Raw genomic sequence first — 41017 nt, 5'->3', positions numbered from 1 at the left:
TGATGGCGCTGGCCTCTGCCGGGCGCGGCGGGGCGACGCCGCTGCGCATCACGTTGTGCGGAGTGGCGCTGTCAGGGTTTGCGTCGGCGGTGACGGCGGCGATATTAATTCTCGATGAACAGACGCTGCTGGCGATGCGCACCTGGCTGGCTGGCGACCTGGCCGGACTGAACTGGAGCACGCTGCAGACGGCGCTGGTTCCAGCGCTGATCGGCCTTGGCGTCGCGCTGCTCATTGCCCCACGCCTCAACGTGCTGGCGCTGGGGGATAAGGTGGCGCTGGGCCTTGGCGTTAATCTCGTCCAGACCCGGCTGCTGGGCCTGCTGGCGATTGCGCTGCTGTGCGGCGCGGCGGTGGCGGTGGCCGGGCCGATCGGCTTCGTCGGGCTGGTGGTGCCGCACATGGTGCGCCGTCTGGTGACGGAAGACATCCGCCTGGCGCTGCCCCTGGCCGCGCCGGTGGGAGCGCTGGCGCTGGTGCTGGCGGATATCGCCGCCCGGACGCTGGTCGCGCCGCAGGAGCTGGCCACCGGAGCGATGACCGCCCTGGTGGGCGCGCCGTTGTTTATCTTTATCGCCGCGAGTTTTTTTAAATGACGCGCGCCGTTCACCGGGCCGGTTTTCGGCCGCTGGCTTTCGCCTCCCGTCATCTGCTGCTGCGTCCTGCGGCGTTAAAAATTGCCGCCAGCATAGTGCTGACGCTGCTGGCGCTGGGGCTGTACAGCCTTAGCCGCGGCAGCTATCCGCTGCCCGCGTCGACGCTGGCGCGAGCCCTGCTGGCGCCCCAGGAGATGGGCGAGCAGCCGCGCTTTATTCTGTTTGATATCCGCCTGCCGCGGATCCTGATGGCGCTGCTGTGCGGGGCCATGCTGGGGCTGGCCGGCGCGGCGATGCAGAGCATCACCCGTAACGGGCTGGCCGACCCGGGGCTGATCGGCGTCAAAGAGGGGGCAAGCATCGTGGTTCTGGCGCTGGTGCTGTTTTTCCCGGCGGTAGGCCTGGTCTGGCGGCCGCTGGCGGGGATGGTCGGCGGCATAGCGGTGGCCCTGCTGGTCCTGACGCTGGCCCGCGACTGTTCGCGGCCGCGCTTTATTTTAATTGGCATCGGCGTCTCCTGGAGCCTGGCGGCCGCGGTCGGCATCTTTATGACCACCGCCGACGTACGCGACGTGCAGACGGCGATGATCTGGCTGGCGGGCAGCCTGCAGGCCGCCACCTGGCCGCTGCTGGCGGTGGCTTTTTGCTGGGCGCTGCCCGGGGCCATCATCCTGTTCTGTACCGCCCGGGCGGCGGACGTGGCGCTGCTGGGCGACCGGACCGCCATCGGCCTCGGCGTACGTCTGCAGCAGCTGACGGTGCTGCGCTTTTTTGCGCCGGTGCTGCTGACCTCGGCCAGCGTCTCCTGCGTCGGCAGCCTGGGTTTTGTGGGCCTGATGGCGCCGCATATGGCGCGTTTTGTGCTGCGCGGCGGCCAGGTATCGCTGCTGTGCGGCAGCGCGCTGATTGGCGCCTTGCTGGTGCTGGCGACCGATACCCTTGGCCAGCTGGCGTTTGCCCCGCTGCAGATCCCGGCGGGGATTGTCATTGCCCTGGTGGGCTGCCCGTTCTTCGTTGTCTTGCTCTGGCGTCGCCGTGATGCCCTTTAACCAGGAAGGTAGTATGCGTTGGTTCGTCTCATTGCTGCTGTTGCTGACGGGGGCCGTCAGCGCCGCCGCCCCACAAACTCAAACTTTCACCGATGATTTAGGCCGCACCGTCACCGTGCCGCTGCATCCGCAGCGTATCGTTTCGATGCACGATCTCGACATTACCATTCCGCTGATTGAGCTCGGGGCGCCGCCGATCGCCAGCCACGGCCGGACGCGCCCGGACGGCAGCCACTACCTGCGATCCAGCGCCCAGCTCACCGGCGTCGATTTCGACAACAGCGATATCCGCTTTATTGGCACCGCCGATATCGATCTGGAAGCGGTAGCCGCCGCCAGGCCGGATCTGATCATCACTGAGCCCAGCCGCCACGTGTCGGTAGAGCAACTGGAGAAGATTGCCCCGACGGTGAGCATCGACCATCTGCAGGGCAGCGCCCCGGAGATTTACCGCAAGCTGGCGCAGCTGACCGGCACCCAGCCGCGGCTGGCGATCCTCGAGCGCCGCTATCAGGAACAAATTAAACAACTGAAAGCGATGGTCAACCCACCGCAGTACAGCGTCTCAGTGATCCAGGCGAACAACGGCAAGGTCACGGTGCATCATTCGTATCATGCGCTGGGCCGGGTGCTGCGCGACGCCGGGTTCCGCTTTCCGCCGCTGATTGAGCGGCTCCCCGACGGCCAGCGCATTGACGTCAGCGCGGAACAGCTGCCGGAGCTGGACGCTGATTTTGTCTTCGCCACCTGGCGGTCGGATACCGGCGGTAAGCCGCAGGATGAGCTGCAGGCGATGGAAGGCGTGATGCCCGGCTGGTGCGACTTTATGCGCGCCTGCCGCACCGGGCACTATATTTTACTGCCGCGGGAAGAGGTGATCTCTAACTCCTACGCCGCGCTGTCCCTGATGGTGGCCCAGGTGCAGTCGCATATTGCCGGCAGGCCGATCCCGGCGGAGGCCAAATGAAAAGCGCGGTAAAAAAAGAGAAGGGCAAAGTCGATCTGTTCGGCGAACGCTATCGCGCCCGGGCGCACCAGCTCTCCCCCCGGCTGCGGGCGGTGGTCAGCTATATCAACGACAACCGCGAGGTGGTGCTGGAGCATACCGCGATGGAGATCGCCACCGCGACCCAGACCTCCGACGCCACGGTGGTGCGTGCCATCCAGGCGCTGGGCTTCGCCGGGCTGCGCGAGCTTAAGCAGACCATGGAGCGCTGGTTCGGCACCTCGGTCACCTCGGCGGAAAAGATGCGCTCGACGGTTACCGCGCTCTCCAGCGACGTCAACTCCAGTATTGATTTTGTGCTTGAAGGCCATCAGCGGGTGTGCGAGGTCCTGTCGCGGGCCGACAACCGCGCGGCGGTGGCTCAGGCGGTGGCATTGCTCAGCGACGCGCGCCAGGTGGGGATCTTCGGTATCGGCGCCTCGGGGATCCTCGCCGAATACACCGCCCGGTTGTTCAGCCGTATTGGCCTGCCGGCGTACGTGATGAACCGCACGGGCTTTAGCCTTGCCGAACAGCTTATCGGCCTGCAGCGCGGCGATGTGCTGATCATGATGGGGCAAAAATCTCCCCATCGCGAAGGATTGACCACCCTGCGCGAGGCGAAGCGGCTGGGTATTCCGACCATCCTGCTGACCCAGGCGGTGGACTCGCGCTTCAGCCAGGAGGCGCAGGTGGTGATCGACGTCCCGCGCGGCGGGGACAGTAGCCGGATGCCGCTGCACGGTACGGTGCTGGTCTGTCTCGAGATGATTGTCCTGTCGGTGGCCTCTACCACGCCACAAAAAACGGTGAAATCCCTGAAACGAATCAACGATCTGCATCGGGCTATCGGTAAATCCGGCGGTAAACGGGGCCATTGAGAAGATAATTCACCAGCGGGAAGGTTTCCGGTTGCATATAAAAGTGAGTGTGTGTATTTTTATGCAAAATAAATGCATAAAAAGGAAATCTCATGGTCAAGAATTTGCTCAAAGCGTGTTGCATGATAGCCGCGCTGACGGCTGCCGGACAGGCGGCTGCGGAAACCTATACCGTCGGCTCCGGCGGCACCTACCGGCCGTTTGAATTTGAAAACAGCCAGAAACAGCTGGAAGGTTTCGACATCGACATCATCAAAGCCATCGCCAAAGCCGAAGGCTTTGACGTTAAGCTGGTCAATACCCCATGGGAAGGCATCTTCGCCACGCTGAACACCGGCGACCGCGACATCATCATCTCCGGGATCACCATCACCGATAAACGCAAACAGATGATCGATTTCTCCGCGCCGTACTTCCCGGCCGAACAGTCTATCGTCGTCGCTCAGGACTCGCAGGTGGATTCGCTGGCGGCCCTGAAAAACGAGAAGGTCGGGGTGGTGAACTCCAGCACCGGCGATATCGTGGTTTCTGAGGTGCTGGGTAAAAACAGCACCGCGATCAAGCGCTTCGACAATACCCCGCTGATGCTCCAGGAGCTGTTTGAGGACGGCGTCAGCGCCGCGGTAGGCGACGTCGGGGTAGTGAAGTACTACATCAAACAGCACCCGGAGAAGCAGTTCAAGCTGGTGCCGGATGCTAAATTTGAGCGTCAGTATTTCGGTATTGCGGTGGCGAAAGGCAACAGTGAACTGCTGGGCAAAATCAACGCCGGGCTGCAAAAGATCGTTGCTGACGGGACTTACGCCAAAATCTATAAAACCTGGTTCGACGACAACGTGCCGACGCTGCCAGCGCAATAATCCACCTTTTTCAGTGACCACGGCTATCGCCCAGGCGATAGCCGTATTTTTTAGGGAAGGACTATGACGGGATTCCGTTGGGAGATCATCGAGGAGTACGGCCCGCTGTTTGTGGACGGCGCCCTGATGACGATTAAATGTACCATTATCTGCGTGATCCTCGGGACGCTGTGGGGGTTAACTCTCGGTCTCGGGCGGATGGCGAAGGCCGAGCACGGGCCGTGGAAATATATTCTCCGCTACCTGGTGCAGTTTCCGGTGCGCTTTTACGTCAGCGCCTTCCGCGGCACGCCGCTGTTCGTGCAGATTATGGTGGTGCACTTTGCGCTGGTGCCGCTGTTTATCAACCCGCGCGACGGCCTGCTGGTGACCAGCGGCCTGATGAGCGCCGACTTTGCCCGCGAGCTGCGCGCCAGCTACGGGGCGTTCCTCTCCTGCATCGTGGCGATCACCCTTAACGCCGGGGCCTATGTGTCGGAGATTTTCCGCGCCGGCATCCAGTCGATCGACAAAGGGCAGATGGAGGCCTCCCGCGCGCTGGGCATGCCGTGGTGGAAAACCATGCGCAAGGTGATCCTGCCGCAGGCGTTTCGCCGTATTCTGCCGCCGCTGGGCAATAACGCCATCGCCATTGTCAAAGACTCGTCGCTGGCCTCGGCGATTGGCCTGGCCGATCTGGCCTATGCCGCGCGCACCGTCTCCGGCGCCTACGCCACCTACTGGGAACCCTACCTGACCATCTCTCTGGTCTACTGGGTGATCACCTTCCTGCTGGCGCAGCTGGTTAACCGTCTGGAAAAGAGGTTTGGCAAAAGTGATTCACATTAATAACTTACATAAGCGCTTCGGCGACAGCCACGTGCTGCGCGGCATCAGCTGCGATATTAAACCGCAGGAAGTGGTGTGCATCATCGGCCCGTCTGGCTCGGGGAAAAGCACCTTCCTGCGCTGCATGAACGCCCTGGAGACGGTCAGCGAAGGCGAGGTGGTGGTTAACGGCTTTGCCGCCCACGACCGGACCACCGACCTCAACAAGATGCGCGAAAGCGTCGGCATGGTGTTCCAGCGCTTTAACCTGTTCCCGCACATGACGGTGCTGGAAAACCTGATCATGGCGCCGATGAATCTGCGCAATATGCCGCGCCAGCAGGCTATCGACCTGGCGGAAGCCTTGCTGGCGAAGGTGGGCTTAAGCGATAAGCGCGACGCCTGGCCCTCGAGCCTGTCCGGCGGCCAGCAGCAGCGGGTAGCCATCGCCCGCGCGCTGGCGATGAAGCCGTCGATAATGCTGTTCGATGAGCCCACTTCGGCGCTGGATCCGGAGCTGGTGGGCGACGTGCTGGAGGTGATGAAAAACCTCGCCAGCGAGGGGATGACCATGGTGATCGTGACCCACGAAATGGGCTTTGCCCGCGAAGTGGCCGACCGGGTGATCTTCATCGACCAGGGCGTGATTCAGGAAGAGGGCAAGCCGGGGCAGATCTTTAGCGCGCCGACCAACCCACGCACCGCCGCGTTCCTCAGCAAGGTGCTGTAAACCGAGCGGGCTGGCGCCAGGCCAGCCCGCTGAGCATTCCGAGTGTATTGACGAAGCTTTTAATCATCCGCGCAAACATTGACTGGGCTCATATATCCCGCGATAACCCCTTTGTTAATCTCAGGGTGTCGATTAGGACTTCTCCAGGAAAATAACGTTGGAAATCTTTTTTTAACCCACTGAAAAATAGCGATTAACTATTTTTCATACGCCAAAAATCATGGTCCGTTAATGACGGACTCGGTTTCGTATGGGTTAAAAAAGGTACGTTATGACAGTTACATGGACGGTCACGCCCGTGGGGTATCAGCACATTGCCAAACGCTGCCCCGCCTGCAATGTGAAACGCGACTTCGCGCCTTCCGGCGCCATCCGGGTGAATTCGCAAAAGAAGCTGCTGGATATCTGGAGCATCTATAAATGCACGCGCTGCGATTACACCTGGAATATCGCCCTGTTTTCCAGGCTGCACGTCAGCAAGATAAACCGTGAACTGCTTCAGCGCCTGCTGCAGAACGATGCAGCCATGGTTCACTATTATGCCGCTGACCTCGCGACGCTGAAGCGCAACCGCGCCGAGCCGTCGGGGCAACCTGATTTTCGTATTCACGAGCAATGGTCGGTTACGTTGATGGCATGTCAGCGGATAACGGTGCGCGTCAGAGTCAGTCAGCCATTTCGCATCAGCCTGCTATCAATACTGAAAAAACAGCTCAAGCTGAGTACGGCTGAAATCCGGTGGTTGGTCGCGACAGGGCATATCGAGGGTATTTCACTAAAACAGCTCAAGACGAAAAAGCTGAAGGCGATGGAATATGATTTTCAGCTGGCGGCGGAAACGCTGTATGCGCGACGCCGGATTACGTTATCACTTTGCGGTAGATAACTTGCCGGGAAGATAAGCCGCAGCGCTTGAGCTGCTGGCTTTTTATTCCTCGGTGAATAAGGACGGCGAAGTTGGCCGTCCTGACTCCCTTATCTCCGTCTGCATAAGCCACCTCCGCTGCAGCCATTCAATCTGCAGACGCATAGTAAACAAACGCCAGCTTATTGCCGTCGGGATCGCGGACGTAGGCGCTGTGAAAACCGTCGCCATACTGCGGCCGGTGACCGGGACCGCCTTCGTCACGTCCGCCGAGTTGCAGGGCGAGGGCATGCAGTTCCGCAATATGTGCGACGGAGCGGGCGTTAAGCGCCACCATCGTTCCATTACCCACCCCGGCAGGCTGCTGGTCAAAAGGAACACCCACGCACAGCCCGCAGGTGTGATTGCCGTTGAAGGTGCCCCAGGACGCCCCCTGTTCGTTACGGCCGGCTTTGACGTGCCCCAGCAGCGCCATTAACGGGTCATAGAACTTGATGGCGCGTGGCAGATCGTTCGTTCCCAGCATAATGTATGAAAACATAGTGTTCTCCTGTTGCGGGCAAAAAGGCCTAAACCTTCAGGCTGGCTGAAGAAGATGTTGCTGACGGAGTTTTAACAAGCGCGAGACCAGCATGATGACGACGATTCCTGCTATCAGCGCCAGGCAGTGAAAAGCAATTCTGCCGCCAGCCTGGAAGTAAACCCAGCGCGCTACTTCCACCGAGGCCGCCATAAAACTGAGCGCCACAATGTTGATGGTGGCTGAAACCGTCCCTTTCGGCAGGGAGTGGGAAAAAAGCGCAAAACGGAATAATACGGGGAACAACAGGCCTGTTCCGAGGGCATAGAGACTTGTTCCTGAAACGGACCACCACCAGGTATGGGACCATGCAATATTTCCCGCCAGTAATACCAACAACCCGGTCAGCTGTATCGGGATAGTGCGCCAGATAAAGCGGGGAGAGGTCGGATCCTTGATAAAACGGGCCACGATGATGCTGGCAATAATAACGCCGCCAAAGACAGGCACCTGGGTCCAGGCATAGGCGCCGCGCGACATCCCGCCGTCATCGATCAGGATCACCGGAGAGAGTGCTACCCAGGTGATTATCGGCAGGTTACTGAATGACAACGCCAGCGCGCCCGTGAGCACCACCGGCTGTTTAAAGGCGCGGACAAACTCGGAAAATACCTCTCCCGGACGAAACCCCCGGCCCTGAGAGGTGACCGTTTCTGGCATGTTAAAAATCAGTAACGCCCAGGCCAGCAAGCTCATGGCGCCGATGATCGCAAACAATAACTTCCAGTGCAGGAAATTCATCAGGCCAGCGCCCGCCAGGGGCCCGATTACCGGCGCCAGCAAAACGATGGATGTCAGCGCCGCCATAATGCGGATAGACTCTTTTTCATCAAAAGCCTCCTGGATGGAGACATAACCGACTGTCGAAATGAAGCAGATACTGGTTCCCTGGATAAAACGGGCGATAAGATATTGATCAATCGACGTGACAAAGATCATGCTGAAGCAGGCCAAAGCAAAGATGATGGCTCCGGTCAGTAGTACGGGGCGGCGACCAATGCGGTCGGAGAGCGGCCCCAGCAGCCACTGTAATGCCAGCCCCCCGGCTAAATAGAGGCTGACAGAGGCCGGGGCTAACGCAACATCAGCCTCAAATTCCCGGATGATGTGGATAATACCCGGCTGAATGAGATCGGTAGTCAGATAAGCAGAAAAATCATAGATAACCATCGCCAGCGGAAATAACAAGATTCTGCTAAAACGGATGTACGGTCCCAACGCTAATTTCATACGCGAAGACTCCCTGGTCGGTGACGGTTTCCCTGGTATCGGGGCCTGGTTGATGTGGATCCCTTGCGGCTGTCGTCACAGGCTGGCCGCGGAATGACAAACCGAAAGATAAAATTCGCCTGGCGACGGTCATTGGGTAAGGCAACGCAACGGCATGCAGAGGGAGTGATCGAGCATGGCAGAGGGATAACGCACCGGGTTAACTGGCTGGGGGTGACGTTTCTTATGCGAGGGAGGGGTCTCGCTGCCATCGCGTGGATGTGGAGCGTTTGTCCGCAGGGGACGAGAATGAATAAAGTCGCTTGCTCCTGAGGGGAAACATTCATACCGGGAAACCTTTGTCATCATCATGGGCAAAATAGGCGAACACTCGCCAGTGTCCGCATTCGATTTCAGCGCAGTGATAATCAGTCCGGCCAGTGATGGTCGGAAGTCTGATTATCAGATGATTAGGTTTTCCAGCATCGACGCCTCAGCTATGGGTATGAATTATTCATTAAGGAAATGATAACACCCACATTTGTTATGGGAATTGCGCAGGTAAGAAAATGTGACTTTCGCCCGCTTATTGCGTGAAGCTGATCGCAACAGACCCGGCGCTGCGCTCAGCCTTGCCATGGTACACCGCCTCAATATTATTCCCCTGCGGATCCAGCACAAAAGCGGCATAGTAACCAGGATGATAGTGTCGTTCGCCAGGCGCGCCGTTATCACGTCCGCCATGGGTCAGTGCCGCATGGTAAAAAGCGTCCACCATGTCACGATCTCTGGCCTGGAATGCCAGGTGGTGGCGCCCAGTCAGTTTCCCGGCAGCCTCCGGGCTGCGGCGTGAGGCCACCACCAGTTCGTCGGCCAGCAAGTATTCATTGGCGGTGGTGATAACCGGGATCTCCAGCGCCGACAGTACGGCGGTATAGAAGTTTTTGCTTGCCTCAAAGTCTTCGACAACCAGCAGAATATGATCGATCAATCTGCCACGATGTAAGGTATTACTTTCCATGGGATTTCCTTTCGGCTGGGGGGCCGGCAATGGTTAACAGCAGTGAGCCAGCAAGAACAGGATACCCTCCGGTGAGGGCCATAAAAAAGGGCTGGCGCCAGGCCAGCCCGTGAGGACTACCGTGCGGACTCCGTCGCCTCGTCCATGTCATCTTCCTGCTCACTGGCAAGCAGGGTTTTCTCGTTTTTGCACAGACACTGAATCAACAGGAACAGCACGCCGCTGGCCACCAGGGTGACGATCAGGCCATCGTAACCAGTGATGCCGATCAGCATGCCGCTGACTACCGGCCCGGCCACACTGCCGGCGGACCAGAAAAAGCCGAACAGGGCGTTAATCATAATCAGCTTCTGCCCATTGAAGGTTTTCCCCGCCCGCACCAGCGACAGGGTATAAAGCGCGCCCGCCGCGGCGCCCAGCAGCAGACAAATGGCCATCAGCTGAATGCGCGAGCCGAGCATCAGCGGCAGGGCCAGCAGCGACAGGCTGAAAACCACCGCGCAGCTCAGATGCACGCGGCGAATCCCGACCCGGTCGGCCAGCCAGCCGAGCGGGGTCTGGAACATCGCATCTCCGGTCAGCACCACGGTGACCAGCAGCACCGCCAGCCCTTCATTCAGCCCTTTGTCCATGCCGTACAGCGGCAGCAGGGCGAGGATGCTGGCGTCAAAGAAGGCGAAGCAGAAGACCCCGGAGGCCAGTACCGGCAGAAAGGCGCCGAGGCTGCGCCAGCTGGCGCGCTCCCCGAGGCTTTCACGAGTGCCGGTGGGCAGATGGCGCAGCATCAGCAGGCAGACGGCGGTGACCGCGACAATCGCTATCAGCGCTGATGTCTGCCAGGCTGGGCCGACGGAGATTAGCAGCGGCCCGGCCAGCTGGCAGCCGGTAAAGGCCGAGGCGTAGAGACCGGTGAGGGTAGCGCGCTGGCTGCCCGCCGCGCCGCCGGTGATCCAGCTTTCGCCGAGTACGATAATGACCCCGGAGGCCAGGCCGGTCAGCAGGCGCGGCAGCAAAAGCAGCGTCATATCGGTAGTCATGCATGAGGCGATGGTCGCCAGCGCCAGCAGGATCAGACTGCCGCTCAGCAGCACGCCCATTTCAACGCGCCGGCACAGCGCAGGAGAGAGGAAAGAGGAGATCATCATGCCGGCGGGCGGCAGGGCGGCCAGCAGGCCGACGTACAGCGGCGCGATCTGCTGCTGCGCCAGCTCAAGACTGATTAACGGCACCGTATAGCCGGTGATAAATCCCACAAGCGACGCGGCCATGATCATCGCCAGCGTGGGGGCAAGACGATTCTGGTCTGGGTTAAACATTTTATTTCCGATGACGGAGAGGTCAGTAGTGGATCCTTCGGCAAATTGCCGTCCTGAGTTGCATAATAATTAATCGACTGGCCGTTGTCACCGTTGAAATCACTACCAAAAAAGGACCGCAGGGCGGCAGGTGGGCTGTACGCCGCGCCGCCGCCGCATTTCGTGACGTTGTCAGCGTGGTAACGACAGGATATAACGGAGGGAGCGGCAGCGCCCCGACGCCGGTGAGCGACGGGGAAAAACGCGACGCATGACCGATTATTCAGCATTACGCTATGCAGGAAAGGAGTAATACATGGCCGTATCGCCGTCACTGATCGCCGAAGCCGTTGGCTGGCGACGTGAATTTCACGCCGCGCCTGAGCTCGGATATCAGGAGCAGGAGACCTCGCGCCGCGTTGCGGAGCTGCTGGCCTCGTTTGGGCTGCAGGTGCACCGCGGGCTGGCCGGCACCGGCGTCGTGGCGACGCTGGAAAACGGTCCCGGGCCGGTTATCGGCCTGCGCGCCGATATGGACGCCCTGCCGATCACCGAGCTGGGGAGCGTCAGCTACCGTTCACGCCGCGCCGGGGTGATGCACGCCTGCGGCCACGATGGCCATACCGCGATGCTGCTGGCGGCCGCCGCCCATCTGGCGCAGACCCGCCATTTCAGCGGCACCGTCCACTTTGTCTTTCAGCCGGCGGAAGAGAACCTCGGCGGTGCGCGCAAAATGGTGGAGGAGGGGTTGTTTGAGCGCTTCCCGATGGACGCCATCTACGCGCTGCATAACTGGCCGGGGATCCCTCTTGGCGAAGTGGCGCTCAGCGATGGCGCGATGATGGCCTCGCTGGACGCCTTCGAGATCACCCTGCGCGGAAAGAGCTGTCATGCGGCGATGCCGGAGAGCGGGGCCGATCCGATCGTCGCGGCGGCGCAGCTGATAATGGCGCTGCAGACCATTCCTTCCCGCCGCTTGTCGCCGCAGGATTCCGCGGTGGTCAGCATCACCCAGATAAACGGCGGCGAGGCGATCAACGTCCTGCCGGACACCGTGGTGCTGCGCGGTACCTTCCGCTGCCTGAGCAATCGCGTTCGCGCCCGCGTGCGGGAGCTTATCGAAAGCTATGTGGCAACCCAGCCGCAGGTGTCCGATGTGCAGGGTGAGATTAGCTGGTTCCCGGGTTATCCGGTGACCAAAAACCATGCGCTGCAGGCGCAGCAGGTGCGCGAGGTGGCCGTCGCCACTCTCGGCGCGCAAGCGGTGCGCTGGAATCAGGCGCCGTCGATGGCCTCCGAAGATTTTGCCTGCATGCTGGAGGCCTGTCCGGGGGCCTATTTCTGGATAGGCACCGACGGCGAAACCCCGTCGAAGCCGCTGCATAACGCCAGCTATGACTTTAACGATGCGCTGATCGGCCCCGGCGTCGCCATGTGGGTGGGGCTGGTGGAGAAACAGCTGCCGGCGGCGTAACCCACCGGCAGCGGCAGAGGGAGCGCGCTGCGCTCCCTGAGGTCAGACGTCGGCAGCGGCTTTCAGTCGCGCTTTCATGTCGCTGTAGGCCGTCCAGGCATAGTGCTCCGCCCATTGCTGGTCGGCAATCGCTTCCACTTTCACCGCACAGTATTTGGTTTCCGGCGTTTTGGAGATCGGATCGAGGTTATCCTGGGTCAGCTCATTGCAGGCGCCCACCCACCACTGATAGGTCATATAGACCGCCCCCGGATTGATGCGATCGCTGAGGTCGGCGCGGGAGATCACCTTCCCGCGCCGGGAGCTGACCCACACCAGCTGTTTGTCGGCGATCCCCAGTCGTTGCGCATCCGCGGGATTCATCTGCACCCGTCCCGGCTCGTCGGCCAGCGACTGCAGCGCGGCGCAGTTGCCGGTCATCGAGCGGCAGGAATAATGCCCGACTTCCCGCACGGTGCAGAGCACCAGCGGCCACTCGTCATCCGGGCGCTCCGCCGGCGCGCGCCAGGCGGTGGCGAACAGCTGCCCTTTACCCGAGGGGGTGTCGAAGCGGTTGTCTTTATACAGCCATGGCGTACCGGGATGATCGAGGGTCGGGCACGGCCACTGGACATGGCCCATATCGCCCATTTTATCCCAGGTCACGCCGTAGAACAGCGGGCAGAGCTCGCGCATCTCGTCCCAGATCTGCTGGTTGTTCTCATAGTGCATCGGATAGCCCAATTCGCTGGCCAGCAGGCTAATGATCTCCCAGTCGCGCTTCACATTCCCCGCCGGAGGGATCGCCTGTTCAAACCGCTGGAACCCGCGGTCGGCGCAGGTGAAGACGCCGCCGTGCTCGCCCCAGGAGGTGGCCGGCAGCAGGACATCGGCCATTTCCGCTGTTTTGGTCATGAAGATGTCCTGCACGACCACGAAGTCCAGCGCCTCGATGCCTTTGCGCACCAGGCCGAGGTCGGCTTCGGTCTGCAGCGGATCTTCGCCCATGATATAATAAGCTTTGATCTCGCCGGTCAGCGCTTTATGCGGCACCTCGGTGATGCGGGTGCCGACCTGGTCGTCCATCAGCGCCGGGTCGATGCCCCAGGCGGCGGCGAATTTCGCCCGCACGGCGGGGTCGGTGACCTCCTGATAGCCGGGAAACAGGTTCGGCAGCACGCCCATATCGCAGGCGCCCTGTACGTTGTTTTGCCCGCGGACCGGCCCCACGCCGACGTTGGGCCGTCCCAGGTTGCCGGTGAGCAGCGCCAGGCTTGCCAGGCCGCGCACCACGTCCACCGCCTGGCCAAACTGGGTGACCCCCATGCCCCACATAATGGTGGCGGATGGGGCGGCGGCGAACATGCGCATCGCCTCCCGGATTTCCCGCGCGCTGACCCCGACAATCCCTTCCACCGCTTCCGGGGCGTAATCCTTCACCGCCTCGCGGTAAGCATCCAGCCCTTCGGTATAGCGTTCGACATAGGTTTTGTTGTACAGCTCCTCCTCCAGCAGCACATAGCCGAAGGCATTTACCAGCGCCATGTTGCTGCCGTTGTTGAGCTGCAGATGACGATCGGCAATGCGCGCGGTTTCAATGCGCCGCGGATCGCAGACGATGATTTTGGCGCCGTTGTCCCGGGCCTTGATTACCCGGCGGGCGACGATGGGATGGGAGTCGGCGCAGTTGTAGCCAAAGACCAGCAGGCACTTCGAGTTTTCGATGTCGCTAATCGAGTTGCTCATCGCCCCGTTGCCCAGCGCCTGCTGTAGCCCGGCGACGGAGGGGCCGTGGCAGACGCGGGCGCAGCAGTCGACGTTATTGGTGTTCAGCACCGCGCGGGCGAACTTTTGCATCACATAGTTGGTTTCGTTGCCGGTGCCGCGCGAGGAGCCGGTGGTCATGATGGCGCGCGGGCCATGCTTCTCTTTGATCTCCTTGAGCTTGCTGGCGGTATAGCGAATCGCCTCCTGCCAGCTGACCGGCGTGAAGGCGCCGCCTTTCTGGTAGCGGATCATCGGTTGTTTAAGACGGGGCGTCAGGAGCTGCGTATCGTTAAGAAAATCCCAGCCGTAGTAGCCTTTCAGGCACAGCTGGTTCTGGTTGGTGACGCCGTCGGCGGCCTCCGCGCGAATGATTTTATTGTTGTCGACAACCAGTTTAAGTTTGCAACCCGCCCCGCAGTAGGGGCACACGCTCGTGATTTTTTTCATCAGTAACAGACCTGTTAACAGTGAACTGAGGATCGCTGTCGCGCCGGGCCCGACGGACAACGATCGCGGTATCGCCTGGTGGTGATGCAGACGCAGGCCTGTTGCGCTATGCAGGTCTTGTGCCAGAATTTAAACTCTTGATCTGTATTGAAAAATGAAAAGAGATTGATGACGGGAGCATGACCTCGTCACTAATGACGATGACGCAGAGCGCCGACGTCAGACGCTCTGCGGGGTAACACGCGGCTAGGCGAGAGGGCGGCAGAGGTCGAAGTGCGATTCGCTCAGGCCGACGTCGCGCGCGGCGGCGCAGATTGCCTGCCAGCTGCCGGCATCCAGCGGGATCCCCTGCGCCAGCCGCGCTTCGCGGTTGGCGGCCTCCCATTCGCCGGGCGCCAGCACCGGGGCATCGGCATCGTGCGGCGACTGCTTACACCATGCGATAAAGGCCTCCGTCTGCGCCTGGCTGTCTGGGGCATCGAACGCGTCCGGGCGCAGGATGATCGTGGTCATGCAGTTAAAGATGGCGTCGACGCTGGTCTGCAGGCTCTCCTGATGGGTGGTTTGCCCGCCGGAGAGCGCGCCGCCGAGCACTTCGCACAGCGTCGCCAGGGCATAGCCTTTGTGCTGGGCGAAGGTGAGTAGGGCGCCCAGCGGCGAGGTCTGCATCACCGCCGGGTCGGTAGTGGGTCGACCCTCGGCGTCAATCAGGCAGCCGGGGGCCACGGCTTCGCCTTTATGCCAGGCGACGCGGGTTTTACCAAAGGCGATGGCGCTGGTGGCGTAGTCCAGCAGCAGCGGCGGATGGCCCGCGCGGGGAAACACCACGCACAACGGGTTGGTGCCGAAGCGGCTGTCCTTCCCGCGGAACGGGGCGACCATCGGGTCGCCGATGACGCTGACGAAGTGAATGGAGATCAGCCCGGCGGCGGCGCACTGTTCGGCCCAGTAGCCGATGCGACCGACGTGATGCGCATTGCGCAGGGCGATAGCCGCCATACCATGCTGCTTCGCCTTTTCAATGCCTAACTGCATCGCTTCGTGGGCGACCACCTGGCCGAAGCCGGCGTTGCCGTCGAGGGTGACCACGGCGCCGGCGTCTTTGGTCACCGTGGCGTGGCGGTTGAGCTGCAGAAAACCACCGGCGTGGGATTTGACGTAGCTGGGGATCATCCCGACGCCGTGGGAGTCATGCCCGGCAAGATTGGCGGCGATCAGATGGTCCGCGACGAGGGTGGCTTCCCCTGGGGTACTGCCGAGATGGGTAAACAGTGAGACGACAAACTGATGCAGATCCGTCGCCAGAAAGCGGTGTCCTGTAGGCACTGATTCTCTCCTGTAGTCTGTTGTTATTTTGTTATGTTTGCCGTTTTATGCTGCGCCGCCCGGCGCAGAAGGTCAAGGGCGGCGTCTCCCGGCGACATGCCGCTGCGCCAGCGCCTGCGCATACGACAGACGATAAAAAACCGGGCCGGGATCGCGTTTTAATTAACGCCATAAACACCACATTTTTAAATTCTGCCAGTGTCACAAAAGCCAGAAAAAAGCCATCCCCGTCGTTGCAAGGGGAGCTGATACCACTATATGTTAAATTTGTGTTTATTAATTGATGATTAAAGGTTGGTATCATGTATAAGAAAATAAGTGGTTTAGTGGTTTCACTGACGGCCGTTTTCGCCTGTGCCGCCTGGGCGGAGGTGCCTGCGGGCTATCCCGCGGATTATCAAAAAACGATTGATGCCGCCGTAAAAGAGGGCAAGGTGGTGATCTATTCCACGACCGATACCAAAGCGGCCGGGCCGTTAATTAAGGGATTTGAAGCGCAATACCCGGGTGTAAAAGTCGAATATAACGACATGAACAGTACTGAGCTGTATAACCGCTATATCAGCGAACAGGCCGCCGGGGGCGGCAGCGGGGATGTGGTGTGGAGCTCATCGATGGATACCGCGCTGAAATTAGCCACCGAATACGCCGAACAATATGCCTCGCCGGAGGTGAAGCAATTACCCGACTGGGCGGTCTGGCAGCAAAAAGCCTATGGCACTACCTATGAGCCGGTGGTGTTTATCTATAACAAACGGCTGATCCCGCAGAATGAGGTTCCGGATTCGCATACCGCGCTGGCAAAACTTATCGCCAGCCAGGCCGATAAATTTAAAGGCAAAGTCACCACCTACGATATCGAAAAATCGGGCCTCGGCTTTATGCTGGCGGTACAGGACAGCCAGGCCGACGCGAACTATTTTGCCGACCTGGCGAATATCGCCAAAGGCGGCCTGACGGTGCAGTCTTCCACCGGCACAATGATGGAGCGCGTCTCCTCCGGCGAAAACCTGATCGGCTATAACATTCTTGGCTCTTATGCCGAAGCGCGGGCGAAAAACGATCCCTCTTTAGGTATTGCCTATCCGAAAGATTACGTGCTGGTGCTCTCCCGCGTCTCGTTTATTAGCCAGGAGAGCGAACATCCCAATGCGGCAAAATTGTGGCTCGACTATGTCTTGTCGGAAAAAGGCCAGCAGATCCTCGCCAGCCAGGCGGATATTCCCTCTATTCGTCGCGATATTGAAGGTAAAAATGATATCGATGGTATGACCGCGCTGTTGGGCAAAGCGTTAAAACCTATCCCGGTCAACGAAACGCTGCTCGATTATTTACAGCCGCAAAAACGTCTGCAGTTTATTAAACAATGGCGCAGCGCCGCCGCGAAATAATCCTCCTCAGGGGCATCGCCGATGCCCCTATTCACACCCGGCGGGTTTATTCACCTGACCGAAGGGATGAACCATGAACGTATTACGCAGAAAGTGGCAGGGGCTGCCGCGCGGCGTGGTGGTGTGCATCACGGCGCTGGTGATTTATGTCCCACTGTTATTTATTGTGGTGCAGAGTTTTCTTTCGGCACCGTTCTTTTCCCGCTCCAAATCGTGGAGTCTGGAAGCCTTCGCCTTTATTTTTACCGACCCGGATTTTTATCTGGCATTAAGGTCAGGTTTTATTCTGGCCTTTGGCCTGGTGATTATCGCCATTCCACTGGGCGGTATTTTGGCGTTTCTGATGGTGCGCACCGATTTACCCGGCCGGCGGATCATTGAGCCGCTGATCCTGGTGCCGATCTTCGTCTCGCCGATGGTGCTGGGCTTTGGCTACGTGGTGGCCGCCGGGCCGGTAGGCTTCTTTTCCCAGTGGGCGCAGCAGCTGATCGGCTTTGTGCCGTGGAATATCTACTCGATGTTCAGCATTGTGGTCATCGCCGGCTTAACCCACGTTCCGCACGCCTATCTTTATATCTCTTCGGCGCTGCGCAGCGTCGGTTCCGACGTGGAAGAGGCGGCGCGCACCGTCGGCGCTACCCCGCTGCAGGTGATGACCTCGGTGAGTCTGCCGATGGTGCGGCCATCCATCCTTTACGCCTGCGTGCTGCTCTTCTTCCTCGGTCTGGAGGTTTTCGGTCTGATGCTGGTGCTGGGCGACCCCGAGGGCAACATGGTGCTGGCGACCTATCTTTATAAGCTGACCAACAAGCTCGGCACCCCATCCTACCATCTGATGGCGGCGGTAGCGGTGGTGCTGATCTGCATTACCATCCCGCTGGTGATGCTCCAGCGGCGACTGATGCGCACCGCCAACCGCTTTGTCACCATGAAGGGCAAGGCGTCGCAGGCGCGGGCGCTGCCGCTGGGCAAATGGCGCTGGGTGGCCGGGGCGGTGGTGGTGGCCTGGCTGACGGTGACCATCGGCGTACCGCTGCTCGGCGTGGCGCTGCGCGCCTTTATCTCCAACTGGGGCGTCGGGGTGTCGCTGTGGGATGAGCTGTCGCTGGCGACGTTCCACAATATCTGGCAGCAGCCCAACCTGCTGCGGGCGATCGTCAACTCGATGGCTATCGGCATCGTCGGCGGCGCGCTGGCGGTGATCTGCTATCTGTTTGTCGGCATCGCCATGCACCGCAAAGCGGACAACGTCACCCGCTTTCTCGACTACAGCGTGCTGGTCCCGCGTGCGGTGCCGGGGCTGCTGGCCGGTCTGGCCTTCCTGTGGGTGTTCCTGTTTGTGCCGATGTGGCTCGATCAGTCGCTGAAGCACGGCTGGCTCTCGGCGCTGCCGGTGGCCGACTGGCTGCGCGAACACCTTATCGTGCAACTGCGCGCCCTGCGCAACACTATCTTCAGCGTCTGGCTGGCCTACACCGTGGTATGGATGGCTTACGGCCTGCGGCTCATCTCTTCGACGCTGCTGCAGGTGGGCCCGGAGCTGGAGGAGGCGGCGCGCAGCACCGGCGCTTCCCGGGGGCAGATCACCCGCCACGTGACCGTCCCGCTGTCGCGCTATGGGCTGATTGGCTCCTGGCTGCTGATGTTCCTTATCTTTGAGCGTGAGTATTCCACCGGCGTCTATCTGCTGTCGCCGGGTACCGAAACCATCGGCTCGATGCTGGTGTCGCTGTGGGCGGCGGGGGCCATCGATATCGTCGCGGCGCTCTCCTTTATCAATATTCTGCTGGTGGTGATTGGCCTTGGTATCGCCCTGCGCTTTGGAGTGAAATTACATGATTGAGTTATCGGTAGAAAATCTGCATCTCACCTATGGCGACAACCCGGTGCTGAAGGGGGTTTCCATGACGCTTGGCCGGGGAGAGGTGGTGTCGCTGCTGGGGCCTTCGGGAAGCGGCAAAACCACGCTACTGCGGGCGGTGGCCGGGCTGGAAAAACCGACGAGCGGACGGATCGCCATCGGCAACCGCACGGTGTACGACGGCACGCCGCGCAGCGAGATCCCGGCCGAAGAGCGTAACCTCGGCCTGGTCTTCCAGTCCTATGCCCTGTGGCCGCACAAAACGGTGTTCGACAATGTGGCCTATCCGCTGAAGCTGCGTAAAGTGGCTGCGGGGGAGATAAAAGAGCGGGTGCAGCGTGTGCTGGATCAGCTGGGGCTGGGGCACCTTGGCAACCGCCATCCGCACCAGCTCTCCGGTGGCCAGCAGCAGCGGGTGGCCATCGGCCGGGCGCTGGTTTACAACCCGCCGGTGATCCTGCTGGATGAACCGCTCTCCAACCTTGACGCCAAGCTGCGCGAAGAGGCGCGGGTGTTTTTGCGCGAGCTGATCATTAAGCTGGGCCTCTCGGCGCTAATGGTCACCCACGATCAGAATGAAGCAATGGCCATCTCCGATCGTATTCTGCTGCTGAACAATGGCGTCATTGAGCAACAGGGGACGCCGCAGGAGATGTACGGCAGCCCGGCGACGCTGTTCGCCGCTGAGTTTATGGGCAGCAATAACCGCCTGCACGGCAAAGTAATGGCGCTGGAGAACGGCAGGGCACGGATCGAAGGCGCCAGCTGGAGCCTGTGGGGGCGAGCGGGCGAGGGGGTTAGCGTTGGCGAGCCGGCGACGGCGGTGATCCGCGTCGAGCGCCTGCGACTTGACGGCGCAGCGCAGGATAACAGCCTCCAGCTACCGCTGCTGACCAGCATGTACCTCGGCGACCGCTGGGAGTACCTGTTCCGTACCGAAGGCGACGACTTTCCGCTGCGCGCCTACGGAACGGCGCTGCGCGATGCCGAACACTGCCATCTGACGCTCCCGGCGGAGGATGTGTGGATTTTTCCGCAGCGGTAGCCGCCCGTTACCCCGCCAGATGGCACACGGCTTCAATATTGTGTCCGTCTGGCGCAATCACAAACGCGGCGTAGTAACTGGCGTGGTAGTTTGGCCGTAGCCCCGGCGCGCCGTTGTCCTTTCCTCCGGCGGCCAGCGCCGCCTGCCAGAAGGCATCGACCTGCTCGCGGCTGTCGGCGCGAAAGGCAATGTGCAGCGGCGCCGGTTTTTCCGCACTTTGATAGAGGCATAGAGAAGCATCGCCGCTGCCGGCCAGCTCTGCGCCGTAGCTCGGTTCGCCTTCGCCAACCAACGTTACGCCAAGCGGGGCCAGGGCCTGCAAAAAGAACGCTTTGCTGGCGGCATAGTCGCTAACGCCGAATTTCACATGATCGAACATATCTTCTCTTCTCCTGTGGATGGGATATCGCCAGCTGAAGGCGCTAGCCGGACAATAGATACAAGATAGTTAACAACGGTTATTAACTTTTTTAACAGCTCAAAATGTTTAATTATTCCTAATACGAGTATTTACAGACGTTTAATCTGCCATGTACCATAAACAAAAAATAACATTTGTGATACAAGTCACTCTTTTTTGGCGCATGGGTAAGCTCAGCGCGGTGTGAATGCCGCTGGTTTACCGCCTCAAGGTTATGGCAGCACTCTTCTCACGATGACAGACCGGTGAATTTCTCTCCGATTTTCCGCGTTTCGTTGAGAATCGTCTACTATCCAAACGATAACCCTATAAATGATATCGCCTCTGGCGATGTTTTATCCGACTTGCCGGGCCGGGCCAGACGCTAAGCGGTTTAAAAGCGCAATGGTATCGGTTCCAGCACGACATTCACTGGTTTTGTCAGCGACAAAAACAGTAATTTTCAGTGACAGGAATGTGATGATGTCGAGCGAGAAAACCAACAATTCCAGGCGTGATTTCCTGGTGAAATCGATGGCGCTGATCCCGACGGTGGTGATCGGCGGCGCGGGAGCAGGGGCTATTGGCGTGGCCACCAGCGCGACCGCGCAGGCGGCCCCCGCTTCAGAGCCAGCCTCCGGGAACACCGCGGCGGCCAGCGACTGGAAGCCGCAGTTCTTCAACGATCGTGAGTGGGCGTTTATCAACGCCGCCGTCGCTCGCTTAATCCCGGCGGATGAACTCGGTCCCGGCGCCAAAGAGGCCGGCGTGCCCGAGTTTATCGACCGCCAGCTCAATACCCCTTACGCCACCGGCTCCATCTGGTATATGCAGGGGCCCTTCAATCCCGACGTGCCGAAAGAGATGGGTTATCAGCTGCCGTTGGTGCCCAAACAGATCTATAACCTCGGGATCGCCGACGCCGAGGCGTGGTGTCAGGACAAATATCATAAAACCTTCGCTGAACTGAGCAGCGAGCAGCAGGACGAGGCGCTCGGCCTGTGGGAATCGGGTAAAGCCGAGTTCAAACAGCTGCCGGCCTCGCTGTTCTTCACCTATCTGCTGCAAAACACCCGCGAAGGGTTCTTCAGCGACCCGATGCATGGCGGCAATAAAGGCATGGTCGGCTGGACGCTGATTAATTTTCCCGGCGCGCGCGCCGACTTTATGGACTGGGTTGAACGGGGCGAACGCTACCCCTTCCCGCCGGTATCAATTAATGGGGAGAGGGCGTAATCATGGCCACCGTATTGAAAAAAACCGATGTCGCGATCGTCGGCTTCGGCTGGGTTGGGGCGATCATGGCCAAAGAGCTGACCGAAGCGGGGCTCAACGTCGTCGCGCTGGAGCGCGGCCCGATGCGCGACACCTGGCCGGACGGCGCCTATCCGCAGGTTATTGATGAGCTGACCTACAACATCCGCCGCAAGCTGTTCCAGGATCTGTCGAAAAGCACCGTCACCATCCGGCATAACACCAGCCAACAGGCGGTGCCCTATCGCCAGCTGGCGGCCTTCCTGCCGGGTACCGGCGTGGGCGGCGCCGGGCTGCACTGGTCCGGCGTCCATTTCCGCGTCGATCCCATTGAGCTGCGGATGCGCAGCCACTATGAAGAACGCTACGGCAAAAACTTCATCCCCCAGGATATGATCATCCAGGATTTCGGCGTCACCTACGACGAGCTGGAACCGTTCTTCGATAAAGCGGAAAAAGTATTCGGTACTTCCGGGACCGCCTGGTCGATCAAAGGCAAGGTCGTCGGCAAAGGCCGCGGCGGCAACGCCTTCGCCCCGGACCGCTCGGACGACTTCCCGCTGCCGGCGCAGAAAAACACCTGGTCGGCGCAGCTGTTTGAAAAAGCGGCGCTGGAAGTGGGGTATCACCCCTATAACCTGCCGTCGGCCAACACCTCCGACTCCTATACCAACCCCTACGGCGCGCAGATGGGCCCGTGCAACTTCTGCGGTTTCTGCAGCGGCTACGCCTGCTACATGTACTCTAAAGCCTCGCCGAACGTGAACATTCTGCCGGCGCTGCGCCAGGAAAAACGCTTTGAGCTGCGGACTAACGCCAACGTGCTGAAGGTCAACCTGACCGACGACAAATCCCGCGCCACCGGCGTGACCTACGTCGACGGCCAGGGGCGCGAAATGGAACAGCCGGCGGACCTGGTGATTATCGGCGCCTTCCAGTTCCACAACGTGCACCTGATGCTGCTCTCCGGGATCGGCAAACCGTACAATCCGGAGACCGGCGAAGGGGTGGTAGGGCGTAACTTCGCCTACCAGAACATGACCACCATCAAGGCCATTTTCGACAAAGACACCTATACCAATCCGTTTATCGGCGCGGGCGGCAACGGCGTCGGCGTCGACGACTTCAACGCCGACAACTTCGACCACGGCGCGGCGGGCTTTGTCGGCGGTTCGCCGTTCTGGGTCAACCAGGCCGGGACCAAGCCCATCTCCGGTTTCCCGGTACCGCCGGGCACCCCGGCGTGGGGCAGCAAGTGGAAAGCGGCGGTGGCCGACACCTACACCCATCACCTGTCGATGGATGCCCACGGCGCGCACCAGTCCTATCGGCAGAACTACCTCGATCTTGATCCGAACTACAAAAACGTCTTTGGCCAGCCGCTGCTGCGCATGACCTTCGACTGGCAGGAAAACGACATCAAGATGGCGCAGTTTATGTTCGATAAGATGGTGACGATCGCCAAAGCGATGAAGCCGAAATATATCCTCGGCAGCCCAAAAAACGCCAACAGCCACTTTGATACCACCACCTACCAGACCACCCATATGAACGGTGGGGCGGTGATGGGGGAAGATCCGAAAACCAGCGCCGTTAACCGTTATCTGCAAAGCTGGGACGTGCATAACGTCTTCGTCATCGGCGCCTCCGCGTTCCCGCAGGGGCTGGGCTACAACCCAACCGGCACGGTGGCCGCGCTGGCCTACTGGTCAGCGAAGGCGATCCGTGAGCAGTATCTGAAAAATCCGGGTCCCCTGGTGCAGGCATAAAGGAAGGCAGATGATGAAAATGCAATGGTTATCGGCCCTGGTGCTTGGGGCATTGAGCTGCGCGGCCTTCGCCGAAGAGGCGCCTGCGGACAGCAATCTGATTAAGCAGGGGGAGTATCTGGCGCGGGCGGGGGACTGTGTCGCCTGCCACACCAACGGCAAAGCAGGGAAACCTTTCGCCGGCGGTTTGCCGATGGAGACGCCGATCGGCACCATCTACTCCACCAATATCACGCCGGATAAAGAACACGGCATCGGCGGGTACACCTTCGAAGAGTTCGACGACGCGGTGCGCAAGGGCGTGCGGAAAGACGGTTCCACGCTCTATCCGGCGATGCCGTATCCCTCGTTCGCGCGGATCAGCGAAGCGGACATGCGCGCCATGTACGCCTACTTTATGCACGGCGTGGAGCCGGTGAATGTCGCCAACAAGGACACCGACATCCCATGGCCGCTGTCGATGCGCTGGCCGCTGGCGTTCTGGCGCGGCATCTTCGCCCCGACGCCGAGCGACTTTGTCGCCAACCCGCAGGTTGACCCGGTGCTGGAGCGCGGCCGCTATCTGGTGGAAGGCCTGGGCCACTGCGGCGCCTGTCATACCCCGCGTAGCCTGACGATGCAGGAAAAAGCGCTCAGCGAAAGCGAAGGCGATGATTACCTGGCGGGCAGCAATGCGCCGATTGACGGCTGGGTTGCCTCCAGCCTGCGCGGCGAAAACCGCGACGGTCTGGGGACCTGGAGCGAAGCCGAGCTGGCCGAGTTCCTCAAAACCGGACGTAACGATAAATCGGTGGTCTTCGGCGGCATGAGCGATGTGGTAGAGCACAGTCTGCAGTATCTCTCTGATGACGACATCACCGCCATCGCCCGCTATCTGAAGTCGCTCCCGCCGCGCGGCGGCAAACAGACCCCAGCCCCGGTGGAAGACAGCGTGGCGAAAGATCTGTGGAAGGGTAACGACAGCAAAACCGGCGCCGCGCTGTACGTCGATAACTGCGCCGCCTGCCACCGCACCGACGGCGTAGGCTATAAACGCGCCTTCCCGTCGCTGAAGGGCAATCCGGTGGTGCAGACCGAAGATGCCACTTCGCTTATCCATATCGTTCTGACCGGGAGCACCACGCCGGCGGTGAAAGACGCGGTCTCCAACCTGACCATGCCGTCGTTCGGCTGGCGTCTGGACGACCAGCAGGTGGCGGATGTGGTCAACTTCATCCGCACCAGCTGGGGCAACAACGCGCCGGCGGTCAGCGCCAGCGATGTGGCGAAGGTGCGTACGGAGACTGCGGCGCATGATGAGAAGGCGTTAGGCAACGCCGATATCTCGAAGCTGCCGGGGGCCGGACAGTAACCGTCAGGGTTGCGTCGCCCGCGCGGCGCAACCCATACTTAGCGACGACGTAAAATACTGTCTGAATCAAGGAGTTTGCCTTCATGCTGCATGCAGAGCGACTGACCTGCATCGTTGACGATCGACCGCTGTTTGCGGCGCTGACGCTGTCCCTCGCTGCCGGCGAGCTGCTGCAGATCGCCGGTGATAACGGCGCGGGGAAAACCTCGCTGCTGCGGATCCTCTGCGGCCTGGCGCGCCCGGAAAGCGGGGTGGTGAGCTGGCAGGGCCAGCCGCTGGCGAAGGTCCGGGAGTCATTTCACCGTCAGCTGCTGTGGCTGGGCCATAAACCCGGCGTTAACGCGGCGCTGACCGCCGATGAAAACCTGCGTTTCTTCTTTCCGGCCAGCCGCCTTCAGCAGCGGGAAAGCGCCCTCGCCGCCGTCGGCCTGGCGGGCTATGAAGACCTCCCCTTGAGCCAGCTCTCCGCCGGGCAGCAGCGTCGGGTGGCGCTCACCCGCCTGTGGTTAACCGACGCGCCGCTGTGGATCCTCGATGAGCCGTTCACCGCCCTCGACGCCACGGCGATGGAAACCCTGACCCGTCGCCTGGAGCAGCACGCCCGGCAGGGGGGATGCGCCATCCTCACCACCCACCAGCCGCTGCGGCCGCTGGGCTGTCCGTTGCGCACCCTGCGCCTCGGCGGCGAGGCTGGAGGCGGGCAATGATGCGTGCGCTGTTGGCCCGGGAACTGCGCCTGGCGTGGCGCAGCGGGGCGGAGATCCTCAATCCGCTCTGGTTCTTTCTGATCGTCATCACCCTGTTTCCGTTCGGCGTAGGCGCCGCGCCGCAGCTGCTCGCGCAGATTGCGCCGGGCGTGGTGTGGGTCGCCGCGCTGCTGGCGGCGCTGCTGGTGATGGATCGGTTGTTTCGCGACGACTGGCAGGACGGTTCCCTGGAGCAACTGATGCTCCTGCCGACGCCGCTGGTGGCGGTGGTGCTGGTGAAGGTGGTTGCCCACTGGATGATGAGCGGCCTGCCGCTGCTGATCGTCTCGCCGCTGGCGGCGCTGCTGCTGGGGATGAGTCTGCATGACGCCGGTGTGCTGGCGCTGACCTTGCTGCTCGGCACCCCGACGCTCAGTTTTCTCGGCGCGGTGGGGGTTGGCCTGACGGTCGGCCTGAAGCGCGGCGGCGTCCTGCTGAGCCTGCTGGTGCTGCCGCTGGCGGTGCCGCTGCTGATTTTCGCCACCGCGGCCTGCCAGGCGGCCGCCGCCGAGCTCCCGGTCGGCGGCTATCTGGCGATGCTGGCGGCGTTCTTAACCGCCAGCGCCACCCTGTGTCCGTTCGCCACCGCCGCTGCGCTGCGGCTGACCGTGCGATAACTCGCTGCGCCTGCGGGCGCGGCCATCATAACCGTGTGAGTAAGCGTCTATGTGGAAAGCGTTACATCAACTGGCGATCCCCGAGCGGCTGTACCGCCTGTGCGGATGCTGGATCCCCTGGCTGGCGGCGTTGAGCGCGCTGTTGCTGGTCATCGGCCTGGGGTGGGGCTTTGGCTTCGCCCCCGCGGACTATCAGCAGGGGGAAAGCTACCGGATCATGTACCTTCACGTCCCGGCGGCGATGTGGTCGATGGGGCTGTACCTGGCGATGGCCGTCGCGGCCTTCGTCGGGGTGGTCTGGCAGATCAAAATGGCCGATCTGGCGATCGCCGCCCTGGCGCCGGTGGGGGCGGTCTGCACCCTGGTGGCGCTGGTCAGCGGCGCGGCATGGGGCAAGCCGATGTGGGGGACCTGGTGGATCTGGGACGCCCGTCTGACCTCGGAGCTGGTGCTGCTGTTTCTGTATGCCGGGGTCATCGCCCTGTGGCACGCCTTTGACGACCGGCGGCTGGCCGGGCGCGCGGCCGGGATCCTCGTGCTGGTCGGGGTGGTCAATCTGCCCATCATTCATTACTCGGTCTACTGGTGGAACACCCTGCACCAGGGCTCGACCAACCTGCAGCAAACCATCGACCCAAGCATGCGTCTGCCGCTGCGGATCTGCATCTTTGCCTTCCTCACGCTGTCGGTCACCCTGACCCTGATGCGCCTGCGTAACCTGATCCTGCAACTGGAGCGCCGTCGACCGTGGGTGGTGGCGCTGGTGAATAAAGGAGCCGCCCGATGAGCCCCGCCTTTTCGTCTTTCGCCGCCTTCCTGAATATGGGCGGCTATGCCGTGTACGTCTGGCTGGCGGTGGCCGTGACCGTCGCCGCCTTTGGCCTGCTGACGGTGCATACCCTGTGGGCGCGGCGGGCGCTGTTCCATGAGGTACGACGCCAGCAGGCGCGCGAGCGGCGGATCGCTGCCGCCCGCGAACACGACAAGGAGGCCGCGGATGCAAGCGCGTCGTAAAACCCGGCTGTATATCGTGCTGGCGGTGCTCGCCGGCCTCGGGCTAACCGTCAGCCTGACGCTGTACGCCCTGAGCAGCAATATCGATCTGTTCTACACCCCGGGGGAAATTATCTACGGTAAAACGGAAACCCGGGCGCTACCCCATACCGGGCAGCGCCTGCGGGTGGGGGGCTACGTTCAGCCGGGCTCCCTGCAGCGCGACCCGCAAACTCTCGACGTGCGCTTTAAGCTGTATGACGCCCGCGGGGTGGTGGACGTCAGCTATAAGGGCATTTTGCCGGACCTGTTTCGTGAAGGGCAGGGCGTGGTGGCCCAGGGCGTGCTGGACGGCGAGCGGCATATTACCGCCCAGCAGGTGCTGGCCAAACATGATGAAAATTACACGCCGCCGGAGGTGAAAAACGCCATGACGCCGGAGAAAACGGGGACGCAGCCATGATGCCGGAGCTGGGCAACTTTTTATTGTGTCTGGCGGCGGGGCTGGCGCTGCTCCTGAGCGTCTATCCCCTGTGGGGCGCGGCGCGGCAGGATCGGCGGCTGATGGCCCTGGCGCGGCCGCTGGCCTGTGGGCTATTCGCCTGTATCGGCGGCGCCTTCCTGCTGCTGGTGCACGCCTTTGTGGTCAATGACTTTACCGTCCGCTACGTGGCGGAAAACTCCAACAGCGCGCTGCCGGTGTGGTATCGGGTAGCGGCGACCTGGGGGGCGCACGAGGGCTCGCTGCTGCTGTGGGTTCTGCTGCTCAGCGTCTGGACCTTCGCCGTCGCCATCTTCAGCCGCCGGATGCCGCTCGACGCCGTCGCCCGGGTGCTGGCGGTGATGGGGATGATCGCCTTTGGGTTCCTGCTGTTTATCCTCTTGACCTCCAACCCGTTCAGCCGCGGCCTGCCGCAGTACCCCATTGATGGCCGCGACCTCAATCCGCTGCTGCAGGATATCGGCATGATTTTCCATCCGCCGATCCTCTATATGGGTTACGTCGGCTTCTCGGTGGCTTTCGCCTTCGCCATCGCCTCGCTGCTGGCGGGCCGGCTGGATACTGCCTGGGCGCGCTGGTCGCGTCCCTGGACCCAGGCGGCATGGATGTTCCTCACTCTCGGCATCGTGCTGGGCTCGGCGTGGGCATACTACGAACTGGGCTGGGGCGGCTGGTGGTTCTGGGACCCGGTGGAAAACGCCTCGTTTATGCCGTGGCTGGTGGGAACCGCGCTGCTGCACTCCCTGGCGGTGACCGAAAAGCGGGGCAGCTTCCGCGCCTGGACGGTGCTGCTGGCCATCGCCGCCTTCTCCCTGTGCCTGCTGGGCACCTTCCTGGTGCGCTCCGGGGTGCTGGTTTCGGTGCATGCCTTCGCCTCGGATCCGTCGCGCGGGCTGTTTATTCTGGTACTGCTGATTGTCGCCATCGGCGGGTCGCTGCTGCTGTACGCCCTGAAGGGCGGCCGGGTGCGGGCGCGGGTGGAACATACGCTGTGGTCGCGCGAGTCGTTCCTGCTTGGCAACAATATCTTGCTGATGGCCGCGATGCTGGTGGTGCTCCTCGGGACGCTGCTGCCGCTGGTGCATAAGGAGCTGGGCCTCGGCAGCATCTCCATCGGCGAGCCGTTCTTTAACACCATGTTCACCGCCCTGATGGCGCCGTTTGCGCTGCTGCTGGGGCTGGGACCGCTGATCCGCTGGCGGCGCGATGACGTCGCCAGGCAGATTAAGCGCCTGATTATCGCTCTGCTGGTGACGTTGTCACTTTCTCTGGCGCTGCCGTGGCTGCTGCAGGACCGTATCACCGCCATGGCGGTCATAGGCCTGATGATGGCCCTGTGGGTGCTGATCTTCGCCCTGATGGAGGTTCACGAACGGGCCACCCATCGCCACGGCTTCTGGCGCGGCCTGCGCACTCTGACCCGCAGCCAGTGGGGGATGGTGCTTGGCCACGTCGGCGTGGCGGTGACCGTTATCGGCATCACCTTCAGCCAGAACTACAGCGTGGAGCGCGATGTACGGATGCGCCCCGGCGACAGCATCGATATCCACCTCTATCACTTTGTGTTTAACGGCGTGCGCAATATCGTCGGCCCCAACTGGACCGGCGGCGAAGGCATTATCGCCGTGACCCGCAACGGCCGCCCGGAAGCGACGCTGTATGCCGAGAAACGCTTTTACACCGCCAGCCGGATGATGATGACCGAGGCGGCGATCAGCGGCGGGCTGACCCGCGATCTGTACGCCGCGCTAGGGGAAGAGCTGAGCGACGGCAGCTGGGCGGTGCGTCTGTACTATAAACCGTTCGTTCGCTGGATCTGGTACGGCGGGGTGCTGATGGCCCTCGGCGGTCTGTGCTGCATGCTCGACCCGCGCTACCGGATGCGTAAGAAGCTGCAGGAGGCCTCATGAACCGGAAGCTACTGTTTATCCCGCTGGTGCTGTTTCTGGCGCTGGCCGCCGCGCTGTTCTGGCAACTGATGCGCAACGCCGAGGGCGATGACCCGACGACCCTCGAGTCGGCGCTGATTGGCAAACCGCTGCCGGAATTTCGCCTTGAAGCGCTGAATACCCCCGGTCAGACGCTGGACCGACGGACGCTGATTGACGGCAAGCCGCTGCTGCTCAACGTCTGGGCCACCTGGTGTCCAACCTGTCGCGCCGAGCATCAGTTTCTCAACGGCCTGGCGCAGCAGGGCGTGCGGGTGGTGGGGATGAACTACAAAGACGATCGCCAGAAGGCGATGAGCTGGCTGCAGCGCCTGGGTAATCCCTACAGGCTGAGCCTCTACGACGGCAACGGCATGCTTGGCCTGGATCTCGGGGTCTATGGCGCGCCGGAGACGTTTCTCATCGACGGTCAGGGCATTATCCGCTGGCGGCACGCCGGCGACCTGAACGAACGGGTGTGGCGCGAGGAGCTCCAGCCGCTGTGGGATCAATACAACCGGAGGGCGGGCTGATGAGAGGGGTAATGGTCATCCTGCTGGCGCTGATGCTGACCGGCCAGGCGTGGGCCGCCATCGATACCTGGCAGTTTAAGGATGAGGCCCAGGAGCAGGCCTTCCGCGAGATCACCTCCCAACTGCGCTGCCCTAAATGCCAGAACAACAGCATCGCCGACTCAAACGCGATGATTGCCGCTGATATGCGGCAGAAGGTGTACGAGCTGATGCAGCAGGGTAAAACGAAAGGGCAGATCGTTGACTATATGGTGGCCCGCTACGGTCATTTTGTCAGCTATGAGCCGCCGCTGACCGCGGGCACGGTGCTGCTGTGGCTGGGACCGGGGTTGTTCGTGCTGGCGGGCGCGGGAGTGATTATCGCCCGCGCCCGCCGTCGCGACATTCCTGACGCGGCGCTCAGCGCCGAAGAGCGCCAGCGGCTGGCGGCATTATTGAAAGAAGGAAAAGAACGATGAGCCTGTTGGTGGTTATCGTCGCGCTGCTGCTGGCTGGCGCGCTGGGGCTGCTGTACTTCCCGTGGTCGGGCAAAGGGGCGGTAGACCGCGATGCCCTCAACCGCGCCCTGTACCAGTCGCGCCTGCAGGAGCTGGCGCAGGAGCGCGGCGAGGACAACCCGGCGCTGGTCGTCGAACTGCAGCGCACCCTGCTGACGGATATTCCGCCCCAGGCACAGCCTGGCGAACGGCCGCTACGCCGCTGGGCGCTGCTTCCGGGCGCGCTGCTGCTGGTGGTCCTGAGTCTGGGCCTGTATCTGAAAACCAGCGATATTGGTCAGGTGCTGCTCTGGCAGCAGGCTGAACGACATTTTCCTGCGCTGTTGCAGCAGGTTAAGGACCCGACGGCGGCGCCGCTGCGAATGGATGAGCTGGCGGAGCTGCGGCTTGGCCTGCGCAGTCACCTGCAGGATACCCCGAACGACCTCGCCGGCTGGCAGCTGCTTGGGCGGCTGGGCCTGTTGTTAAACGATGGCGAGACGGCGATCGGCGCCTTTGGCCGGGCGCATGCTCTGGCGGCGGACGACCCGGCGGCGGCTTTCGATTACGCCAGCGCGCTGGTGCGGGCGGGAGATAGCGGCCAGGTTCGGATGGGCGAGCTGCTGCTGCGTGACCTGCATCAGCGGCAGCCGAACAGCCTGCCGGTGCTGGAGATGCTGGCCCTGAGCGCGGTGCGTAATGAAGATTACCCCGAGGCCGTGGCGGCCCTGCAGGCGTTGCTGGCCCGGCTACCGGAAGGGGATGCGCGGCGCGAGGCGATCGTTCGCCAGCTGGCACAGGCGCAACAGCAGGCGCAGTGACTGTCCGGCGGCGCTGAACGTGGGGTCTGCCGCGAGGGCGGTACGGTCAGCCCTGGTTTTGTAGGCCGGGTAAGGCGCAGCCGCCACCCGGCACCCGGCACAAAATCGGCTCCGTGCCCGCTGTCCTTGCCCGGCGGCGCTACGCTTGCGCGGGCCTACGAAGGGCGCGAATAGAGCGCCAAATCGCGGGTAGCCTTTGTAGGCCGGGTAAGCGAAGCGCCACCCGGCAATATGTTGGGCTCGGAGCCTGATTTCTTGCCGGCGGTGGTGGAGACTATTATTGGTTTCCTGGTTCTCAGCCCGGGAAAGCGTTTCTCACGCGTGACTTCAGCGTACTCTTTGCTCCCGCTTCGTGGTGCTGCACCTGGTTCTCCGTGGCGCAGGGAGCGTCATGGAACGGCAACGACTGCCGTACGGTTCTCTCTCCCTCCGGAAGAAGGCCTGGGTGAGGGAAAGCACTGCCGGGAAGTCTTTTATGTTATCTGTGGCTTCAGCGTATTTTGCGCTCCCGGTTAATCTTCTGCGTTATGCCTGGCATGGCGCAGGGAGCGCACAGGGGGCGGCCAGTCGCCGCCGCCCCCTGTACCCCCGGGCTCCGGCCAGCAAAATCGCCGCTGCGCGGTCCCTTCGACTTATCCCTGCAGGCTTCGGGTCGGGCCGAGGCAGCGTCCGTGCAAAACACGGCCCTCAGCCCGCATCCATGCGGGCTGCCCCGGCCTTCCGGGAACGTCTCAGCGATTTTGAGGCCGCAACACCGGCAGTTTCAGCAACAATGGTGAATAAATTAACGACAAGTCGCACGGACCGTAGGCCGGGTAAGTCGCAGCCGCCACCCGGCACAAAAGCGGCTCCGCACCCGCTGCCCTTGCCCGGCGGCGCTACGCTTGCGCGGGCCAACGAAGGGCGCGAATTGAGCGCCAAATCACCGGGCCGGGTAAGGCGTAGCTGTCACCAGGCAGAATAACGGCACAACAGCGTAGCCCGGATTAGGCGCCATGCGCCGCCATCCGGGATTTTCTCTGCTGGCGCTGTCATGCCGCTGACGCGGCTTTCAGAAGCCTCTCGATGTTGTAAGTGTACGAATGCTATTCCAGAATTTCATGTCTGCTGTGTGCCAGGAGCGGACGTTGCCGCCTCACTCAAATTTGATGGGTATGCTTTAGAATTTTTATGGTAGATGTAAATGGTTCGCAGAATAAAACGTACAAGGAAAAGGTATGAAGATCAGACTTGCTGTGCCTGTGGAGGCAGAAGAATGCTGGAACATTCGAAATCAGGCTATACGTTACGGATGTAAGAGTAGTTATGATGATGCGGTTATTGCAGCCTGGACACCGGAAAAAATGCCTGAGAGCTACAGGAACGCCATTGTAGTGAATCCTTTTTTCGTTGTTGCTGCCCCTGATGGCAGACTGTTAGCTACAGGCTATCTTGATCTATCTACAGGAAGTATTGAGGCTGTATTTACGCTACCTCAATATACAGGTAAAGGTTTAGGTAGTCAGATTATTGAAGCCATCAAAAGTGAAGCTCGTGGACGTGGTTTTGAGCAATTGACTTTGTCCTCAACACCTAATGCCCAGACTTTTTATGAGAAACATGGTTTCAAACTTATGCAGGAAAGCATGTATCCCTCTGCCTTGGCGCAGGCTGAACTGCGCTGCATGGAAATGTCTATAAATCTCCTGGGATAGTGGTTCGCTGTCTAATCGCAATGATCAATATGCCCAGTTACCACTGCAGGTAGATCTTAAAAGCTTCAAAATTAACGTCCGCTCTTTGCACCGCCCGGACCTTGCTGAGCATGAATTTCTTCTGTGCTCAAGTGTGGAAGTGGCTAACAACATTCTGTATGAATCGCAATGTGGAGTGTGCCAAAGGAGCCAAGCTGGCAATCAGGCAGAGCATGAGATTACGCTAGGGACTAAGTTAATCAATCCTGCCATCGCAACACTAGATTAGCGTCAAGAAACGCTTTAGATTGCCGACATATACATTTAGCGTTATTCCTGAAAATAAACAAAATGGATTGAGCCGAATGAAAAAACTTTCACTTCTTGTTCCACTGGTGTTTACTGCGCCGGTACAGGCTTCTGAAGTCACGGTAGGTCAGATTTGCAAGGCGGCTTCTGCTGCGATGTTTGGCCGTGACCATAAGATCATGCAACTGGATAAAGTGGAATCAGGTATTGCCTACGTACATTATATCCGACAGAACGATGGCACCCGTTGGGCAATAAAGTGTAAACTTATAGGTGATCAGGTTATGTGGGCATCTGATAACCCTGACATCACCGGTCGCTGGCGGGATGATCCTGCGGACAGTACAGTCAAATATTCTATTGATGGTAAAAAAATAATTATTACCGAGCTCTATACTGACGGTTCCAGTACCACGAACTCTTATCCCATGATGCAGCTAAAATGACTTTGACCTGCTCTCCGTTGATTACGACACCTCAATGTTAGTAACGTAGTTGTGGGCGTGGCAAACTTCCGCTCCTCGCTCATGGCGGACCTTTGGCTCATCTGGTTTGTCCGCTCAATGCCAGGAGCAGGAAGAGCTGGCATCACTATGTAACACTCAACGCGGCGCGAGCCAGTCAGTCAGCTTGCGAGTTTTTGTAGGCCGGGTAAGGCGCAGCCGCCACCCGGCAAAAAAACGGAACAAGAGCAGCCCAACAACCTAGCCGGTATAAGGCGTCACGCACCGCTATCCGGGATCCTCCCTGCTGGCGCTATGTTCAGCCGCTTCCGGGTTAAGTTCCCCGGTGTCGCAGAAATGACTGAAGAATCTCCCCCTTAGCATCAGCAGCAAGCTGCCGCTAAGCCCGCGGAGAACACCCTCTTAACGTCGCAACCGCGGTAGATCCCGAACACAGAAGTCAAAAAGGATTAGCTGAACGTCTTCAGCGCGGGACGCGAATAAATGCTAATCACTTGAGGGTGTTAGCTCGGTCATGTTCCCCGACGAACCGGATAGCGCTGCTGGCAGCTGGCAAAAGAATCGTTGATATAGTCGCTCAGCTCCCACTAGTCCTGATAGCGAAACGACCCCGGGAATGGATGTGGTACGAAGCGCCTGGTAAGTAGGTCAAAGGGATTGCAGCTGAAGACGCGGTATTCACTGATCATTTCATCTGGTAGCCTGTCACTCGCACCGTTGGTAACGTGAAGAATCATGGTTAATTTTGGAATTCGGACGATTTATGCAAGCTATCAGACTATTCACCCTGATTCTGCCATTGTTCCTGGCACTCTGCGCCGGTATACCGGCCAGCGCCAGCACACCTTCAGGCAGCATTTCCTCTGCAAAGACAGCAATTACCACTCATGATAATAACGGAAACCTCCTGCCGAATGCTCTGCGGATTCAGTATGATGTTGATTCAGATGGTAGAGTTCAGAATGTTAAGATACTGGAATCGACAACGACTCCGGAGTTTGAACATAAAATCATCGAGAAAATGATGAGTAAATGGCGCTTTGAAAAGGGGAAACCGGGAATAGCTAAAAGAGTAGTCGTCATGATCCAACCCAAATCAGCCGGCGGTCCCGCGAATAAGCAGTAAGCACTTTTGAGGATTAGTTGCCTGACGCATCATCTACGCCGGTAAAGTCCCTTGGGTGCCATGAGCAGACCTTTTAAAGGCTCATAGAAAAAACAAGCGGAGTGTTCGCCTGTTAATTTTACATCCTGGCTTTAATTATGGATTATGGAATTCTATATGTTCTGAAAAGGATCTATCCATGAGTGTCCTCTTTCCACCCAGGCTGGCTCCAGGAGATGTTATTGGTGTAACCGCTCCCTCTGCTGGCGTACCTGAACATCTGCATCCCAGACTGGAACTCGCCATAAAAAACCTAAAGAAAAGAGGTTACCAGGTCCGCGAAGGACGCTGCTTACGCTTGCAGCACAAAAATAAAAGCGCCACTAAATTTTCCCGCGTTGAAGAATTAATGTCTTATCTTACTGACCCAGATATAAAAGCTGTTATGCCACCTTGGGGCGGTGATCTGGCGATGGAATTGCTTGATTTGATTGATTTTGATCTGTTGTCCCGGTCTAAACCAAAATGGTTTGTGGGCTTTTCAGATCTGAGTACACTTCATTTCCCACTGACGATGATATCGGGCTGGGCTACTTTGCATGGGCCAAACCTCATGGATCTTGGCGCTCAAAAGTTAGATGCCACCACTCAGGCCGTATGGGAAATTCTGGAATCGAATCGGGGAACTGTAATCAAACAGTACTCTTCAACAGCATTTCAAGCGGATGAAAATCAATGGGGAACAGCGTCAGACGGAGGTTTCAATCTGACCCAAAAAACACAGTGGAAACGCCTTGATGGTGTTACATCTTCTCTGACATTTAGCGGGAAACTGATCGGCGGCTGCCTCGAAATAATATCCAGGTTAGCAGGTACACCATTCGGGAATGTGCCCTTGTTCAAGGCGAGCAATAGCCCTCAAGGAATAATCCTCTATTTTGAAAATGTGGAAATGGCTCCCTGTGAATTAACACGCGCATTATTTAGCTTACGATTACAGGGTTGGTTTGATAACTTAAATGGTGTTCTTATCGGCAGAAGTGCTGCACCCGACGTAAGCGACCCGACTAAACATAATTATCTGGATGCCCTTAAAGCCGCTTTTGAGAATATTGCCGTGCCCGTACTGTATGATGTTGATATTGGCCACATACCTCCTCAAATATCCCTGGTCAATGGAGCCGATGCGACGGTATTTTTCGCTGAAAATGGTAGCTGGGTAACTCAGCAGTTGTAGATAAGGCATTATTAATAATAAAGGCGGGCCTTGCTGTTCTTTTGCACTGAAGATCCGCTCTTCGTTCAGAGCGGATCTTCAGTGCAGTTAACTTTTCCGATTCGTGCAAGGCGCGGACAATGGTCCGGATTAATTTCTGTTAATAAAGAAGCAAGTCGGTCCATATACTCTCCATAATTTGCAAAAAATAAATCAACAAACCTCTGTCAGAATTTCCTTTCTGAACCGGAGGCGTTATGAACAAAATAAACTATCAAATCAAATACATTGAATATTTGTTGAGAAAATGCAGAACAATTTTGACTAATGACATTTCATTTCATGCAGACAGGTTAAGAGAAATATCTGGCACATATCCGGATTTACTTAACCCTGTAACGCTTAATGAGAAAATCTGCCATCGCATTTTATTTATCCACAACCCATTTTATACAATGCTTGCTGATAAACTTCTGGTCAGGGAGTATGTTGAGAAACGGACTAATTTAATCAAGCTTATTCCTTTAGTAGGTGTTTATAACAGAGTTGATGATATTGATTTCGACAAACTTCCCTCAAAATTTGTTTTGAAATGCAATCATGATAGTGGTAGCGCGGTCATATGCACGGATAAAACGAATATTGATCCCGCTAAGGTTAAAAGCAAATTAAAACTATCTCTTAAAAAGAACATGTATTATACGACCCGAGAATGGCAGTATAAAAACATACCACCCGTGATCCTATGCGAAATGTATCTGGATCTATTTTCCAGTAAACACCGGAATATAACTCCGGAAATGATAAGAATACATTGCTTTCACGGTGTGGCATGTTTTATCGAGGCCGACTTTACTGACAGCGATGGAAACGAATTCATTAACGTTTATGACAGAGCGTGGAATTTACAACCCTTTCAGATGGAATACCCAAACACGCCATTGCCGGTTGATGAACCAGAATCATTTCATAAATCCGTTATTGCCGCCCAGGACTTAGCAAAAGAAATAGACTACTGCCGCGTCGATCTTATGCTAAAAGGAGATGATATCTATTTCAGCGAAATAACATTAAGCCCCAAAAGAGGCAAACTTAAAATCACCCCATCAATTTGGGACGCAAAACTCGGCAGTATGTGGGATCTGTCTCTTGCTAAAACAGGTTCGATCGAGCCTGTGTATTCATGCCCTTAAACAGGCCATGAGAGTTTGAAAAGTGAGCCATTTTCTGGTGTTAAACTATAGCTAACGTCTCCGCCGTGGGCGCACATAATGGCTTTAACTACCGACAACCCTAAGCCACAACCCTCTGGATTAATATTTTTGGCGTATTCTCCTCGCTGAAAAGGCTGGAATAAGGACTTCTGGAGTTCTTCAGGAATTCCAGGTCCTTGGTCCTGAACGATAATAAAATTATCGTTTCCTGCAATACCATTCTTTATTAACAGCGTTTGTGATGTGGAATATTTTAAGGCATTGTCAAAAAGAACGGTGAGGCACTGAATAATGCGTAAGGGATCGCAAACGCAATACTGATGGTTAATCTCAGTGACAATTTTGAAATGCTTTTTATCAAAGTCCGGCCAAAAGGTATCAAGCGCATTTGAAATCGTGGCCTTGAGATCGACTTCACTCAGCATCAAGGAGTACCCAGCGCCTCCTGACGAACTCACGACGCGGAGATCCTCAATTAAGTTGGTCAGACCTTCAGTTTGTTTAAGAAGGTTCCTGAATAACGACGGTTCTGGTTCGAAAACGCCATCAACCAGTCCCTGAAGCCTCCCACGTAAGATAGTCACCGGCGTCCGGAGTTCATGAGCAATTGCAGCATTCCATAAATTTCGCTGCGCATCCAGCGTCTGTAACTTTTCAGCCATCTCATTAAAGTCATTGACGAGCCTATTCATCTCTCCCAACTTAGAACTGCTGTTAAATGCTCTGGCACTAAGGTTTCCCTGAGAGATTTGTTTCAGGCTGTATGCGACGTCATTCAGTGGGTTGAATATTCTTGCAGACAGCTTTACGGTAAAGAAAAGTGCAACGACCAGACTGGTAACGGACGCCATCAGAATCCACATCCAGTCAAGGAATGTCATAGCATCTTCACTGCCTTCGTTCATTCCACCCGGCAGGTAATAAATCAGGAAACTATAAAATAAGTAGGAACCGAGTATTGCAATGGCAATAATAACAAACGTTAACAACAACATATATGTCAAAATCTGACGGCTCAGAATCGTTTCTTTGTTCATTTTTTGTCACCCAACCGGTAGCCTAATCCTCGGATGCTTTCCGGAATGCCCTTCAATCCGGCATGTTCAAGCTTTTTCCGAAGTTTACTCATATGACTGTCTACAGTACGATCCAGCGAGTCTCCCTCAGGTAAACACGCATCGAGTAACTCTTCACGTGAACAGACTTTTCTCGGGTTTCTCGCCAGATAGGTTAAAAGCTTAAACTCAGTGGTGGTTAATACTGGCGTGGAAACCTCACCTTGTGCAGTGATTTCAACGTAAAACTCATCAGGATAAATCGTTAAAAAAGGCGTTCTTAAAGGCCGTGAATGTGTAGACTCTGCAACCGGTCTGGTTCTGCGAAGCACAGCTTCAACCCGGGCAATAACCTCAGATGGATTGAAGGGTTTTATCACATAGTCGTCAGCCCCGAGCCGTAGCCCCATCAGTTTATCAACGTCTTGATCCAGTGCTGTCACCATGATGACCGGTACATTCGTTTCCTTTCTTAACGTGGTGAGAACATTCCAGCCATCGTACACGGGCAGGTGGATGTCCAATAGCAGGAGATCAGGCTTGTTCAGACGGGTAAGATTGATTGCCTGCTCACCGTCTTCGGCTCTTAAGGTTTTCATACCTGCCTTACGTAAATAGCCTGTCAGTATGGCAGCGATGTCATCATCGTCTTCTGCGACGATAATCAGATTGTTGTTGTTCATATTTTCTTCCACAGTGCTGATGACAACATGCATTTTACCCTGAAAGCACTTTTATCGTCATGCTTAAAGCTCTTTAACTCAATTACAAACATAAATTTTCAATTTGATGTCTTTTGACAGGTACTTTTTGGAAAAGTTCATCAAGAAATTTTCTTAAAATTTTACCAGACTCACTCTCCATATTCACTACACATTTTATAAATAATTAATCAACATCGCTAAGTGATAATCTACAACCAGGTTAAGTGGTGCATGCAATATGTACTTTGTCTAAGGAGTTTTATGGTGCTGACTAAATGTTTTTTCCGGCGCGAGAATTTGATGGCCTCACTTTTATTTTGCATCGTTTCATATGGGTTGCTATCTACCTGGCTTTACCTTGTGCATTCAATTAATGAAAAAGTAGAATCAACATTACCCTCATCTTTACTGATTCGTGTTTTGATAATCATTACAGCATTATCATTTATTATTCAGAAAAAACCTGGAGTTTTTAAAAACTTCATTGCAATAACATTCGGTCTGGTTTTAGTGTTTATACACACCATCATTGTATTACATCTGCTTTTGAATACTTTTCCAGATATCTATGATTTTGTTTTTTATTATGAATTTTTTTTAATGGTTTTCTTTTGCGGACTACCTTTATGTTTATGTATAAGAATGGTTTGATATTATGCAATGTCAATATGATACATAACCTCAGGAGTGAGTACACATATCCTCCATAAAACATCCATTCACGATTGACATCATCACGTTACACTTAGCACATGGATTTATGACTGCTCTGTTCTGCTGTCTCGTTTCACTTAGCTGACATAATAAACCAACTGCAGAACCCTTTACACACAGATGTTTAATATAATTTATCATGATTTATAAAGGCAACGACAAACCTATGGCCCCCGGGGTTGCTATCTCACTTAAGAGACTTGCCTGGCGGCACAGAAAGAAATTGTGCATTACTTTCATGCTGGTTATTGCTGAAAACGTTGCATTCCTGCTCTACCCCGTTCTGGCGGGCATGGCGATAAATGCCATCCTGGGCGGACAGACGTCACATGCGGCCCTTTATGGCCTGATGGTTCTGTTCATGTGGTGCATGGGAGCCGCCAGACGTAGTGTCGATACGCGAACGTTTGCACGTATCTACGCAAGTCTTGCTGTGACTGTAGTATTATCCCAGCGAAAATATTCACTTAATCACTCGACTATTGCTGCGAGAGTCACTCTGTCGCGTGAATTTGTAGATTTCTTCGAGTTGCACCTTCCCGTATTGATCACCTCGATCATTTCCCTTTTCGGCGCAGCAATTATGCTGTTATGGATTGAATTCTGGACAGGTATAGCCTGTTTGATCATCGTGGCAATACTGATGTGTTTTGTCTCAAGCTATGCCAGCAAAAATGAGACATTCTAAAGACGGCTGAATAATCGCCTTGAGAAAGAGGTCGATTATGTTAATAAGGCGTCTTTTGGTGCTCTTAAGCGACATTATGACACACTTGCTCGTCTGCGCGTGGTGTTATCCGACAGAGAGGCATGGGGATATTTATCAATAGGCCTTCTGGTTTCTGCTCTCTTTTCCATGACCATTATCAGGATGAGCATGGAATCCGGAATTAATGCCGGACATATTTATTCCGTCATGACCTATATGTGGATGTTTGCAACAAGCCTTGGGCTTTGTTGAATAAATCAGATTTCGGGTAAGTCTCCCCCGTAGCGGGTTGTGTT

General features: G+C 58.0%; 38 protein-coding genes and 2 pseudogenes. 31 read left to right on the top strand and 9 right to left on the bottom strand.

The features are described 5' to 3' along the window. The 8 genes and pseudogenes from RRF55_RS24500 to RRF55_RS24465 form a co-directional block, all read left to right on the top strand. A partial coding sequence (locus RRF55_RS24500; RefSeq protein WP_439419183.1) for a FecCD family ABC transporter permease occupies positions 1-596 on the top strand: 596 nt, incomplete at its 5' end. Further along, complete coding sequence (locus RRF55_RS24495) at positions 593-1645, top strand: FecCD family ABC transporter permease (protein ID WP_032415103.1); 1053 nt, start codon at positions 593-595, stop codon at positions 1643-1645. The genes RRF55_RS24500 and RRF55_RS24495, both read left to right, overlap by 4 nt. Then, on the top strand, positions 1635-2612 hold the full coding sequence (locus RRF55_RS24490; protein ID WP_162869786.1) for an ABC transporter substrate-binding protein: 978 nt from the start codon (positions 1635-1637) through the stop codon (positions 2610-2612). Before RRF55_RS24495 ends, RRF55_RS24490 begins: the two co-directional genes overlap by 11 nt. After that, positions 2578-3511 (top strand): annotated as a pseudogene (locus tag RRF55_RS24485) (MurR/RpiR family transcriptional regulator). The gene RRF55_RS24490 and the pseudogene RRF55_RS24485 overlap by 35 nt, the downstream one beginning before the upstream one ends. Positions 3512-3603: 92 nt before the next feature. Beyond that, positions 3604-4371, top strand: coding sequence for a basic amino acid ABC transporter substrate-binding protein (locus RRF55_RS24480; protein WP_439419182.1), 768 nt, complete (start codon positions 3604-3606; stop codon positions 4369-4371). Positions 4372-4434: 63 nt separating this feature from the next. Further along, the gene (locus tag RRF55_RS24475; RefSeq protein ID WP_004151161.1) at positions 4435-5199 is read left to right on the top strand and encodes an amino acid ABC transporter permease; all 765 of its coding nucleotides are present in this window, start codon (positions 4435-4437) and stop codon (positions 5197-5199) included. Continuing rightward, complete coding sequence (locus RRF55_RS24470; protein ID WP_004143359.1) at positions 5186-5908, top strand: amino acid ABC transporter ATP-binding protein; 723 nt, start codon at positions 5186-5188, stop codon at positions 5906-5908. The genes RRF55_RS24475 and RRF55_RS24470 overlap by 14 nt, the downstream gene beginning before the upstream one ends. Before the next feature lie 298 nt (positions 5909-6206). Beyond that, entirely contained in the window at positions 6207-6794 is a 588-nt protein-coding gene (locus tag RRF55_RS24465) for a DUF1062 domain-containing protein (RefSeq protein WP_074193542.1), read from the top strand. A gap of 127 nt (positions 6795-6921) precedes the next feature. Here RRF55_RS24465 and RRF55_RS24460 read toward each other — a convergent pair whose 3' ends face one another. From RRF55_RS24460 to RRF55_RS24445, 4 genes are all read right to left on the bottom strand, one after another. Further along, entirely contained in the window at positions 6922-7314 is a 393-nt protein-coding gene (locus tag RRF55_RS24460; RefSeq protein ID WP_002908370.1) for a VOC family protein, read from the bottom strand. Positions 7315-7350: 36 nt separating this feature from the next. Beyond that, positions 7351-8583 (bottom strand): multidrug efflux MFS transporter MdtM, encoded by a 1233-nt coding sequence (locus RRF55_RS24455; RefSeq protein ID WP_032415101.1) that lies wholly within the window; start codon positions 8581-8583, stop codon positions 7351-7353. Between the two features lie 565 nt (positions 8584-9148). Beyond that, complete coding sequence (locus tag RRF55_RS24450) at positions 9149-9583, bottom strand: VOC family protein (RefSeq protein WP_004184361.1); 435 nt, start codon at positions 9581-9583, stop codon at positions 9149-9151. 116 nt (positions 9584-9699) lie between these two features. Further along, entirely contained in the window at positions 9700-10899 is a 1200-nt protein-coding gene (locus tag RRF55_RS24445) for an MFS transporter (protein WP_004148650.1), read from the bottom strand. Between the two features lie 295 nt (positions 10900-11194). On the opposite strand from RRF55_RS24445, the gene RRF55_RS24440 reads away from it, so the two are divergent. After that, complete coding sequence (locus tag RRF55_RS24440) at positions 11195-12352, top strand: M20 aminoacylase family protein (protein ID WP_004180310.1); 1158 nt, start codon at positions 11195-11197, stop codon at positions 12350-12352. Positions 12353-12394: 42 nt separating this feature from the next. On the opposite strand, the gene fdhF is transcribed toward RRF55_RS24440, so the two are convergent. Both fdhF and RRF55_RS24430 read right to left on the bottom strand, forming a co-directional pair. After that, entirely contained in the window at positions 12395-14545 is a 2151-nt protein-coding gene (gene fdhF / locus RRF55_RS24435) for a formate dehydrogenase subunit alpha (protein ID WP_032415100.1), read from the bottom strand. Between the two features lie 246 nt (positions 14546-14791). Next, positions 14792-15871: a malate/lactate/ureidoglycolate dehydrogenase gene (locus tag RRF55_RS24430; protein WP_032415099.1), complete on the bottom strand. Its 1080-nt coding sequence runs from the start codon at positions 15869-15871 to the stop codon at positions 14792-14794. Between the two features lie 302 nt (positions 15872-16173). On the opposite strand from RRF55_RS24430, the gene RRF55_RS24425 reads away from it, so the two are divergent. The 3 genes from RRF55_RS24425 to RRF55_RS24415 all read left to right on the top strand — a co-directional run bounded on the left by RRF55_RS24425 (position 16174) and on the right by RRF55_RS24415 (position 20168). Next, positions 16174-17262, top strand: coding sequence for an ABC transporter substrate-binding protein (locus RRF55_RS24425; protein ID WP_032415098.1), 1089 nt, complete (start codon positions 16174-16176; stop codon positions 17260-17262). Between the two features lie 73 nt (positions 17263-17335). After that, on the top strand, positions 17336-19105 hold the full coding sequence (locus RRF55_RS24420) for an ABC transporter permease (protein WP_008804520.1): 1770 nt from the start codon (positions 17336-17338) through the stop codon (positions 19103-19105). Further along, positions 19098-20168 carry an ABC transporter ATP-binding protein gene (locus tag RRF55_RS24415; protein WP_002908292.1) on the top strand — a complete coding sequence of 357 codons (1071 nt, stop codon included), beginning with the start codon at positions 19098-19100 and terminating at the stop codon, positions 20166-20168. The genes RRF55_RS24420 and RRF55_RS24415 overlap by 8 nt, the downstream gene beginning before the upstream one ends. Positions 20169-20175: 7 nt before the next feature. On the opposite strand, the gene RRF55_RS24410 is transcribed toward RRF55_RS24415, so the two are convergent. After that, on the bottom strand, positions 20176-20547 hold the full coding sequence (locus RRF55_RS24410) for a VOC family protein (RefSeq protein WP_002908289.1): 372 nt from the start codon (positions 20545-20547) through the stop codon (positions 20176-20178). A 501-nt stretch (positions 20548-21048) separates the two neighbouring features. On the opposite strand from RRF55_RS24410, the gene RRF55_RS24405 reads away from it, so the two are divergent. The 17 genes from RRF55_RS24405 (at position 21049) to RRF55_RS24325 (ending at position 37518) form a co-directional block, all read left to right on the top strand. Then, the gene (locus RRF55_RS24405) at positions 21049-21804 is read left to right on the top strand and encodes a gluconate 2-dehydrogenase subunit 3 family protein (RefSeq protein WP_077254434.1); all 756 of its coding nucleotides are present in this window, start codon (positions 21049-21051) and stop codon (positions 21802-21804) included. 2 nt (positions 21805-21806) lie between these two features. After that, complete coding sequence (locus RRF55_RS24400) at positions 21807-23591, top strand: GMC family oxidoreductase (protein ID WP_032415095.1); 1785 nt, start codon at positions 21807-21809, stop codon at positions 23589-23591. 10 nt (positions 23592-23601) lie between these two features. Beyond that, positions 23602-24942, top strand: coding sequence for a c-type cytochrome (locus RRF55_RS24395; RefSeq protein ID WP_072198173.1), 1341 nt, complete (start codon positions 23602-23604; stop codon positions 24940-24942). Between the two features lie 83 nt (positions 24943-25025). Further along, positions 25026-25649, top strand: a complete 624-nt coding sequence (gene ccmA / locus RRF55_RS24390; protein WP_004184335.1) for a cytochrome c biogenesis heme-transporting ATPase CcmA — start codon at positions 25026-25028, stop codon at positions 25647-25649. Further along, positions 25646-26305: a heme exporter protein CcmB gene (ccmB, locus tag RRF55_RS24385; RefSeq protein ID WP_004898742.1), complete on the top strand. Its 660-nt coding sequence runs from the start codon at positions 25646-25648 to the stop codon at positions 26303-26305. The genes ccmA and ccmB overlap by 4 nt, the downstream gene beginning before the upstream one ends. A gap of 49 nt (positions 26306-26354) precedes the next feature. Next, a complete protein-coding gene (locus RRF55_RS24380) occupies positions 26355-27092 on the top strand; it encodes a heme ABC transporter permease (RefSeq protein WP_002908223.1) in 738 nt (245 codons plus the stop codon). After that, positions 27089-27319, top strand: a complete 231-nt coding sequence (ccmD, locus tag RRF55_RS24375) for a heme exporter protein CcmD (protein ID WP_004143390.1) — start codon at positions 27089-27091, stop codon at positions 27317-27319. The genes RRF55_RS24380 and ccmD overlap by 4 nt, the downstream gene beginning before the upstream one ends. After that, positions 27303-27761: a cytochrome c maturation protein CcmE gene (gene ccmE / locus RRF55_RS24370; protein WP_004180275.1), complete on the top strand. Its 459-nt coding sequence runs from the start codon at positions 27303-27305 to the stop codon at positions 27759-27761. Before ccmD ends, ccmE begins: the two co-directional genes overlap by 17 nt. Then, the gene (locus RRF55_RS24365) at positions 27758-29710 is read left to right on the top strand and encodes a heme lyase CcmF/NrfE family subunit (protein ID WP_032415094.1); all 1953 of its coding nucleotides are present in this window, start codon (positions 27758-27760) and stop codon (positions 29708-29710) included. Before ccmE ends, RRF55_RS24365 begins: the two co-directional genes overlap by 4 nt. Then, a complete protein-coding gene (locus RRF55_RS24360; protein ID WP_004189556.1) occupies positions 29707-30261 on the top strand; it encodes a DsbE family thiol:disulfide interchange protein in 555 nt (184 codons plus the stop codon). Before RRF55_RS24365 ends, RRF55_RS24360 begins: the two co-directional genes overlap by 4 nt. Positions 30262-30272: 11 nt before the next feature. Then, positions 30273-30719, top strand: a complete 447-nt coding sequence (locus tag RRF55_RS24355) for a cytochrome c-type biogenesis protein (RefSeq protein ID WP_014599186.1) — start codon at positions 30273-30275, stop codon at positions 30717-30719. After that, the gene (gene ccmI, locus RRF55_RS24350; protein WP_004189559.1) at positions 30716-31558 is read left to right on the top strand and encodes a c-type cytochrome biogenesis protein CcmI; all 843 of its coding nucleotides are present in this window, start codon (positions 30716-30718) and stop codon (positions 31556-31558) included. The genes RRF55_RS24355 and ccmI overlap by 4 nt, the downstream gene beginning before the upstream one ends. A 1217-nt stretch (positions 31559-32775) precedes the next feature. Further along, the gene (locus RRF55_RS24345; RefSeq protein WP_004189563.1) at positions 32776-33252 is read left to right on the top strand and encodes a GNAT family N-acetyltransferase; all 477 of its coding nucleotides are present in this window, start codon (positions 32776-32778) and stop codon (positions 33250-33252) included. A gap of 344 nt (positions 33253-33596) precedes the next feature. Then, positions 33597-33986, top strand: coding sequence for a hypothetical protein (locus tag RRF55_RS24340; protein ID WP_023287730.1), 390 nt, complete (start codon positions 33597-33599; stop codon positions 33984-33986). Between the two features lie 781 nt (positions 33987-34767). Then, positions 34768-35130 carry a TonB family protein gene (locus RRF55_RS24335; protein WP_023287729.1) on the top strand — a complete coding sequence of 121 codons (363 nt, stop codon included), beginning with the start codon at positions 34768-34770 and terminating at the stop codon, positions 35128-35130. 178 nt (positions 35131-35308) lie between these two features. After that, a complete protein-coding gene (locus tag RRF55_RS24330; protein WP_004898730.1) occupies positions 35309-36346 on the top strand; it encodes a S66 family peptidase in 1038 nt (345 codons plus the stop codon). Positions 36347-36582: 236 nt separating this feature from the next. Beyond that, entirely contained in the window at positions 36583-37518 is a 936-nt protein-coding gene (locus RRF55_RS24325) for an ATP-grasp fold amidoligase family protein (RefSeq protein WP_021469713.1), read from the top strand. On the opposite strand, the gene ccrB is transcribed toward RRF55_RS24325, so the two are convergent. Together ccrB and RRF55_RS24315 are read right to left on the bottom strand one after the other, a co-directional pair. Beyond that, positions 37515-38576 (bottom strand): HAMP domain-containing histidine kinase CrrB, encoded by a 1062-nt coding sequence (gene ccrB, locus RRF55_RS24320; protein ID WP_004898723.1) that lies wholly within the window; start codon positions 38574-38576, stop codon positions 37515-37517. The two genes, RRF55_RS24325 and ccrB, sit on opposite strands and share 4 nt — an antisense overlap. Next, positions 38573-39277 (bottom strand): response regulator, encoded by a 705-nt coding sequence (locus RRF55_RS24315; RefSeq protein WP_004151175.1) that lies wholly within the window; start codon positions 39275-39277, stop codon positions 38573-38575. Before RRF55_RS24315 ends, ccrB begins: the two co-directional genes overlap by 4 nt. Positions 39278-39559: 282 nt before the next feature. On the opposite strand from RRF55_RS24315, the gene crrC reads away from it, so the two are divergent. Together crrC and RRF55_RS24305 are read left to right on the top strand one after the other, a co-directional pair. Further along, positions 39560-39949 carry a colistin resistant protein CrrC gene (gene crrC, locus RRF55_RS24310; RefSeq protein ID WP_004219658.1) on the top strand — a complete coding sequence of 130 codons (390 nt, stop codon included), beginning with the start codon at positions 39560-39562 and terminating at the stop codon, positions 39947-39949. Positions 39950-40178: 229 nt separating this feature from the next. Continuing rightward, positions 40179-40961, top strand: a pseudogene (locus RRF55_RS24305) (ABC transporter six-transmembrane domain-containing protein); the annotation flags it as partial. Positions 40962-41017 lie beyond the last annotated feature (56 nt).

The organism is Klebsiella sp. K47, from assembly GCF_051858335.1.
GTDB classification, from domain to species: Bacteria; Pseudomonadota; Gammaproteobacteria; order Enterobacterales; family Enterobacteriaceae; genus Klebsiella; species Klebsiella pneumoniae.
This window is presented reverse-complemented; position numbering and strand designations above follow the sequence as displayed.

Coding starts and splice junctions, on each gene's coding strand:
- RRF55_RS24340 (WP_023287730.1), top strand. CDS start 33,597: ATGAAAAAACTTTCACTTCTTGTTCCACTGGTGTTTACTGCGCCGGTA.
- fdhF (WP_032415100.1), bottom strand. CDS start 14,545: ATGAAAAAAATCACGAGCGTGTGCCCCTACTGCGGGGCGGGTTGCAAA.
- RRF55_RS24455 (WP_032415101.1), bottom strand. CDS start 8,583: ATGAAATTAGCGTTGGGACCGTACATCCGTTTTAGCAGAATCTTGTTA.
- RRF55_RS24475 (WP_004151161.1), top strand. CDS start 4,435: ATGACGGGATTCCGTTGGGAGATCATCGAGGAGTACGGCCCGCTGTTT.
- RRF55_RS24410 (WP_002908289.1), bottom strand. CDS start 20,547: ATGTTCGATCATGTGAAATTCGGCGTTAGCGACTATGCCGCCAGCAAA.
- RRF55_RS24335 (WP_023287729.1), top strand. CDS start 34,768: ATGCAAGCTATCAGACTATTCACCCTGATTCTGCCATTGTTCCTGGCA.
- RRF55_RS24345 (WP_004189563.1), top strand. CDS start 32,776: ATGAAGATCAGACTTGCTGTGCCTGTGGAGGCAGAAGAATGCTGGAAC.
- crrC (WP_004219658.1), top strand. CDS start 39,560: ATGGTGCTGACTAAATGTTTTTTCCGGCGCGAGAATTTGATGGCCTCA.
- RRF55_RS24400 (WP_032415095.1), top strand. CDS start 21,807: ATGGCCACCGTATTGAAAAAAACCGATGTCGCGATCGTCGGCTTCGGC.
- RRF55_RS24380 (WP_002908223.1), top strand. CDS start 26,355: ATGTGGAAAGCGTTACATCAACTGGCGATCCCCGAGCGGCTGTACCGC.
- RRF55_RS24420 (WP_008804520.1), top strand. CDS start 17,336: ATGAACGTATTACGCAGAAAGTGGCAGGGGCTGCCGCGCGGCGTGGTG.
- RRF55_RS24360 (WP_004189556.1), top strand. CDS start 29,707: ATGAACCGGAAGCTACTGTTTATCCCGCTGGTGCTGTTTCTGGCGCTG.
- RRF55_RS24405 (WP_077254434.1), top strand. CDS start 21,049: ATGATGTCGAGCGAGAAAACCAACAATTCCAGGCGTGATTTCCTGGTG.
- RRF55_RS24460 (WP_002908370.1), bottom strand. CDS start 7,314: ATGTTTTCATACATTATGCTGGGAACGAACGATCTGCCACGCGCCATC.
- RRF55_RS24330 (WP_004898730.1), top strand. CDS start 35,309: ATGAGTGTCCTCTTTCCACCCAGGCTGGCTCCAGGAGATGTTATTGGT.
- RRF55_RS24495 (WP_032415103.1), top strand. CDS start 593: ATGACGCGCGCCGTTCACCGGGCCGGTTTTCGGCCGCTGGCTTTCGCC.
- RRF55_RS24365 (WP_032415094.1), top strand. CDS start 27,758: ATGATGCCGGAGCTGGGCAACTTTTTATTGTGTCTGGCGGCGGGGCTG.
- RRF55_RS24315 (WP_004151175.1), bottom strand. CDS start 39,277: ATGAACAACAACAATCTGATTATCGTCGCAGAAGACGATGATGACATC.
- RRF55_RS24395 (WP_072198173.1), top strand. CDS start 23,602: ATGATGAAAATGCAATGGTTATCGGCCCTGGTGCTTGGGGCATTGAGC.
- ccmI (WP_004189559.1), top strand. CDS start 30,716: ATGAGCCTGTTGGTGGTTATCGTCGCGCTGCTGCTGGCTGGCGCGCTG.
- ccrB (WP_004898723.1), bottom strand. CDS start 38,576: ATGAACAAAGAAACGATTCTGAGCCGTCAGATTTTGACATATATGTTG.
- RRF55_RS24445 (WP_004148650.1), bottom strand. CDS start 10,899: ATGTTTAACCCAGACCAGAATCGTCTTGCCCCCACGCTGGCGATGATC.
- RRF55_RS24440 (WP_004180310.1), top strand. CDS start 11,195: ATGGCCGTATCGCCGTCACTGATCGCCGAAGCCGTTGGCTGGCGACGT.
- ccmB (WP_004898742.1), top strand. CDS start 25,646: ATGATGCGTGCGCTGTTGGCCCGGGAACTGCGCCTGGCGTGGCGCAGC.
- RRF55_RS24425 (WP_032415098.1), top strand. CDS start 16,174: ATGTATAAGAAAATAAGTGGTTTAGTGGTTTCACTGACGGCCGTTTTC.
- RRF55_RS24415 (WP_002908292.1), top strand. CDS start 19,098: ATGATTGAGTTATCGGTAGAAAATCTGCATCTCACCTATGGCGACAAC.
- ccmA (WP_004184335.1), top strand. CDS start 25,026: ATGCTGCATGCAGAGCGACTGACCTGCATCGTTGACGATCGACCGCTG.
- RRF55_RS24325 (WP_021469713.1), top strand. CDS start 36,583: ATGAACAAAATAAACTATCAAATCAAATACATTGAATATTTGTTGAGA.
- ccmD (WP_004143390.1), top strand. CDS start 27,089: ATGAGCCCCGCCTTTTCGTCTTTCGCCGCCTTCCTGAATATGGGCGGC.
- RRF55_RS24490 (WP_162869786.1), top strand. CDS start 1,635: ATGCCCTTTAACCAGGAAGGTAGTATGCGTTGGTTCGTCTCATTGCTG.
- RRF55_RS24355 (WP_014599186.1), top strand. CDS start 30,273: ATGGTCATCCTGCTGGCGCTGATGCTGACCGGCCAGGCGTGGGCCGCC.
- RRF55_RS24450 (WP_004184361.1), bottom strand. CDS start 9,583: ATGGAAAGTAATACCTTACATCGTGGCAGATTGATCGATCATATTCTG.
- ccmE (WP_004180275.1), top strand. CDS start 27,303: ATGCAAGCGCGTCGTAAAACCCGGCTGTATATCGTGCTGGCGGTGCTC.
- RRF55_RS24480 (WP_439419182.1), top strand. CDS start 3,604: ATGGTCAAGAATTTGCTCAAAGCGTGTTGCATGATAGCCGCGCTGACG.